The organism is Bradyrhizobium sp. dw_78 (assembly GCF_018449525.1).
Lineage (GTDB): Bacteria > Pseudomonadota > Alphaproteobacteria > Rhizobiales > Xanthobacteraceae > Bradyrhizobium.
Map to the genome: position 1 here is coordinate 1 of NZ_JAAVUS010000011.1, position 56,757 is coordinate 56,757.

Genomic DNA, 56,757 nt, shown 5'->3' on the forward strand with positions numbered 1-56,757 from the left:
GGTCAATATCGCTCGTTTATGGAAAGTTAATGAACGGGACCTGGCCGAGCCCTCCTCGAAGGGATGATGGCACCCGCTACAGCGCCCGCGATCAAAGCTGAGCTTGAAAGCTGACCGTAATTTAGGGGCCGATGTGATCGCGCCGGCATCCTCATCGAGGCATCGTTCGGGAGTTATTTATCCGCAAAAGGCGCGACGAGCCGAAACTGCTTCGCACATGCAGGGGTGGCTTTTGTCTCTCGGGCTGCGCGCGCCGTGGTGAGCATTGAAACAGCCGGGGGCTTTGACTATCCCGAAGAGATGTCCGAGCAGGATATCGCGTGCTTTCGAAAGCAGGCGGAGGAGTGTCACCAACAGGCTGAACGGGTCGTCAACCCGCTCGACAGAGGCATGGCCGATGATTGGGATCAGGCTGGCACAGGATTCCACAGGGCAAAGATAAAGAGATCGGCTCAATTGGTATCCTCTTTCAGTTTCGATGGTTATTCGAAAGGGCGGTTGCGAGCACCGCCCCTACCTAATTTGATTCTCGCGTCGAGTTGTCTTTGCCGCAGCCAACCGCGGGCTGCCCTGGATAGTAACCATTGAATTTAGATACGTTCTATTTCGGGCGGCGCGCGAAATGTTCATGGCGCTGCAACCTTTTGCGTATGCGCACGTTATCACTACCTGATTTAGGTTGGGGTGAAGTATGATTGTTGAGATAAAGAACGAAAGATCCTCACCACTGCCGAGCGCGAAGCTCGCGCCGCATTCAGGAGCGTTGAAGCCGAGAAGGCATTGACCGATCGTGAGCGCCTTCAAAAAGGCGTTCCACAAGAACCGGGAGCGACCAAAGGCTGAGCGATTGGCGCGCGAGACCCAATTGAAAGAGAAATGATTCTGCGTGTTTCGCTTTGGAATCAGGACGATGAGGGGCAGCCTGTATATGAACCCAACTGTCTTAATCCGGATTAGACAGTATCCTAATTGCCCCGTTGTGTTCACTTGTGGCCCGTGTTTCGATCTAAGGGGTATAGACTTTTCTCCATCACCGCTCAGTGCATGGCTTTCATCGGTTATGAGAACGCCGGTTGTGCTCCCGCCCACTCGAACAGGAGGCAGCGCCATGCAGCAGCAGCGACGCCGTTTCAAGAAAACCACCACATTAAATCAGCGCCTGGCGGAAGAGGCCCAACGCCTGCGAAAAGAAGCCCAAGGCATCCCGCCGGGAATTGAGCGTGAACGCCTAATTCGCAGAGTGCGGCACGCGGAAACCGCTGCCTATATGCACGAAGGGCTCACGTCTTCCGGCTTGCAACCACCGAAGTAAGCTCATTGCCCCATTCGCTCGACTACGCCGATCGCGGTGTCATGCACATCAATAAGGGGACTTTTCGTCGGCATTGGGGTTACCCGGCGCTGTTGTCCAAGCGGGTTCGACGAGCGTCGTGATTCTCCGGCCCACGCCGTCGATCTGGCATACTAGGAGATCCTGTTCCTCGGTGTAGGCCAATGTCCGTCAGGCGCGGCGAAACGAGTGCGTGCCGTAAGCGCGGGTGATCGCCGAATTGCTGGGACACGGTAAGTTATCCCTTGCGGCGCGAGCGATCAGGAGGAAGACGCTTTGCATGTCTTTCGGAAGGATGCCGGACCGAAGCCAGACTTCCCGCCAAGCGTCGTCGTCTTCTTCCATATCGCTGGAGAGTCCTGGCGTCGAAATCGTCCAGCTTTTGTTGCCAGATTCGGACCTCGTCCTGTGTCTTGTATTTGTAACTCCCTAATCCGATGCGGGTTTCCATTGGGCCGCAGCGGATGATACGCCGGCGAGCGTAAGCGTTCCGATCACGAGCGGGGCGATAAAAATTCTCATGGCGTTCATTTCGTTTTGTTTCTCATAAGCTGACGCCCGCGTAAACGGATCAGCCGATGGCAGCGACAGCGGGCTCTACGGCTTTGGTATGCACATCGACGCGCGAGGGATTGACGCTGCCGAGGATCGTCTTGGCTCGGGCAATTTCCGCCGCCGGGCCGTGTGCGAGCACCAGGAAGCTGTCGGTTTCCAGCGCGGTTTCATATTGGATCACGCTGTCCTTCGGCACGCCAATGCTGTAGAGCGCCGCGGCGAGGGCACTTATGCCGCCGACGATGACGGCATTCTCGATGGCAGCAATCACAATCGTGGCGATATAGCCGAGCACGACAACTTGCCCGACAACGGGAACGGTTATGAACAGCCCACCCAGGAACAAGCCCCAGAAGCCGCCCCAGAATGCACCGCGCGTGCCCCAGAATTTGATGCGATCGCCGGTATTGTAGAATCCGACAACCTTTTCGTCGGTGTGGTAACCCTTGCCGACCACACTGAGGTTTTTCATTTCAAAGCCTGCGGCGGTCAGCTTCTTGATCGCCGTTTCAGCCGCGGGATGGTCGGTGAAGACGGCGATGACTGTGTCGTTATTTTCCATCGGTATTCTCCTTTTGAGGGGTAAGCTGGGTCATCGCGCCGGCTGTCCGTATCGTTCTTGGGCGCATGCCAAAGGCGCAGCCTGAAGGCCGCGGATTCGGAGTTGATCTTTGCCCCAAGATTAGGTTGGAGGTCCCCTACCAAGATAGACTCGGAAACTACTCAGTCTTGGCTCACGCACCACGGCGACATCATGGAAATGGTAACGAGAGTTGGTGCTTCGGGAACCGCGCTGAACTCCATGAAGTCCGCGCTTCATCTCACCCGCTCGCGCCGGCCGCGCAACCCGGTCCAGCTTCGCCGAGGCGAGGGCTATCGGTCGGGCCCGTCACAAAAAGCGGGTTCATCTTTGAACGACGGTCGAGGAGCATCTTCAACGCCGGTTGACGCATAGGATTGGCTTTATGTCGGTGCCCTAAGATCGCTGGCCAGCAGCCAGCCCGCCTGGTCCGATTTCATCGGATCAGTCGCAACGGGTGCGATGTGGGTGTGATCGCACCTGTCGTATTCGAATGTACGGATATCGAAAGCGGATAGTCCTCGCGCAAGCGTCATCTGTGCGTCGCATTTCGGGCAATGGGGACGCACTAGGGCGTAGAGCGGAAGACGCGAGGAAGAAAAAGTCTCTGGCATCAGCCCATCCAATGTATACGCGTTCGGCCATTTTTGATCTTAAGAGCCTACGCAGCGACATGGCGACCTGGCTGCGCTACAGTCGTTTCCGGGGCAGTTGAGTTGATTGGGTGGGTCCAGTCAGCGGCGAGCGCCAGACGAGCCAACTCCGGTAGCGACTTCGAGCCGGTTCTTCGCATGATCGAGGCTCGATGATTTTCGACGGTACGTTGGCTGATCCCAAGATCCGCAGCGATGTTCTTGCTCGGATGACCGACAAGGACCAGCTTCATGATCTCATGCTCTCGAGGGGTCAAGCTCGCGAGACGGTTTTCGGCGGCGTGGTGTAATCCGAACATCATGGTGACCAGTTCCTCCCTTTCCCGGAGGACGGGGCATCCTGCACATGTCGCCGCATAACTGATCTGGTGCAAAACAACTGCGCCAGTTGCACCTTCAAACGTGATTTTGGAATGTGAAAGCGGGCCTGTCCAGCGTTCGTTCTGGACGTTGTCTTGCACTTTACAGGGGAACATCGGCGCTACTCCAGCCGCGCTGGAGCGGCTCTGCGATAAGCCTGTGCGGTGAGGCTGAGTTCCCTAACAAGTTTGTTCGCCGAGGTTGGTTGCACCGGGCACGCGCAATGCAGCGATGCGTCGAAAGCCATGTTTTTCTCATTGGTTAAGGTCAATTTTGACCACGGTGTCGGTCAAGGAATGGGATAGCGTACAGTGGTTTCTTGTGCGCTATCGATATTCGTCAGATTGCCGCTTGAGATGATCACGGGTCGGGACGATCATCCGAGGTCATCCCCCAACCGCCTTTTCAACTTTTCAGGGACTGAGCGAGCCGGTTAATTGGCTAAACCTCATTTGCGAAGCTCAGCGATGCCTCGATGGCTTCCTGCCAAATATCATTGGTGGCCACGCCCTCATCCTCCAGTCTCTGCATAAGCGCGCCCACCGCGGCAGCAGAGGCATCTGCAAGTCGATCATTTCCGGAAGCCCGGGTGCGCATTGCGTTGACGAATGGCCGAATCGCCTCGACGGCTTCGGCAGATGGCAGGCTGCGAGCCCCGTGAAGGATATGAAGCATATCGCAGACCAAATGCGGCGGTGGCGTCTTGGGGACCGGATTCGCGTCGGTACGCAAGCCTTCTTCAATTGCTTTATGAGCCATCGCCGTCATCTCCTTTGGTGGACGCTGATTTTGCAATCGTCGAGCGCGTCGGTTTTATCTCGCCGCCGAACCTGGGGCATTCATGCCGGTCGGCTGTTGCTGGCGGCCACATAAACGGGGCTTTCGCGCGTAAACATCCGAAGCGCTGTCCGGAGTGAACTGGTTGTCGCTTCAGATGTTCCAGTCCGCGCCGGTGCTGCGGCCCGCTACTCGACCTCCGGACTCCTCGACCGCAAACTCGCGATCCAATCACCCAGCCGGTCGAGATAGAGATAGATCACCGGCGTCGTGAACAATGTCAGCGCCTGACTGACAATCAGGCCTCCGACCATGGCGTAGCCGAGTGGCTGCCTGAGTTCCGAGCCGGTGCCCTGGCCGAGCATAAGAGGAACTCCGCCAAGCATTGCCGCCATCGTTGTCATCAGGATCGGCCGGAACCGCAGCAGCGCGGCGCGGCGGATGGCGTCCTTGGCCGACAAATGATCGTCCCGCTGCGCCACCATCGCGAAGTCGACCAGCAGGATGCCGTTCTTTTTGACGATGCCGATCAGCAGGATAATGCCAATCAGCGCGATCACGCTGAAATCGAAATGGAACAGCATCAGCGTCGCCAGCGCCCCGGCGCCTGCCGATGGCAGCGTCGACAAGATCGTTAGCGGGTGGATATAGCTCTCATAGAGGATGCCGAGGATCAGATAGACGATCGCCAACGCGCCCACGATCAACAGCGGTATCGTCGAGAGTGATTGCTGGAACGCCTGTGCGTTGCCCTGAAAGCTAGTCGTGATCGTGACCGGGAGCTTCAGCCCACGCCTTGTGCCATCCACCGCGTCGGTCGCTTCGCCGAGTGATACGTTCGGAGCGAGGTTGAAACTGAGTGTGACGGCCGGGAACTGGCTCTGGTGGCTGATGGAGAGCGGCTGGACCGGTACCGTCGTCCATCGCGCGAATATCGAAAGTGGCACCTCACTTCCCGTCGTGGGTGACTTCAGGTAGATTGTGCCGAGCGTGTCAACTTCGCCCTGCAGGGTCGGCAGCACCTCCATGATCACTTCATAGGTCGAAAGCTGGGTGAAGTACTGGGCGATTTGACGCTGGCCAAAGGCATCGTAGAGCGTGTCGTCGATCGTTTGAAGGGTCACGCCGTAGCGCGAAGCCTGGCTTCGATCGATCGTCGTCGTCAGTGTCGTGCCCTGTGTCTGTTGGTCGGATGCCACGTCCCGCAATTGTGACAAGCTCTGCAACGTCGCCAGCATCTTCGGCGCCCAAGCGTTCAGTTCGTCCAGATCGGGATCCTGCAGCGTGTACTGATACTGGGTGCGCGAAGCGCGTCCACCCACCGTCACATCCTGCGTGGCCTGCAAAAATAGCCGCGCACCCTGGACCGCGGCCAGGCCGGGTGCCAGCCGCGCGATGATCTGATCGGCGGTCGCCGTGCGCTGATCGCGCGGCTTCAACGTGATAAACAGACGGCCGGTGTTGAGCGCGTTGCCGGTGCTGCCGATGGACATAGCGACATGCGCCACTGCAGTATCGTTCTGAACGACGGCGCCCAGCGCTTCCATGCGCCGCATCATTTCAGCCGGGGCAACGTCCTGTCCTGCCTCGGCGACGCCGGTGATCAGTCCGGTATCCTGTTGCGGAAAGAAGCCTTTCGGAATGATGACGAAAAGATAGACCGTCAAGGCGAGGGTTGTGAGGAAGACGAGCAGCGTCACGAATCGGAATTTAAGTACGCCGTCGAGTCCCTGCTCATAGAGTTTCAACAGGGCCTCGAAGGCTCGCTCGCTCCCCGCGTAAATGCGTCCATGCTTGGCCGCCTTGGACGAGGTCAGGAAGCGGGATGCCATCATGGGCGTCAAGGTCAGCGATACGATGGCTGACACGACGATCGTCATCGACAGCGTCGCGGCGAATTCGCGGAACAGCCGGCCGATGATGCCCCCCATCAGGAACAGCGGGATCAGCACGGCGATCAGCGATATGCTGATCGAGACGATGGTGAAGGCGATCTCGCGCGACCCCTTCAGCGCGGCCGCGAATGGCTTCTCGCCCTTCTCGATATAGCGCGTGATGTTTTCCAACATCACGATGGCGTCGTCGACGACGAATCCGACCGAAATGGTGAGCGCCATGAGCGAGAGATTATCGAGACTATAGCCCGCGATCCACATCAGCGCGCATGCGCCAAGCAAGGCCAGCGGCACCGCGACGCTGGGGATGATCGTTGCCCAGAGGTTACGCAGGAATATGAAGATCACCATGATCACCAGCGCGATGGTGAGCAACAGCGTGAACTGGACGTCCTGGATGGACGCGCGGATTGTCTGCGTGCGGTCGCTCAGCACGAAGATGCTGATGGCGGGCGGCATGGTCGCCTTCAGCCGCGGCAGAGCCGCCATGATGCTGTCGACGGTGGTGATGACATTGGCGCCCGGCTGCTGGTAGATGACAAGGAAGACGCCGCGCTTGCCGTCGGCCCAGGCGGCCTGTGTCGAATCCTGCGCCGCGGTGACAGCGTCACCGATGTCGCGCACACGCACCGACCCATTATCGCGATAAGCGACAATAACATCGTTCCAGGGCTCGGCCGTGATGAGTTGATCGTTGGTGTAAATGGTGTACGAGCGTTTATTGCCTTTGATCGCGCCTTTCGGACTATCGGTGGTCGCCGCGGAAAGCTGCGTGCGCACATCTTCGAGCGACAGGCCTTTCGCCACCAGCTTTGACGGGTCGAGCTGGATGCGGATCGCCGGCTTCTGCTGGCCTCCGACGGTGACCTGGGCCACGCCGGAAATCTGGCTGATCTGTTGGGCAAGCTTGGTCTCGATGTCGTCATCGACCTCGGTCAGCGGCAGGGTTTCCGAGGTCGCCGCGAGCAACAATATGGGCGAATCTGCGGGATTCACCTTGCGGTAGGTCGGTGGCGCCGGCAGGTCCTTCGGCAATTGCCCACCGGCGGCGTTAATCGCTGCCTGCACGTCGTTCGCAGCTCCGTCGATGTCACGGTCGAGGTCAAACTGAATTGTGATCGCAGTCGAGCCAAGCGTGCTTGTCGAGGTCATCTGCGAGATACTTGGTATCTGGGTGAATTGGGTTTCCAGCGGTTGGGCCACAGCGGAGGCCATCGTGTCGGGGCTGGCGCCGGGCAGCGACGCCGACACTTGAATGGTCGGGAAGTCGACCTGCGGCAAGGGCGCCACCGGCAATCTGGGATAGGCGACGATACCGACGAACAGGATACCGATCATCAGCAACGAGGTGGCGATCGGATGTCGGATGAATGGCTCGGAAATGCCGCCCGCCACGATCAGGGCGCCTTGGCTTGAGGGGTCGCCGTGGCATCGCCGGGTGGGGCTGACTGGACAACGGAGCCCTGAACCAGGCGGTATTGGCCCGCGGTCACCACGGTCTCGCCGGGCTGCAACCCCTGCAGGACAACGGCCGTTCCGGCATCATCCTCACCGATCTTGATGGGGTGCATCTCGACTTTGGCGTCGGCGTTGACAACATAAGCGTAGAGCCCGTTAGGTCCGTGCTGAATTGCATCGTCGGAGACGACGGTCACCTGTTTCCGCGTCTCGACCAGCAGGCGCGTCGAAACTGACAGGCCGGGCCATAATGCATCGTCCTTGTTCTCGAACGTCGCCTTCATGCTGATGGTGCCGCTCGCTTGATCGACCAAATTATTGACAATGGCGAGATGGCCCTGGGACAGGATTTTTGAGCCATCCGAACTACGGACGATCACGGGCACGGCGCCGGCGGCGAAAGCGATATTGATCCGCGGGATGTCCTGTTCGGGAGCTGTGAAAACCACCGAGATCGGTTGCAGCTTTGCAATCGTCACGATCCCCGTGGCGCTGGCCGCATGAACGATGTTGCCGAGATCGACGAGACGGAAGCTGGTCTTCCCCGTGATAGGGGATCGGATCGTGGTGTAGCCGACTTGAGTCTGGGCGGTATCGATCAAAGCCTGATCGCCATCGATCTGGGCGGTCAACTGATCGACCGTAGATTGCTGCGTGTCGAGCTGTTGCCGTGTGGCGTATTCTTGCTTGGCCAGAGTGGCATATCGCTGCAGGTTGAGCTGGGCGTCTTTCAGACTGGCCAGATCTTGTACCTTTTTCGCGAGGGCTTGATCCAGGACCGCCTGGTAAGGTCGCGGATCGATCTCGACGAGAATGTCGCCCTGCTTGACCATCTGGCCTTGCTTGAATGCGACCTTGGTGATTTCACCATCGACGCGGCTGCTTACGGTGACGGTCTCGTAGGATTCGGCGGTGCCAAGCCCGTTGAGGTAGACAGCGAAATCGGCTGTCCGTGTTTTGGCGGTGCTGACGGGAACAGGTGCAGCCGCCTCACTTGCGCTTTGGTCTTTGGCTCCCGTTCCCGTGACGTTCCCATAGTAATGACGCCAGCCGAGGTAGCCTGCCAGCGCGATCGCCGCTACAGGAACCAGAAGCTTCCAGCTGCCTCGGAGACTTAATGTGTAAGGCGAGGACAAAAGCGCGTTCTCTAGAAACTCCGGGAATTAGGAGTTCAGGATAGCGGTCGATGATCGGGGCGAGTACCCTCGGAAACTACGCAGGCTGACTCGGCGAATGTTCATCAGCTTGCTGAATTCTGCCATGCGGCTGCAGGGCCCGACGAGCAAACTCCACTCGTGGCGGGATAGCAACCGTAGCGAATGAAATCAGTCTCGAGACAGGCCTGCAGGACGGAATACTGCCGACGTCGCGCCGTGTTCAGCATCGTCCTGACCGGCTGGATTTCTAGGGGCATAGGAACGTAGCTTCCTCAGCGGTTCTTCCATGCGGAAGCCCGCGAGAGTATCAGACTACGCGATGTCTTACGAGACTGACTTCTCGCTCCTCGCAAGAATTCCATCGTTACCGCCGCCGACGTGCTGCGTGCGATAGGTTCCCAGAAACCTTGCCGCTAGATGGCATCGATCGGATTAGATAAAGCTGTTATAAAATTGCTCCACCGAAAGTTGCTCTAGATCCAGCGGCCGAGGAGAATCAACCCGGTAGCATTGTTGTGATATCTCATGTTCAGCGAAGCTTGTGAGCAAAATTGACCAGACTCGCTGACTTGGCGGAGCAGTATGGCCTACACATTGTTGCCAGGCGTGCGCAATGGCCGGGTCAACCTGCTGGCGTTGCGCGTTGGATGCGAGAGCGGAGTTATTATGATGCGCCACTACCATATCCGCGACCACGAAGATTTCGCCGACGAGCGCATGAGACCTGTCTCGGGCTCAATAGCCGGAATTGAAGATGCGATTAGTGAAGCCATGCTTCACACCGGCTACCCGGCAAAATGCGGCGGGTGTCATGTGCTTCAAAAAAGGGACGATCTGCTTCTTAAACTGCTCGGGGTGCATGAAGATGCAGAGAAGCGTCTCTCAGGTCTTACCCATCGACAGTATCAGGTCATGAGGTTGGTTCTCGCCGGCGTTCTGAGCAAGAATATCGCAGTGGATCTTTGCATCAGCCGGCGCACCGTTGAAAATCATCGTGCCTCGATCATGAAAAGAACAGGTGCGAAGTCGCTTCCGGAATTAGCGCGCTTGGCGCTCGCCGCCGACTGGATAAATCCAATCAAAGTGACGGCTCAATGACGCTGCCATCCTTAAATTGCCCAGTGCTGGATAAGGGGTTTTGCTCCGAGTTATCCCTAGCATTCGTGCCGAGCGGCAGGAAACGTCGCCGTTTTGTAAGGCATTGTCGTACGCCGAACCAAATCCGTTGGTCACGGGGCTCGCGGTGCCCGCTCTGCTGACGTAGCAACCAATCGCGCGCCCCGGGTTGATTGCAAGACCGGCTGAACACCTTCGGGGGCTTCTGGAACCGAGGTACGCTGATCGCTCGAAATACATTGCTCGCTCGTATGCTTGAAATCTCGCCGCGCAATCTTCGGCATGGCTAGGTAGTTTCCGAGCCTACCGCGTGCGATCGTTAGACGGCTATCTTCTGAAGTCGAAAAACCATTGCGGCTAGATCACGGCGGTTGCGGCATGACGACGTTGGATGGGACCGAGGCATCTGTATGCAGCAACGCCCTTACGATAGGGGCCATCGTCGATGAGTTTAAATCCGACCGTAATCGTCTGTTGGATATTGTTGGGCGGGTGCAGCACCGCTTCGGTCATGTCAGTCAGGAAGCGATAAGTTCAATCTCAAGTAGACTTGGCATGCATCCCGTCGAAGTCATTGAGATGGTGTCCTTTTATGCATTCTTCGACCAGACGCCGCGAGGGCGCAACCGGATCCGTCTCTCGAAGACGCCAATCTCGATGATGAATGGCGCCAGGGAAGTCGCAGAGGCGTTTGGGCAATCGCTGGGCATTGCTATGGGGGAGACGTCGCTTGATGGCATGTTCACGCTGGAATGGACGAATGATATTGGCATGGCTGATCAGGAACCGGCGGCCTTGGTCAACGGGATGATATTGACTTCGCTTACGCCGCTGGATGTGCCTGGGATCATTGCTGCTCTCCGACATGAGGAGGACGGCCTTGGTCTGTCGTCCTATCCGCCCACAGCGGCGCAGGCATTGAAGTTGCCGAAATCCAACGTGCGCCCAAGCCTCATTCAAGCCGGGCCGCTGCTGACGAGGCCGGTGGTTCGGGCACGCGGACTAAAGGCTGCCCTGGCCATGACGCCTGAGAAAGTCATCGAAGAGATCACGAGTTCCAAACTCCGGGGGCGCGGCGGTGCCGGATTTCCAACCGGCATGAAGTGGCGCCTTACTCGAAAGTCGGCAGGCAAGGAGCATTACATTCTTTGCAATGCCGATGAGGGGGAGCCAGGCACCTTTAAGGATCGAATGTTGCTCGCCGAGTTTCCGGATCTGGTTTTTGACGGACTGACCATCGCCGGCTACGCTCTCGGTTCGCAGCATGGAATCCTATATCTCCGGGGCGAGTACGCCTATCTGTGGGAGACACTTCAGGAAACGTTGAGGACTCGCCGCAGCCTCGGGCTGCTCGGCGCGAATATCTGTGGGCGGCAAGGATTTGATTTCGATATTCGAATTCAACTCGGCGCTGGTGCTTACATATGTGGTGAAGAATCCTCGCTGATTGAATCGCTTGAGGGCAAGCGTGGCTCGCCACGCGATCGACCGCCGTTCCCGACGGAGCGCGGTTACTTACAACAGCCGACCGCCATCGACAATGTCGAGACCCTGATCTGCGCCGCCCGCATCTTGGAGAAAGGCGTGGCTTGGTTCACGAGTTATGGCACGAAGGAGTCGGCCGGTACGAAGCTGATCAGCGTCTCGGGCGATTGCGCTCGACCCGGCGTCTATGAAGTGCCGTTCGGCGTCACCGTCAGCGAGCTTCTAGACTTGGTCGGCGGAGCGGACGCTATTTACGTCCAGGTGAGCGGTCCTTCGGGCCATTCGGTCGCACCGAAGGATTTCGGCCGGAGCATCGCCTATGAGGATCTATCGACCGGAGGCTCGACGATGGTCTTCGGTCCGCAGCGCGACGTGCTCGATGTCGCGATGCAATTCGCCGAGTTTTTTGTTGAGGAATCCTGCGGATGGTGTACGCCCTGCCGCGTCGGCACCACACTGCTCAAGCAAGGCATGGAGAAAGTGCTCGCTGGTCGTGCGACGCTTTCGGATCTCTCGGAGATGGAAGCGCTCGGCCAAACCGTCGTGCGGATGAGCCGGTGCGGCCTCGGCCAGTCGGCCCCCAACCCCATCCTGACCACAATGCGAAATTTCCCCGAACTCTACGAGGCCCGACTTGCGGCCGTCCCGTTCACGCCGCTCGTGACTTTGCATGACGCCTTGCGCGAAGCCGTGGCGGTCCAGGGCCGCGAGCCACTCAGTGAGGAAACGTGAAATGGTTGCCGCCAGCTTTAAATTCAACATCGACGGGATCGAGGTCGAGGCGACTGAGGGCCAATCGGTGATCGAAGCCTGCGACGAGGCCGGTATCTATATTCCGCGCTTGTGCCATCATCCGGAACTGCCTCCCTCCGGAAACTGCCGCGTCTGTACCTGCAAGATCAATGGCCGCCACAGTGCCGCCTGCGTGACCCCGGCCGCGCATGGCATGGTGATCGAGAACGATACGCCGCAGCTCACCAGCGACCGGCGCGCCGTTATCGAAATGCTGTTCGTGGAGGGCAATCATCCTTGCCCCTATTGCGTGGCGAGTGGCGACTGCGAATTACAGGCGCTCGGGTACCGGCTGGGCATGGTTGCGCCCACTCAACCATATCAGTGGCCTGAGCGGAAGATCGATGCCACGCATCCTGACATCTATCTCGACCACGACCGCTGCATTCTCTGTTCGCGCTGCATTCGCGCGTCGCGGATGGAGGATGGCAAGACGGTTTTCGGCTTTGAAGGACGCGGGATCGCGATGCGGCTGAATGTCGATGCGCAGGGAGGCCTTGGGGAAACCCAGATGGCCGCGATTGACAAGGCGGCGAGTGTCTGTCCGGTCGCTTGTATCGTCATCAAACGTCACAACTACCAGGTTCCAAACGGTAGCCGTCGCTTCGACAAGACGCCAATCGGCAGCGATATCGAGGCGAAACGAACAAGGCGTCAGTCATGACAGCGACGCTCGACGCAGGTTCAACGACAGGCCCGGCAGCGTCACGCTCCAAGCCGAGTCTCGCGACCTGCGCCCTGACAGGCTGTTTTGGATGCCACATGTCGCTTCTCGATATCGACGAGCGAATCCTCGAATTGGTCGACCTCGTCGATCTGGACGTGTCACCGTTCGATGACAAGAAAGCGTTCGATCGACAGGTTGATGTCGGCTTCGTCGAAGGCGGCTGCTCGAATGAGTACAATGTCAAGGAGCTCAGGGAATTCCGCAAGCATTGCCGTATCCTGATCTCGGTCGGCGCATGCGCGATCAATGGCGGCGTACCTGCGATGCGCAACACGATCGGTCTTCGGGAGTGCCTGGAGGCGGTCTATCTCAACGGGCCGTCTCTCGAAGGCGCCGGCATGATTCCGAACGACGAGGATCTGCCGCTGCTCCTCGACCGTGTCTACCCATCGCATGAGATCGTGAAGATCGACTATTTCCTGCCAGGTTGCCCGCCTTCCGGCGACGCCATGTGGGAGGGGCTCAAGGCCTTGCTCACCGGCAAGGCACCGACTTTGCCCTACTTGCTGTGCAAGTACGAATGATGCGCGCCATACAGGGACGTACACCATGAGCGATGTTCAGGTCAGTCAGCCACAGGGTAACCCGCTGAAGGGCCGCCTGGGACCGCGTAAAATCGTCATCGATCCGGTGACCCGCGTTGAAGGCCACGGCAAGGTTACCATCAAGCTCAACGAGGCCGGCGAGGTCGAACAGGCACGGTTTCATATCGTGGAGTTCCGCGGGTTCGAGAGATTCATCTGTGGGCGCATGTATTGGGAGGTTCCCGTCATCGTTCAGCGCCTCTGCGGTATTTGTCCGGTGAGCCATCATCTTGGCGCCGGCAAAGCAATGGATGTCATCGCCGGAGTAGACCAGTTGACGCCGACGGCAGAGAAGATGCGGAGGCTGATGCATTACGGCCAGGTGCTGCAGTCGAACGCCCTGAATTTTTTTCATCTGGCCTCGCCTGATCTTCTGCTCGGCTTCGAAGCGCCGGTCGCGCAACGCAACATAATTGGCGTGATCGAAGCCTTTCCGCAAGTCGGCAAGTGGGCGATCTTTATCCGCAAATACGGTCAGCAAGTGATCGCCGCGACCGGCGGCAGGCGAATCCATCCAAGACTGTGCATCCCAGGCGGAGTCAACCAGAACCTGACCGTGGAGAACCGGGATGCGCTCAGGAAGGATATCGATCAAATCATCAATTGGTGTTGCGAGGCTCTGGAGCTTCACAAATCCTTTGTTCATTCGCATGAGACGCTGCACGAGACATTTGCAAGCTTTCCGTCGAGCTACATGAGCCTCGTCGGAGCAGATGGCGGAATGGATCTATACGATGGCACGCTCCGCGCCATCGATGCGGACGGCGAGTCGATCTTCGAGGGCGTCCGCCCGGTCGACTACCGCGACTACCTCACCGAGGAAGTCCGCTCCTGGAGCTATATGAAGTTTCCACACATTCGTTCGCTCGGGCGCGAGGACGGCTGGTATCGGGTCGGTCCCCTGGCACAACTGAACTGCTGTGCCTTCATCGGCACACCTATCGCCGAGATCGCACGCAAGGAGTTCATGGCGCTTGGGCATGGCGGGCTGGTCCATGCGACGCTTGCCTATCACTGGGCGCGGCTGATCTGCATGATCCACTGCGCCGAGACGATCAAGAAACTTCTATTCGACGATGATCTTCAAGGGACCGATTTGGTCGCGAGCGGCCAGCGCCGGTCGGAAGGCGTTGCGATCATCGAAGCGCCACGCGGCACGTTGCTTCATCACTACGCGGTGGACCATAACGACCAGGTGACCAGCGCCAACCTCATCGTTTCGACAACCAACAATAACGAGGCGATGAATCGGTCCGTGACCAAGGTCGCCATCGATTATCTTGCCGGCCACGAGATCACCGAAGGTCTGCTGAACCACATCGAGGTCGCGATTCGGGCCTATGACCCGTGTCTCTCATGCGCCACACACGCGCTTGGCCAGATGCCGCTCGTCGTCACGCTCGAGGATGCCGAAGGTTCGGTGATTGCGACCCGGATAAAAGAATGAGTTCGGTCGCAACAAAGATGGCGCCTGCAAATGGACAGGCCCGCATCCTGGTTCTGGGCTACGGCAATCCGGGGCGCCAGGACGACGGCCTGGGTCCGGCGATGGTCGCCGAAATCGAGAGGCTGGCATGGCGCAATGTCACCGCTCATGACAATTACCAGCTCAACATCGAAGATGCGATCGATGTCGCGGAGCATGACATCGTGTGGTTCGTGGACGCTGCGAGGGCCGGGCCAGCGCCATACTCCATGAGCGATCTTTCTCCTGCATCAGGCATCGAGTTCACCAGTCACCTGGTCCGGCCGGAGGTTATCCTGGCGATAGCCCGGCAATATTACGGCGGGTCACCGCGGGCATTTCTGGTCGGCATACGAGGCTATGAATTCGAGTTCCTGGAGGAACTCACGATGGAAGCGAAGCATAATCTGCGTGCCGCGCTAGCGATGCTTGGTGAACGCATACGCTCTTGTCAGACCGGAGAGGCGCCATGAATATCGGTTTTGGCAATTCAAGGAAGACCATACTCCTGATCGATGAAGACGCTCATGCGCGGGCAACGCTACGCATCGCCCTTGAAAATGCCGGCTTCACGGTTGGCGAAGCGGCGAATGGACGGGAGGGTGAGCGCACGGCGCGGCGGATCAAGCCGGATGTCATTCTGGCCGAGCTGATGATCGAACCCGCCGATGCTGGTGGAACGGTTTCGGAGCGGCTCAGGGCGACCGGCAGCACGACACCGTTCTACATCGTCAGCACGGCCGGCGAGGCGCTTGTTGGATCCGTCGGGCTGCACGAACTCGGCGTCTCCGGCGTATTCCTCAAGCCTATCGATCCCGCGGTCATGATCCAGGCGCTCAAGACGCGCCTTGATGTCACCGAACGTGCGGCTCGCGGGGAGCGAGGGGATGCATGAAGTGTCCCTTATCGAAGGCATTGTCGATCTGGTCGCAGCAGAGGCGCGAAAGCAGGCATTCTCGCAGGTACGGGTAATCCGTCTGAGGCTCGGCGCCCTTGGGCATGCCGAACCGGAGGCGCTGCGGTTCTGCTTCGACGCGGTTACGAACGGTACCATCGCCGATGGTGCGCGGCTGGAGATCGAGATGGTGCCTGGGCGGGGCTGGTGTTTCGGTTGCGAAAGTACCGCATTGCTTGATGAACGGTTCGCGGCATGTCCGCACTGCGGAAAAGCGCCGCTTCAAATCTTGGCTGGCGACGAGTTGCAGTTGGCGGAATTGGAGGTCGATTGATGTGCATAATATGCGGATGCGGGACAGAAGACATCTCGATTGGAAAGATTGGCGGCCACAACCAAACTGGATCGCACACGTTTGGTCATTCACATCATGATCATGTGCATGGCCACGCGCATGAACATGCAAATGGTACCCATGACCACGACCACGAATCGATTGATTTCGGTACGGGGCCGGCGGGTTTGGCGGTTGCGGGGCTGAGCCAGGAACGGACAATCCGTATTGAGCGCGATATCCTTTCGAAAAATGGTGCATTCGCCGACGCCAATCGTGTGCGGCTGCGCGGGGCAGGAATCTTCGCGCTCAACTTCGTTTCCAGTCCTGGTTCCGGCAAAACTTCATTGCTGGTACGAACGATCGCTGAATTGAAGGAGCGATTTTCGATCGCGGTGATCGAGGGAGACCAACAAACTTCGAACGATGCCGACAGAATCCGCGCCGCCGGTGCGCCGGCCGTCCAGATCAACACCGGCAAGGGCTGCCATCTCGATGCTCACATGGTGGGTCATGCGTTGCATCGTCTACCTGTGACGGCGGGCGGCCTGCTGTTCATCGAGAACGTCGGCAATCTCGTTTGCCCCGCCGCTTTCGATCTTGGCGAGGCGCACAAGGTCGTCGTGCTCTCGGTTACCGAGGGTGAGGACAAGCCGCTCAAATATCCGGATATGTTTGCTGCAGCCGACCTGATGCTTCTCAACAAGATCGATCTTTTGCCTCATGTTGATTTCGACGTGAACGCTTGTATCGAAGCGGCGCAGCGCGTGAATCCGAATATTCAGACCATGCTCGTCTCGGCGAGAACGGGGGAGGGGCTTCAGGCCTTCTATGACTGGATTGCGGCTCAAGCGTCAACGGTGGCCAAAATGGACGAGTGTGCGGAATGAGGTCCTGATGCATACACCGGCCATATCCGCGATCAACGTCAGCCGCGTGCGAATTCGCGTCAGCGGAGCCGTACAAGGCGTCGGATTCCGGCCTTTCATGCATCATCTGGCCGCACGCTACAGCCTCGCGGGCTTCGTTCTGAATGACGGAGAAAGCGTTGTGGCGGAGATCGAGGGTGTTCAGCTGGATAAGTTTATCGGCGAATTGGACATGCAGAAGCCGACTCTTGCACGGATCGACCGAATTGTGGTCACCTCCCTGCCATTCGAGGGGCAAAAGGGATTTACGATTCGCGAAAGTGTGGGAACTGAGCGCGGATCGGCCCGCATCGTTCCCGATGCAGCCACATGCCCATCATGCCTCGGCGAACTGTTCGACGTTGACAGCCGCTTCCATCTTTATGCCTTCGTGACATGTACGCAGTGCGGCCCACGGTCCACGATTGTCCATAGGTTGCCTTACGATCGACTGAATACCTCAATGGCTGGATTCGCCCCGTGCGGGGCGTGCGCGCGTGACTACCGCGATCCCGCCAACCGCCGGTTCCACGCGGAGACGATTGCATGTGCGGTGTGCGGTCCGCGGATGAGCCATTCCATCGGTGAGATAGCCGCGGCTCTGCGCCGCGGGATGATCGTGGCTTTGAAAGGGGTCGGCGCTTATCAGCTCATGTGTGATGCAACGAACGAAGCCGCGGTAACCCAATTACGCCGGCGTAAGCAACGGCCGGGTAAGCCTCTCGCAGTCATGGCCGCCAATGTTGCGTCGGTCGAATACTTTGCTGCGCCGACCGTCGAGGAGCGGAAATTGCTCGGCCACATCTGCCGCCCAATCGTTCTTGTGCGAAGTCGTATGGAATTGGCTCCATCCGTGGCACCTGGAATGAATCGCGTCGGCGTCATGCTTCCTTCCGCGCCCGTTCATCATCTGCTGTTCCACGCTTTAGCAGGTTATCCAGCGGGCTTGGTCTGGCTTGACGCACCCCATCTGACGTCGCTTGTCGCCACCAGCGCCAATATCGGTGGCCAACCCCCGATCATCGACGAGCTTGAGGCAAAAGAAGCGCTCGTTGATATCGCCGATCTGGTGGTGACGCATGATCGGCCGATCCTCGTCCGCATGGATGATTCTGTCATGGCCGTCGTCGATGACGCGCCCGTCATGATTCGCCGGTCGCGCGGTCTCGTGCCCGAACCGATCGATCTTGGGGAGGATGGACCAACCGTGCTCGCGACCGGAGCGCATCTGAAGGCGACGCTCTGTGTGACTCGGGGACGCGAGGCCTTCGTCTCCCAGCATTTGGGCGATCTCCGTGCGGCGGATACGATCCGCTTCTATCAGGATACTGCACGGCAAATGATGGCGACCCTGGGAGTCGCGCCCGAGATCGTTGCTTGTGATCTACATCCCGACTATCGCTCTACATTGTTTGCCCAATCGACCGGCTTGCCGCTGCTACAGGTTCAGCACCACGCCGCGCATATAGCTGCCGTCGCCGCCGAACATCAGATGCGGGGAAGAGTTCTCGGAGTGGCACTCGATGGCTATGGCTACGGTGACGATGGAGCCGCATGGGGCGGTGAACTGATTTTGTTAAGCGGCGCGACGTGGAAAAGATTGGGTCACCTTGCTCCTCTTGCGATGCCGGGGGGAGACCGCGCCGCGCTGGAGCCGTGGCGGATGGGCGTAGCCGCTTTAACCGCTTTGGGCCGAGGTGCGGAAGCCGCCAGACGTTTTCCCGGCATAGCGCTAGCGAGCCGCCTTGCGTCAGCGCCGGATGTGATCGGGGCTGCGGTGATGACAACCAGCATGGGACGACTGTTCGATGCCGCCGCTGCACTGCTCGGCGTGAACACACGACAGAACTATGAGGGCCAGGCGGCGATGGAACTAGAGGCGTTGGTGCGTAGCGCGAAATGCCTGCCCAGCGGTTATCGCATCGCCAACCATGTGCTGGATTTCCGCCCCCTTCTGGCCGGACTTCTGGAGCCGGGTTTGCAGGCGGACGAGGGCGCGGACGTGTTCCACGGCACGCTGATCGAAGGTCTCGCCGAATGGATTAGCCGGACGGCCAATGAACTCGGCGGGATCGAAATTGTGCTCGGTGGTGGCTGCCTGACAAATCGTGTTCTGGCGGAGGGGCTTGCTTTTCGGTTGCGTGGCTTAGGCCTCAATCCGCGGCTGCCACGCGCGGTACCCGCCAACGATGGCGGTCTTTCGCTCGGGCAGGCGGCGATGGCGCGGGCTTATCTCGTCGCCGGGACCGCCGCCTCAAGCCATGCAATAAGGAGATGATCGTATGTGTCTCGCCATCCCCATCCGTGTCGAACAGCTTCTTCCAGACGATATGGCGCGGGTCACGTTGGGTGGCGTCTCGAAGATCGTATCCACAGCTCTCGTCGAGGCAGTGCGAGTCGGCGATTATCTGATCATCCATGTCGGCTACGCGTTGGCGAGACTCGATCCGGACGAAGCCGAGCGCACGCTCGCATTGATGCGCGAGGCTGCGGTGCCCGAGATGGAAGAGTGCCGGCCATGAGATATATCGATGAATATCGTGACGGTGCATTGGCCCGCGCTATCGCCGTAACTATAGCCCGCGAAGCAGTGCCGGATCGTCGGTACCAGTTCATGGAGTTCTGTGGCGGCCACACCCATGCAATTTCGCGCTACGGGATCGAGGATTTACTTCCTGCAAACATCCAGATGGTGCATGGGCCAGGTTGTCCTGTTTGCGTCCTCCCGGTAGGGCGCATTGATGACGCCATCAGAATGGCGATGCGCCCTGAGGTGACGCTATGTACCTATGCAGATCTGCTACGTGTACCGGCCTCCGGCGATACCAGCTTGCTCAAGGCGCGCGCCGCCGGCGCTGACATCCGCATGGTATATTCGACGCTGGATGCGATCCGCCTCGCCGAGGCGGAACCGGATCGCGAGGTCGTTTTTTTTGCGATCGGATTTGAGACGACCACCCCGCCGACTGCGATTGCTATCCGGCAGGCGCGCAAAAAGCGGCTGACGAATTTCAGCGTGTTCTGCAACCACGTTCTCACGCCGCCGGCGATCCGCGCAATCCTCGACAGCCCGGAGGTGCCGGGTCTTGGGCGTGTTCGGGTCGACGGTTTCGTGGGACCAGCCCATGTCAGCACGGTGATCGGGACACTGCCGTACGATAGTGTCGCCGCGGAATTCGAAAAGCCTGTCGTCATCGCGGGGTTCGAACCGCTCGATGTGGTGCAGGCCATCCTCATGCTGGTCCGCCAGATGAACGAGGGCCGCCATGATGTAGAAAACCAATATATCCGAGCGGTCACGGCGCAAGGCAACCTGATCGCACAGCGGGAAATCGCCGAGATCTTTGAAGTGCGCGCGAGTTTCGAATGGCGTGGATTGGGAGAGCTTCCGGCGAGCGCGCTGCGTTTCCGCGAATCCTATGCCGATCTCGATGCAGAGCGACGCTTCGTAATTGAAACCATACCGGCTGCCGACAATCCCGCCTGTGAATGCGCTACCATTCTCCGGGGCCTCAAGAAGCCTGCGCAGTGTAAACTGTTCGGCACGCTTTGCTCCCCCGAGACGCCGATGGGCCCTTGCATGGTATCGCCGGAAGGAGCCTGCGCCGCGCACTGGACCTACGGTCGGTTTCGAGACAAAGCGAAAATCGACGCGGAAAAGGCCATCGCATGACCGCATCGAGACTCCGCACACGCAAACTGGATCTCCGGAGTGGTCGCGTCGACCTGTCCCATGGCGCGGGTGGCCGGGCGATGACGCAGCTGATCAAGGACGTGTTCCTGGAGGCTTTCACAAACCCGTTGCTTGACCAGGGCAACGACCAGGCCGCATTTAATGTGCCGGGCGGCCGCATGGTGATGTCGACCGACGCGTATGTCATTTCGCCCTTGTTCTTTCCGGGCGGGGACATCGGCTCCCTGGCTGTGCATGGCACGATCAATGACGTGGCCATGGCGGGTGCCCGCCCGTTGCACCTCGCGGTCAGCTTCATCCTCGAGGAAGGCTTTCCGCTGGCTGACCTGCAAAAGATCGCAAACAGTATGGGCAATGCCGCGCGCGATGCGAAGATCACGATCGTAACTGGCGACACCAAGGTCGTCGAGCGCGGGAAAGCTGACGGCGTTTTCATCTCGACGACCGGGATTGGCGTGGTCCCGCCCGGCCTCGATCTGTCAGGGGATCGCGCGCGGCCGGGCGATCAAGTCATCCTCTCCGGTTCGATCGGAGACCACGGGGTGGCGGTGATGTCGAAACGCAGCAATCTCGGATTCGAGACGGAAATACAGTCGGACAGCGCGGCTCTGCACGAACTCGTTTTTGCAATGGTGGATGCTGTCGGACCGTCGCTTCGCCTCATGCGCGACCCGACCCGCGGTGGGCTGGCCGCTACCCTCAACGAGATCTCGCAGCAATCGGGAGTGGGATTCTCCATCAACGAGAGCACGATCCCGGTTCGGCCGGAAGTGGCCGCCGCCTGCGAACTCCTGGGATTGGACCCGCTCAATGTTGCCAATGAAGGCAAGTTGATCGCCGTCGTGGCGCCGGAAGCTGTCGAGGCCCTGCTCGCTGCGATGCGTGGTCATCCGCTGGGTCGTGACGCCGCTCTCATCGGTGCGGCGACCCAAGACGATCAACATTTTGTGCAGATGACGACCTCATTTGGTGGTGGCCGCATCGTGGACTGGCTCTCCGGTGAACAGCTTCCGAGGATTTGCTGACAACAAGATTGCTGTGCAAACCCGAGCCGAGCGCGGCTCATCCGGTTAGACGCGACGTGTCCCCCTCAACGGCACGCCCGCCGTGACGCCCAGCGCGCAATGACATCAATGTGATGTTGCAAGATTAGCTGCACCAGAGCACCGCTCATCCGATTCGACCGGCCAACGGCGTGGTTTCGGGGGCGTTCTGTTTCTCGATTCTGAGTTGGCGGGCGTGAGTAGTTTCCGAGTCTACCCCCGCAGTTCTATTGATGGCTATGGTTCAGCAACTACCCGGCGACCTTTGGTCGCCTTACGACATCGAAAGAGAACCAGGACATGGCCTATCAAAGTCTCAATCCCGCCACCGGCAAGCTCATCAAGAAATTCGAAGAGCTCACCGACAAGCAGCTCGAGGAAAAGCTGGCCATCGCCGCGAAATGTTTCGAAACCTGGAAGCGAAAGTCGTACGCCGAGCGTGCGGTGATCGTAAACAAGGCAGCGAAGCTGCTGCACGAACAGGCCGAGGCATTTGCGCATACCATGACGCTGGAAATGGGCAAGCGGATCGGTGAGGCGCGGGGCGAGGTGGAGTTCAGCTCGAATATCCTTGCCTACTACGCCAAGAACGCCGAACGGTTCCTTGCCAACGTCGAACTCCATCCGACGCTCGGCGATGGTCATATGGAAAGCAGCCCCATTGGCGTGATCTTCGGTGTGGAACCCTGGAACTTTCCCTACTATCAGCTTGCCCGTGTCGCGGGTCCGCATCTGATGGCGGGCAACGTACTGGTGGTGAAGCATGCCGGCTGCGTTCCACAATGCGCGGTCGCCTTCGAAAAGCTCTGGATCGATGCCGGTGCGCCGGCCGGTCTATATACCAATCTGCTGATCTCGCATGAGCAGTCCGACCGCGTGGTCGATGATCCTAGGGTCAAGGGTGTAGCGCTGACCGGCAGCGTTGCCGCCGGCAAGAGCATTGCGGCTCGCGCCGGCAAGGCCCTCAAGCCATCCTCGATGGAGCTCGGCGGCAGCGACGCGTTCATCGTACTCGACGACGCCGACCTCGAACATACCGTGAAGTGGGCGGTATGGGGCCGGATGTACAATACTGGGCAGACCTGCTGCGCCGCGAAGCGGTTCATCGTTGTCGAAAAGCTCGCCGACAAATTTCTCGAGAAGTTCAAGACCGCACTCGAAGCGCTCAAGGCCGGTGATCCCTTGGACGAGAAGACAACAATGGGTCCGTTGTCCACGGAATCGGCGTTGGTCGATCTTCTCAAACAGGTCGACGTTGCTGTTGCTCACGGAGCCAAAGTGCTCATGGGCGGCAAGCGGGTCGATCGTCCGGGCGCCTTCATGCAGCCCACGATTTTGACGGACGTCAAACCGGATAACCCAGCTTTCCGTGACGAATTCTTCGGTCCGGTTGCGATGTTCTTCCGCGTCAAGGACGAAGACGCTGCCATCGCGCTTGCTAATGATTCCGACTTTGGCCTCGGCGGCTCCGTGTTCACCAAGGATCTCGCACGCGGCAAACGTGTGGCCAGCCAAGTCGATACCGGCATGATGTTCATCAACAGCATCAGCTGGTCGGATGCGGAGCTGCCGTTTGGCGGCATCAAGAACTCCGGCTACGGGCGCGAGCTTGGCGACATGGGTATCCAGGAGTTCGTGAACAAGAAGCTGGTTCGCTACGTGACGGCCGAAGCGCCACTCTGAAGCACTTCGATCGACGCCATTGATCTGGCGTCGATCGCGCGGCGCAGACTGCGTCATCGCGTAGGCCGTGGTCGGCGTCCAGCGCTTTCCGTCAGTCCGTTGGTTCGAATAGCGTCAAGAGCCGGAGTCACTCATGTATGTCAACGTCGCCGTTCTCAAGGAAACACAGCTGCATGAACGCAGGGTGGCGCTGGTGCCGTCAGTGACCGGCAAGCTGATCAAGCTGGGCGCTAAACTTCATATGCAGTTGGACGCTGGCGCCGCAGTCAAATTAAGCGACGCCGCATTCAAGGACGTTACGTTCATGACTGATCGCAAGGTGCTGGTTAGTGACGCCGACGTGGTGCTTGCCGTGCAGCCGCCTGATCTGGCTGTAATCGATACGATGAAAGAAGGCGCGATCCTGATTTCATTCGTCTATGCGGAAAATGAAAAGGCGCTGGTACAGCGCTTGCTGGACAGGAAGATCACCTGTTTTGCGATGGAACGCGTCCCGCGTATTACCCGGGCCCAAGCCATGGATGCCTTGTCGAGCCAGTCTGCTTTGGCCGGCTATTATGCCGTTGCAATCGGCATGACCCATATGGCCAGCGTGCTCCCCAAGATCACGTCGGCCGCGGGCGTGATTGGGCCGGCCAAGGTGTTGGTCATGGGCTTGGGCGTTGCGGGCTTGGAGGCGATCGCCACCGCCCAGCGGCTCGGCGCCGTGGTCGAGGGCTACGACATCCGCCCTGCAACCAAGGATCAAGCGCTTTCACTGGGCGCGACCTTCGTGGATACGGGCGTGGATGCCACAGGTGAGGGCGGGTACGCCCGTGCGCTCACGCCTGAGGAAAAGATCAAGGTCGAAGACGCGCTTACCAAGCATATCCAGGGTTCCGACCTGATCATTACCACCGCCGCAATTCCCGGCAGGCCGTCGCCGAAACTCATCAGCAGGGCGCAAGTAGCCGGCATGAAATCAGGCGCCGTAATTGTCGATCTCTCCGCCGAAGGCGGCGGAAATTGCGAGGACACGCGACCCGGCGAAACGGCTGCGATCGGTCCGGTGACGATCGTTGCCCCGCTGAATGTTCCGTCGCTACTCGGCAGGGATGCCAGTGAGCTCTATGCGAAGAATGTCGCAAGCCTGCTCATGCTGATGATGAAGGACAACATCATCGCCCTGAACTGGGACGATGAGGTGCTTGCCAAGACGGTCCTGACCCACGCGGGAAGGATGCACAGCGATAAGAGCGAGCAGGGCGCCTATCCCAGCAACGCCATCGAGAAAACTGCCGGCAAGGCGCCCATCAAGGCGGCCTGAGTGCGAGGAGGAGATAGCGCAATGGACTTTTCAATCGAGATCACCGGCTTTGTGGCTTTGTATATCTTCATGCTGGCTGCCTTTGCCGGTTGGGTCATCATCGGCCATGTCCCGGCAATCCTGCATACGCCTCTGATGTCCGGATCGAATTTTGTGCATGGCATCGTGGTCGTCGGCGGCATGTTCGCACTTCTCAACGCCAGCACGGTTCAGGAGCAGGCAATCGGCTTTTTCGCTGTGCTGCTTGGCGCCGGCAATGCCGCGGGCGGGTATGCCGTGACCCATCGTATGCTTGCCATGTTCCAGACAAGCGGCCACGCCGACAAACGATAAAGAGCAACTCATGCGAAGCCGAGTTCAAAATGGCGCGTTGAGGGAATGACAATGACAAGTATTGCCCAATTGATCATCGGTGTAACTGATCTTGCGGCTGCGTTTCTCTTTATGTACGGGCTCAAGCGGATGTCGTCGCCGGTGACCGCGCCGTCAGGCATCTTCGTGGCTGGCATCGGTATGTTGGTGGCCATCCTCGCGAGCTTTCTCTATGTCTTTGATGCAGGTGCGTCCGCAAAGCCGCACTTGGTGGCTAATGCAGGGCTTGGTGTCGTCGCGCTTATCGTCGGAGGCGGCGTCGCCTGGTGGGCCGGCAAGAAAGTCGCGATGACGGCCATGCCGCAGATGGTTGCCATCTATAACGGCATGGGAGGCGGCGCCGCCGGCGCGATCGCAGCGGTCGAACTGTTCAGCGCCAGGGTGCCGGGAGCGGTTCAGCTTGTGGTGACCTTGCTGGGCGCCCTGATCGGCGCAATTTCCTTCTCCGGCTCGCTGATTGCCTGGGCCAAGCTCCAGGGCGTCCTTAACAAGCCGCTGCGGGTGAAGGGCCAGCAAATCTTCAATGGCTTGGTGATGCTGACGACCCTCGCCGTGGGCGGTTACATTGTTTTCGTAGCTGACCGTGGTGTAACCCCGCTGATACCGATGCCCGATCTGATCTGGCTGTTCTTCGGCTGCGCATTGGTGTTTGGCATTTTGATGACGCTACCGATCGGCGGCGCCGATATGCCGGTGGTGATCTCGATCTACAATGCCTTTACCGGTCTCGCGGTGGGCCTCGAAGGGTTCGTGCTGCAGAACCCGGCGTTGATGATCGCCGGCATGGTGGTTGGCGCCGCCGGTCTGCTCCTGACGCTGCTGATGGCGAAGGCGATGAACCGCTCGATCAGCAACATCCTGTTCACAAACTTCGGAACCGTCGTCCAGCGAAAGCAGGGCGACATCAAAGGCAGTCTCAAGCCGGTTGAGGCGGGCGATGCCGGTATCTTCATGCGTTACGCCAGCACGGTCATCATTGTACCAGGCTATGGTCTCGCCGTCGCGCAGGGACAGCAGAAGCTCTATGAGTTCGTTAAACTACTGCAGGGGGCCGGCGTTTCGGTCAAATTCGCGGTCCATCCGGTGGCTGGGCGCATGCCCGGTCAGATGGACGTCCTGCTGGCGGAGGCGGGGGTCCCTTACGACCTGATTTTTCAACTCGACGACATCAACGAGGAATTCGCCAACACCGATGTTGCGCTGGTCATCGGCGCCAACGATGTGGTGAACCCCGCGGCGCGAACCGAAAAATCTTCGCCGATTTACGGCATGCCGATCCTTAACGCCGACAAGGCCAAGAAGGTCTACGTGGTCAAGCGTGGCGAAGGCAAAGGCTATGCCGGCATCGTGAACGCGCTGTTCTACGGCGACAATTGCGACATGGTCTATGGCGATGCCGCAGCCGTGCTGGGGAAGATGATCGAGGCGGTCCGCGCCTTGGGTACAAAAGCTGCCGCGTGAGCGGTCGTTGAAGGATGTCGACTGATTCAACTCGAAAGCAGGAGCTACCAAATGGCCGCAAAAATGCACGTAGCCGTCGTCGAGCAGTTCGGAAAACCCTTGGTGCAGCAGGAATGGGACATCCCATCCCCTGGGCCCGGTCAAATCCTGGTCAAGACCGAGGCCTGCGGCGTTTGCCATACTGATTTGCATGCCGCGACCGGCGACTGGCCGCTAAAGCCCAAGCTGCCGTTCATTCCGGGACACGAGGCCATCGGCCGCGTCACCGCGGTGGGAGCCGGCGTTACGATCGTTAAGGAGGGCGACCGCGTCGGCGTGCCCTGGCTCTATTCGGCATGCGGTCATTGCGAGCATTGCCTGAGCGCGTGGGAGACGGTGTGCGGCGAAGCGCAATTCGGCGGCTATACGAGGAATGGCGGCTTTGCCGAATACGTCATAGCCGATCCGAACTACGTCGCTCACATACCGGCCGACCTCGACCCAAAGCAGGCCGCTCCCCTGATCTGTGCCGGCATCACGAGTTACAAGGGCATCAAGGAGACCAAGACCAAGCCGGGTGACTGGATCGTCATCTCGGGCGCCGGCGGCCTCGGGCATCTCGCCATTCAATATGCCAAGGTCATGGGCCTGCAGGTCTGCGCCGTCGATATCGATGACGCCAAGCTCGCGCTGGCGAAAACCATGGGGGCCGATCTTGTGGTCAACGCCCTGCATGGCGACCCGGCAGAAGCCGTGAAGAAGGGCACTAACGGTGGCGCGCATGGCGTGCTGATCACCGCGCCATCGCTCGGTGCGTTCAAGCAGGGCATCGGCATGACGCGCAAGCGCGGCACCTGCGTCCTGGTCGGCCTACCGCCGGGTGATTTTCCCGTGCCGCTGTTTGATGTCGTGGCGAACTGCATCACCATCCGCGGTTCCTTTGTCGGCACCCGCGAGGATATGGTCGAAGCGCTGGCGTTTGCCGCCGAGGGCAAGGTCAAAGCTGATATCGAGCTACAGCCGCTTTCGGACATCAACGACGTCTTCGATCGCCTCAAGCACGGCAAGGTGGCCGGCCGCGTGGTGCTCGATTTCTTGGGAACGAAGGCTGACGATCGTCAATCGAAAGCCTCCGCGGCTAAACGCGATACCATCGCCGTATAGGTCGCCGCGCAGCACGATGGCCAGATCTTCCGCGTCAGGCACGAGCGTCAACTTCTCGATTGGCGTCCGGAAGACTTCCGCCGCCTCGGCCCTCACATCCTCGTTCTGCGGGCTCCCATAGAGTACCGCGATCCGCTGGCGATAAATCTCCGCCATGTTCGGATGCAGGAGGGGCGGTGGCTCCTCAGCGTTCGTCGCGAGCGTTGTTGCGCCTCGTTGAGACCATCGTGAATAATACAAGCGGTAGATACTGATCCATTTGCCGGCGTTGGCCCCTTAGGCGTTGGCGTAGTATGAAAGCAATTGCTGCGCGTCATCGGAAAGCCAGTCGGCCACCCCGGATATGTAGCCGGCGATGCGTCCAGATGGCGTGATCAGGTAGGTCACCGGCATGCCGTAGGCCGAGAGGGCGGCCGGACTCTCGTTCGACGCGCTTACGAGCTTCCCTTCCGGGTCGAGGTAGATGGGGAGCGAACGAACGGCGAGCCTGTCGAGAAAGGACTTGATGTCAGTTCGGTCTTTCTTCTCGGCCGATACGGCGGCGACCTGGACTTGACCGGCCGTCGCCTGATGAAATCGTTCCAGCAACGGAAGGTCAGTCCGGCATGCATCGCACCAGGTCGCCCAAAGATTGACAAGCAGGATCTTGTTGGCGACAGGAGCCAAACGTGCGGGCCGGCCCTTCAAATCGGTCAACGTCACGGCAGGCAATTGCGTCGCCGGCTCAATGATCGTGAACTGGAATCTCGATGTCCGGAAGGCAGGCGGGCGATCATAGGTCTGAGCCCGCGACCGCCCGCTCGGAAGGAGGGATACGGCGAAACCCAGAAGCGGGAAAAGAGCCACGCGACGGGAAATCGGGCGGGGAAGGAAGGGTGACGCAGAAGCCGATCTATCCATGGATATAGCTCCACCGCGCTTCCTGGAGTTCGATAACCCGGCGGATGCCGAACGGGACGAGCCGCGCGCCTGGAATCAAAGGGATGGCGGTGCCTTCCTTTTGCTCCGCGATCTGCCGTGACGAATTGCACATGCTGAAAACAATGCCGGGCACGGTTCGTAGCACTTCGGCGAGTGGCGACTGAAAAGGAGATTTGTCGGCGCGGAAGATCGTGATCCCCGAACCGTTTGCGACGACCTCGATACGGATCTGCTCGTTCGACTCACCGACACCATCTGGCATTTCCACGGCATGTTGAAACCGCCACCGCAGGCGCAGACCTTGATCGACGTACCGCCGGATCCGGCAAACCAGGATTCCGGCGGCGCACTGCTTTACGACGACCGTGTTACCACGGCCGGCCGGCTGATCGTTTCCACTCGATCCATTTTATCATCACGGCAGCAATTTCATGCCGGCGACGACGAAGTTTCTGGACGGGATTTTGCCGTGGGCGAGGGCGATGGCGCATTCGTCGGGTGCGTAGAGCGACGCTCAACCTGTCTTATGGATTGTCTGATCTATTCGCGATTTTCTCCGGGGGGCCGTGGCAGCCGAGCGGCACCATGGCGCCGATCGTTTCCTGGGCCGCGAGCGGGATCGGACGCTAGGCCCCGCGCCCAGGCGGTGTCGATCGGGCCAGGGCAGACACAATTGGCACGCACGCCATAAGGCGCCTGTTCCAGCGCGCCCCCTCGGCGGAGGCGAACTTTTGTGTCGATTTGAGTGGACGAGGTGGGTCTTTGCTTGCCGCACGCTCCGCACTGGATTTGATTTATATTTCGGATGGGGCCGGTTGGGACCGCAAATCCGGTTACGTCTCGGGTGGAGCGGAACGACCGTAATGGACAAATTGCGCTGGTTCCGCGCTTAAATAAACGACATTCGCACGAGGCGTTCGCTATAACGCCCCATTTTTTACCGGATTGCGCTTTGGTAAAAGCGATCGCGGCAGTATGAGGGGAGTGCGTGCGTTTCTCATCATCCGGATTGTGTGGAGAAATGCTTTTAAGATTGGTGACGTGTCATCGCGGCGGTGAATGCAGTTAAAGTCGACCATTACAGGTGGTGATCTATTCAAGCGCCGAAAGGCCACGCCCGGCAAACTCATCTGTGAAACGGTTGCCGGCACTAGCGACACACCGAAACCTGCCGCGACAAGCGATACGGCCGTTACGGAGTCGACTACCTCCTGAGAGATGGCGGGCTGAAATCCATCTTCAAGGCAAAGCGCAAATATCATATCCATCAAATTCGGTCTTGGCCCACTGGCAAAAATCACCATCGGTCGTTCGGAAATCTGCTTAAGCGAAACCGAAGATCGCTTGGACAAAGGGTCGGCCTCGTTGATGGCAACGACCAACGGCTCACTGCGCACCTTTTCGTTGGCGATTCCGGCCAGCTTCAGACCAAGAAGATTGAAGCCGACCGTGACGCGACGATCATACAATGCTTCGAGCTGTTTCTCCTTGTTCATCGCGTGGACAACGACCTCGATGTCGGGAAATTGCATCCGGAACGTTTGCAGTAATTGCGGTACAGCGAGGATATTCGAGCCGAATAGGCCGACGTCCAGCCGGCCCGATTGGCCCAGACCCGCCAGCTTCGTGCGCTCTTGCGCACGCGTTGCCAGCGCGAGAATGTTGCGCGCTTCCTCAAATAGGACTTGGCCGGCATTTGTCATTCGAACGCCCTTACGGGTTCGCTGAAACAGGGAAGTGCCCACCTCCGTTTCAAGTTGCTGTATCTGCCGGGTCAGGGGTGGCTGCGCCATATTCAGTCGGTTCGCCGCACGGCCAATGTTTGCTTCTTCAGCAACAGCTATGAAGTAGCGCAAACGTCGGAGATCCATCACGCCTCCAATTCAATCATACCAGGAAGGTATGATAGCGCCATGTAACATATATTGGACGGTATCAAAATAGACCGATACTGCTTTGAACACCAACCGTCGCCTGAACGAGCGACGGAATCAGAACAGGGGAGAAACATGCTCATCAAGCTTGGAGGGTTACTGTGCTCGGCTGTACTGCTTTGCTGCTCCATTTCGAAGGCTGGAGCCCTGGAATTTCCGACGAGAGTGGTGCGTATCATTGTGCCCTACGCGCCTGGTGGTTCTGCAGAAGCGCAAGCTCGAACGCTTGCCGAAGAGCTAAGCAAAATCTGGAAGCAGCAGGTCATCGTCGAGGATAAACCAGGCGCGGGTACGACGATTGGCGCAGCCTACGTGGCGAGTTCGCCACCTGACGGTTACACGCTATACTTGGCCGGGACATCGCATACCATCGCACCCAGTCTCTACAACAGCGTCAGGTACGACGCAGTCAAAAGTTTTTCGCCAATTTCCCGCGTCGCGACGTCTCCGTTCATCTTGATGGTCAATCCATCGTTGGGAGTTAATTCGGTTGCGGACTTTCTTGCTTTGGCCCGAGCCAAGCCGGGAAAGCTAAATTACGGTACCTCGGGTATCGGCGCGGGCCCTCATCTTGCCACAGAAATGCTGGTGGCCGCGACCAAGATCGACGTGCGTCATGTGCCTTTCAAGGGTTCTGCGCCTGCGATGACCGCATTGCTTGGAAATTTCGTTGAGTTCGGTATGGGCGATATGAGCGCATTGCCCAGCATCAAGGCTGGCTCGCTGCAGGCCCTCGCCGTCACAACAGCAAAACGGAGCTCGCAGTTGCCCGATGTTCCTACGTTTGATGAAGCCATTCAGAGGGGACTCGAGGTAACGAACTGGAGTTCGATTCTCGCGCCGGCAAACACCCCGCCCGAATTGATAAATTTCATCAACGGTTCAATCGCCGCCGCCTTGCAATCGCCGGATTTGAAAAAGTCGTATGAAGCGCAAGGGTTCGAGCCGGCGCCGAGCACGCCTGATGAACTTCGAGATTTCATGACTGCCGAGGTCAAGAAATATCGAGATTTGGTCGAGCAAGCGGGAATCCAGGCGGAATGAAGCCGAGGGCCTGACGGCCGTATCGAGGCGGTGATGCGAAGCGGTAGCGACCAAAGGGTCGAGCGGGAACATATATAAATCAAGTGCTGATACCTCAAAGGAAGCAGTAAAATGAAGTTGGTCAGTTTTCAACACGGCGGTTCTTGTCATTACGGAGCAGTGAAGGGCACCAAGGTCGTGGACCTTGGTTCGAGGTTGGGAAGTCTATACCCCACGATCGTCGATTTCATTGCGCGGGATGGCCTGCCCATCGCGAAGTCGGTTGTCGAAAACGAGGCTGGGGATTTTGAATATGACGATCTGGCATTATTGCCGGTCGTGCCCAACCCAAGTCGTATCATATGCGTCGGTCTTAATTACCATGACCACATCAGCGAAGCGAACCGTCAGCTCAACCGAACGGATAAGGGGTTTGACCGGCCGATGATTTTTGCACGCTGGCCGGAATCCTTGACTGCGCACCGGCAGCCAATCTTTCGGCCTAAGGTATCGACTCAACTCGACTACGAGGCCGAACTGCTTGCGGTTATTGGCAAGGACACCGGTCGCTACGTGCCGGCAGACAAGGCGCTCGATTACGTATTCGGATATTCGTGTCTGAACGAAGCTTGCCTGCGCGACTACCAAAAGCACAGCCGGCAGATTAACCCTGGCAAGAATTTCGAGAAGACAGGCGCCACGGGCCCATGGATCGTGACGGCTAACGAAATAAAGGATCCCGAAAATCTTGACATTGAAATGCGCCTCAACGGCAAGACCATGCAGAAGGCCAATACGAAGGACATGATCCACTCTGTGGCACAGGTCATCGAGTATGTAACGGAATGGATGCCGCTGCGTGCCGGCGATTTGATCGCCAGCGGAACCATGGGCGGCGTTGGATTTGCACGAGATCCGCAGGTTTTCATGAAGCCCGGCGACGTCGCCGAGATCATCATCGAAGGCATCGGTACGTTGCGCAACGTGATCGAGGACGAGCGGATTTAAGGCCGCGACGCTCCGATAATTCCAACTCAACCAAGTGGCCGTTGATCGTGTGTAGCGCATGGATCGAAGAGGAAGAAGCATGTCACCCGAGGAAAAGGCGATGCGAGCCGGCGATCAATCGATTTCGGTCGGCGTTGATGTCGGCGGCACGTTTACCGACCTGGTAATTTACGATGCGCGCACGAGCGAGGTTCGCACCGCCAAGGTGCTGACTACGCCGAGGGATATTCCAGCCGGAATATTCCAATCATTCGATCAGGTTTCGGCAAGACTCTCCGAAGCGCAATATGTGAAGCACGGTACAACGACTGCCATCAACACGGCGCTAGAGCGCAGCGGCGCGAAGACGGCCCTGATCACCACCAGAGGGTTTCGCGATATACTGGAACTCGGCCGCGGAAACCGGCCGGATTCATTCAACCTTTTCTATCGGCGGCTGCCGCCATTAGTGTCTCGCGATCTTCGCCATGAGATCAGCGCACGGATGGATGGCCAGGGCAATGAAATCGCGCCCGTTCTCTTCGATGAATTGGACGAGATATTGCGCGAAATGGCTGCGCAAGGCGTTGAAGCGATAGCGGTGTGCCTGCTGCACGCCTATCGCAATCCCCAGCATGAGCGTGCTGTCGGTGAATACCTTCGCTCGAAATCCAAAAGTTTTGTGTCGCTGTCGCATGAATTGTCCCGCGAATGGCGCGAACACGAACGAACGTCTACGGCCGTAGCCAACGCCTATGTGGGCCCACGTATGGAGCGTTATCTGGAATCGCTCCAAGGCAGGCTGACAGAGGAGGGTCTTGCCGGCGCGTTGCTGCTGATGGAGTCCAATGGCGGGGTGATGACGGGCAAACTTGCTGCGCAGCATCCGGTCTATCTGCTGGAGTCGGGGCCGGTGGCGGGAGCCGTGGCCGCGGCCGCGCTGACACGAAAACTTGGCTACGACAACGCCATTTCGTTTGACATGGGCGGCACAACAGCCAAATGCACGCTTATCAACAAGGGGCGCATTGAGATTGCCGACATCTATTATGTCGGCGGTTACGAGCAGGGTTATCCCGTACAGGTCCCTGTGGTGGATATCATTGAAGTCGGCGCGGGCGGCGGAAGCATCGCCTATCTCGATCCGGTGGGCTCCCTAAAGGTGGGCCCGCGCAGCGCAGGAGCAGAACCCGGTCCTGTCTGTTATGGTCGGGGCGGTACGGAGCCGACGATTACCGATGCCAACGCTGCGCTTGGCCGGCTTGCACCGAGCGGTCTGCTCGGCGGTGAAATGGCACTGGATACTGACGCCGCAAAGCGTGCGATCCACGACCGGATCGCCGCGCCGCTCGGCCTACCGGATGTTCAGGTTGCCAGCGGGATCATTCGACTGGCGGTGGTGACGATGTCCGCAGCGGTCCGGCGCATCAGCATCGAGCGCGGCCATGATCCGCGCGATTTCGTTCTCATCGTCAGCGGCGGCGCGGGGCCGCTTCACGCCAGCGCCATCGCCCGGGAATTATCGATCCCGGCGGTGCTGGTGCCACCTCTGCCAGGTCATTTTTCCGCGTGGGGCATGCTGCTTGCCGATCTTCGTTTCGACAATGCCCAGACCTACATCGCCGATCTGGAAGTGGCCGATAGTTCCGATATCGAAGCCCAGTTTCGAACGATGGAGGAGGCCGCCAGAGAGCGGCTGCGTGATGCGGCGCCGCGGCTTGAGGCCATCGAGATATCCCGGTACATCGACGTCCGTTATGCCGGTCAGGAGCACACGGTCAGAGTACCTGCGCCTCGAGAGTTTTCGTCCGACGGTGCAAAGTCCGTGTTACACAACACGTTCATGGAAATGTACGCCCAGCGCTATGGTCACGCTGATCCACGCGGCAAACTGCAGCTTGTTACACTGCGTGTCGTGCTTGACGGCTTGGTCGACAAGCCGAGGCTTGAAAGCTTCCGTCCGAAGGCCACCGTGCCGGCGAAGCCGGTTGTGTCGCGGCAGGCATTTTTCGATGAGTCGGGCTGGGTCGATTGTCCTGTCTATCAGCGTGAAGCGCTTGCGGCAGGCCAGAAATTTGTGGGGCCGGCTATCATCGTCGAAACCGGCTCGACCACCGTGGTCGCGCCGGGAGATCGCGGCGAGATCGACAACCTTGGAAATATAATCATTCATGTGGCGTCCAGGCACAGCGTCTCGGAGCGACAGCTGGAAAAAGTGGGAGCGGAAGCGCAATGAACAAGCAAACCATACTGCGCACGGATCCGATTACCTTCGAGGTCATCGACTTTCTACTTCGCGCCATCGCCAGCGAACTTGAGACTAATCTGACCCGGACGTCCTATAGCCTCATGATCTATGAGTATAAGGATTTTGCTGTTGGCATTGTTGCAGCCGATGGCCAGTTGATCTGCCAGGGAACCGGCGGCCTGCCGATTTTTCTGGCCGACATTGGGGCTCCGTTGAAATCCGTGCTCGAAGCGCATCCGATCGAGACCATTCGTCCGGGCGATGCCTTCGTTACCAACGATCCCGAGGCGAGTGGTCAACACTTGAACAACGTGACCATGTATACGCCTGTATTTGGAGAAAACGGCGAAGACCTCATCGCGTTTATTACGGTGCGCGCGCATTGGACCGATATCGGCGGGGCGGTCTTCGGCTCGATGATGACGAGTAGCAGTACGGAAATCTTTCAGGAAGGCATTCAGTTTCCCGCGCTTAAGTTCTGCAACGCAGGCACTGACGACGGTCAGATTTTGCGCCTTATCGCAAAGAACAGCCGTATTCCGGAAATCACCATCGGCGATCTCCAGGCTCAGCTTGCGGCGTGCAGATTGGGCGAGCAGCGTCTCAAGGAAATGATGGCGCGCTATGGATGGGATACGATTCGGGCTACCATCGACGAGCGCTGGGTGCGGTCCGAAATGCTGGCGCGCAAGCGTATCGAGGACGTGCCTGATGGTACGTACGAGGCGTCGTGCTGGCTCGACAATGATGGCATCGAACTTGATCGCAGATTGCCGTTCAATTTCAAGGTCCACATCCAGGGGGATGAGGTCGCCATCGACTTCACCGACATCGTCAACCAGGTCAAGGGTCCCTACAACGCCGGCATGATCGGAGGCGGAATTACCGCGGCGAAAGTCGCTTACAAGTACGCCTTGATACCTGATCTGCACTCGGATGAGGGATGTTTCCGTCCACTGAAGGTGATTTTGCCGCCCGGCAAGATCCTTAGCGCCGGCGAGAACGCGCCGATGGCCAGATTCAATGTGATCATGGCTACCGTCATCGATGGATTGATCAAGGCATTTGGTGAGGCTGTCCCGAGCAATGTCGCTGCTGCGCATCATGCAGCCCAGAATTCCATCCAGTTCACCGGGCGGCGCAGCAACGGCAAGTTATGGAATTACAACGATACCGCGCACGGAGGCTGGGGCGCGTCTCTCGGATCGGATGGCAGCGGACCGTTCAAGACGATGTCGCATGGCGACTGCAAAGACATTCCCGCCGAGATCGTTGAGGCGCTTTATCCTATCAGGATAGAGGAGGTGTCCCTCCGGCAGGATTCTGGTGGCGCGGGAAAGCATCGCGGTGGCTTAGGAACGGTCAGGCGGTGTACGGTGCTGGATGATGCCAACCTTACCACCGCCTGGGAACGTACGACATGCCCGCCGTGGGGGCTGTTTGGGGGCAAACCTGCCGAAGTCGGATCTATCACCGTCATCGCACCTGACCGATCGTCGACATCGATCACGAAGGTTACCCAGGCGGGGATCAAGCAGGGAACACAGGTAGTCTTTCTGACCGCCGGTGGCGGCGGCTGCGGCGATCCATTTGAACGTCCGGTCGCGGAGGTCGTTCGTGACATCGACCTCGGCTATGTGAGTGGCGAACGGGCGGCACGGGATTACGGCGTGGTTTTGACCAGCGCAGGAAGGCTCGACGAACAGGCCACTGTGGAACGTCGCAGATCTCGACCGGCACCATAGATTGGCATTGGGAGTTCTGATCGGATGTGAGTCAGTCCATCGACTGACATGCTAATCATACAAATGCAGGCGGTCTGCCAACTGATAAGCTTTGGGATGAAGTTTGCGAGTTAGTGTCGGCCCACTTGTCAGCGCCTGAGTTTCAATGGTTGGCGAGGGCCTCGCCTCGGCCTATCTCAATCTGAAGGTCATAGGTTCAAATCCTATCCCAGCAACCACTTTTGTTATAACTCACTCACTGTCCCGGTCTAAACCGCAGGGACGGCTTGGCTTTTTCAGAAGAACAAAGGGGCCGAGACCATGGAGTTGATCCAGTCGCGGGCGGCCTGACGATATCTATCGAGATCAACATCTATAGAGATCAACGGGCGGACATCCTGAGACGACAGTTATTGAGACCAGAGAGCAAATCGCCGCTCAATATTTGCACGACGAATTGGGAACGAGAATGGCTTCAAAGGGACGTGCGTAGCACTTCCAACCCGGGCAGGAGAAGGACGCTCTCCTGCTCGTTTGGATCCGTGCGCGAGATGATGGCGACGGCCTCCTCGGTCTTGCTTGGATTGTAGGGCAGGTGTGGCACGCCGGCGGGGATGTAGAAGAAGTCGCCGGGGCTTACCACGGTATGATGCTCGAGCCTCTCTCCATGCCAGCAGTGGGATACACCCTGCAGCGCGTAGATCGCGGTTTCATGTCCTTCGTGCTTGTGGGCCTTGGCGTGCGCGCCGGGCGGGATCCTCACAAGCTGCATGTGGATACCCTGAGCCCCCACGGACTCCGCCGAGATCCCGACATTGTAGAGCAGATCCTGCTTGCCCTTTATCGTGCTGCCCGGCCGCACAAGCTGGCATTCCGATGTCGTGGTATGCATTCGTCAGTCCTCTCCATCTCGTGCGGGGTGAGAATTCGCGGTCATCGATCCCGTGACGACGGTTGACCGGCGCTCAGCGTAGAACGGATAGAATCCCGTTGTGAGACAAGGCGCGCCCTTTGACTTGTCGATTTGCGCACCCGGCTGAGGAAGCGGCCCTAGCGCCCCTTCGCATAAAATGGGCGATGGCTCCCCCGGGGCTGAATCAAACTGCAAACTTCGACCACTCGAAGGGCATGCCGTCGCCGAGATCGCGGCGGGCGAGGGGACGCAGAAATAAGGGCAAATGGAGCTCACCGATATGGGGCCGAACGACAGCCAGCGGCGATGTCGGCCCCCAGCGGCGCAAGCGAGCAAACGTCAATCGAGGCTGATCTGAGGCCGGCAATTTCCATTTTTCACCGTCTTTCAATTGCAGCATTTGCGCTGGCTCATCTCGCGATCGTTGCCGGATGCCCGCTTGGGGGATGACCGAAGCGCTGACGGAACTTGCGTGAAAAGTGGGCGTAGTCCAAAAAGCCGCAAGCATAGGCAATCTGCCCGAGCAGTTCGTCGTTTCCAAGCAATGCACGACGCCGAAGGATGCGTGACGCATAGTCCAGACGAACCGAAGAGATAAAATAGCTGCAAGTCGTACCGCGTGCGCTAAAGAGCTTCTGCAGATAGCGTACTGAAATCCCTGCTTCGGCCGCGACTACGGATGCGGTCAACTCCGGATCTGCGAATCGAGCCCTGATCAGGCTGCAGATCCGGCTGAACAACTTATCGCTGTAAGCCGAAATCAATCTGTGCTCGTCCGGAGCGAATGCAGCAGCCAGAAGATCATAGATAACCAACCTCATATGGTTTTCCGGCACCGCCGGCGCGGGCTCTCGCTCTTCAAGAGCCTCTGTAATCAGTTGAATGAGCAGGCGATTGGCGGCGGTGCCTCGCCGATGGAGGCCGCACCTCGGTTCGTATCCCAGGTGAGCGACGAGTTGCTGGCGCGGAAGATGCAAGGCAACGTGCCGGGCGACGCCAGGCTCTCGAAGGACAGCTATGGGACGGGCTGGATCGACGAGCATTAAATCTCCCTGCTCGAGATTTAATAGAGTATCGCCGTGATCTATCGCCGATTTGCCGGCTATCTGGAAGACAACGCTATATTTATCTGTGCCGACTATCTGAAACACCACGCCATCATCAGAGCCATCGAGGCGCGTATGTCGCCGGGCGCGGTCAATTCGCGGGATATTGCAAGCGACATCGAGGGCTTCCAGCCCGTAAAGGCTGAAGGGGCACGACCAACCCACAAATGTCTCTGGGTCAAATCCCGATGGTTCATGTGCGCAGGCCAGCTGGACTGAAGATATCCATTCATCGCCAGGCGTTGTCACGAGAGCCGGGACGTCGTTCGTTCCCACGATTAATCCCGTTTCTCAGCGTGCATATTTTCAACGGACTTACTGAGTTGTTTGAAAATAATATCCGGCGCAACCCTGCTCATAAGCTTGAGGCGGTTGCTCAGGCCGGGCCGGATTTCGAGGCAGTCCTTCTCGATCTGCTCGATTGCGTATCTCGCCAAGGTATGGACGTCCATCGCTTTCACACCGAGAAAGTCAGCCGTTTGAAAACCATCCTTGAACAAAGGCGTCTCGGTGAAAGGCGGCGCCAATTCAAACACGCTGACGTTGGTGTTCTTCAACTGAATACGAAGCGACTGCGTGAAGGAGTGTAACGCGGCTTTCGTCGCGGAATAGACCGGCGATATCGCAAACGGCACGAAGGCTAATCCTGAAGAAACATTGACGATAGCGCCTTTGTTCTGCTTTTTCAGCAGCGGCAGGAACTGCATAACCATACGGATCGAACCGCTCAGGTTGATCTCGATCTCGCGTGTGATGTCCTGCAAATCAGATCCGGCCGTCTGCAGATTGATTTTCCGCATGACGCCGGCGTTGTTGATAAGCATCTTCATCCTGGGAAATTCCTCGGCGACGTGCTGGTAAAGGTCGGCAATCGACCCGGGATCGCTTACATCACTCTTGACGGCGTGGATGCCTGGAAGCGCGGCGCTTGCGGCATCAAGATTGGATTGGCTCCGCCCGGTGACAATCAATTTGTTCCCGCGCGCCAAAAGCTGAGCGGCGAGTTCGAAGCCAATGCCGGATGTTCCACCCGTTATCAGAATCGTATTGTCGCAAATTTCCATATCAATTTTCCCGAGCTGGCATAGCTCACCATCGCCATACCCTGAATGGGGCGGATGTTGATCATGCGCTTGAATTGTTGGACGTTCTTATGCCGCGGACCTGCTCCAAGCGCTGCCATGACTCGCATCCCAGCAAAAGCAGGGCGCGGCAAAGACTAATGACGACATCGGTTCGATGTGCGCCGGGTCTGCGGAACAGGATAGGAGTTCGGCCGCCAAAGCTCTTGGCGAAACTTGCGCTCCTTCAGGCGATTCTTGCGGAAATCCAAAACTGCCGCGGCGTCAAACCAACGATCCGCTTGAAATGAAAGGCGAACTGGCTTTGATCGGAAAAGCCAACGCGCTGCGCTATATCGGCCAGAACGATATTGTCGAGGCCTTGCAAAAGTTGCTGGGCGCGTTCCACGCGTCGCGCAATCAGGTATTGATGCGGTGTCAATCCGGTCGCCGCCTTGAACTGCCTTGCGAAGTGATAGGGACTGAGATTTGCGACAGATGCCATTTCCTCCAGCGTCGGACCGACATCGAGATGTTCCATCACATACTCGACAACCCTGTCGAGCCTCCGACGCTCTAATACGCCATCTCTCGGGTTAGCCGGCGATCGTGGTCCCACGATATAGCGGAGCAGGTGAATGGCCAGAATGTTGGCTAGGGAGCCGCTCATGAGCGGTCCTCCGTCGCTGCCAGAGGTCAACTCAGAACCTATGGCTAGCATCGCAGCGCGAAGATCGGGGATATTCGGAAGCCTGAGTGGAGGAATCACGATCTGAGTTGGATCAAGCCCCAGCGAATCTATTGCGACTCGCCTGATAAGGCCCGGCTCAAGGTAAACATGGAACGAATCCTTGCGTCCCATCCATCGCCAGTTCACGAGGCATTCGGCCGGCACGACCGTGATGGAACCTACCGGAGCCTGTAATTTTAGGTCGCTTCCCTCATGGCGCAGGTCCATCTTTTCGGGCGGTCGCGTAACCATGACAAGTGCATGCATCGGCAAGCACAGGTCGACCTCGCTTGAAGGTAGCTCACGAAAGCGAAGTGCGTGAAGTTCTTTCCACTTATGCGGGCGGCTTGATGTCACCGGCTCGTAAGAGGATGTTTCCCACAAGGCCTCTCTTGAGTTGACGAAAACGTACCCCTGTTGCGGCATGAATACTCCTCTGGCCCAAGGTCGTGCCCATATGGTCCGTGCTAATTGATGCGACTTGGACCCTGCTCTATGAGCGCCAGGCAATCCCTCGTCTTCGTCATTAATTGCCCGCGCACAACGAACAAATGCCGTGACTCGTAATGCGGCAAACCAAGTGCGCAAACAGATAAGCCAAAGGCAAGCTTTGGTCACGCTCTTTCACGTGATGAACCGCTAGCCGACAACCTGTCGCCGATGCCTGCTCACCAGATCGTTGGAATTAAGGGGCGCCAGCGAGGTGCCTGACGATGTCTGCGTTTTGAGCAGACAATTGCATTTTATGCGGACGTGAAAATAAGATCGATTTCGATCAGAACGCCCATCCTTTCGCGACGCGCAAGGCCCCTAACTCTCGCCGATAGCGAGGACAAGGATCCTTCGACCAAGCCGTTGCCGCTGCCTTGGTTAGGGTTGGAATCGACCCCTTCTCCCTATAATTTGGGCCGCATTTCAATCGAGAAAAGTCCCTTTCCCTCCTCGATGAACTCAATGAGGTTGCCATCGGGATCGCGGATAAAAACTGTTCCGGTCCCGAATGTCAGGGGATCGCCCGAATCCGTCAAAGCATGTTCCTTCATGCTGTTGTCCATTTGGAACGGCTGCTGTCCCGCGGCAAGGAGCGTTCTGAGCAGGTTCTGCAGATCAGCGACTTGCAGGGCGAAATGCTGAACGGTGCGATGCGGGGATGCGTCCTTTGGATCGGCCTTGGGGATAGCGACCAAATGTAACGTGCTGGCTGCGTTCAGAACCAGCCAGGATTTCACTTTATGGTGTGGCTTGAGACCAAGAACACCACTGTAGAATGCGTCGGCGGCTTCCTTGTTTTGCACAACGAGGCAGACATGGTTGATGGATAGGATGTCGACGTCCGGCATATTTTGCTCCTGAAGCCTGAGATCGCCCGCATTGAACATTGCACCTCATCGCCCTGCAGCCCGCCCCAGGGACTATGCGGTCTTTCTTCAGGGCGCCGCGACATGTGGGGAATCCGGCAGATGCTTGAGATAGGCGTATATTGCGCCCAGTTCTTCATCATCCATCTTGCCGATCGCACGCCAGGGCATCAGACTGCCGTCGAGCTTGTAGCCGTTGGGGTCAACGCCAGTGCGCAGGGTGGTGATGAACTCCTCCAGTTTCCAATCCTCCACAACGGCAAGGTTGGGGCCGAGCGGGCCAAACTGCCCCGGAACGCCGCCCGTCAGATTGGCGCCATGACATGTGCGGCAATCCTGATAGGAGAGGATGTATGCGCCGTATTCGGCGGTCGCCGCTTTAGACGGGGCTGTGACGGTGCCGGTGAAGACCGGTCGGCCCGCAGGGAATAGCCCCGCACCCACCATGACGAGGCCCAGCGGGTTGATCTGATCTGGCGGATTCGGCGTAGGTTCCCCAGCGGCGGGCACGCTTCTGATATAGGCGATGAGAGCACGAATATCGTCATCGCTCAGCTTACCGGCATTGGTGAGCGACATGATGATCAGCCGATGTCCGTCCGCGTCGACGCCGTTACGGATGGCGCGGAAAATTTCACCATCCGACCAGCGGCTCAACTGCCCGGCCGGCGTGAGATTGGCGGCGATCATCCGGCCGATCGGTACGGGCAAGTGCTCGCCCAGGTTTCTTCCTCCCGTGAGGATGCCCGCGCTTGAATGGCAGGCGCCACAAAAGGCGGAAGCGATCGTTTGCCCATGGTGAATTTGCTCGGATGTCATGGCGATCTTCAGGTCGGGCACCGGGGCGTGGCGAGCCTGCAACTTATAAAGCCCCGCGACTATCAAGACCGCGGGCAGGGCGAACGCTGCGGCCGCGAGTCCCGCCAGGCTTCCGCCGCCCCATTTAAGGAGGCGGTGTTTCGATCGCCAGGCTCGCATGGCCCAAAAGGCCAGGGTCGCAGAGAGGACGACAAGGATCGTTAAGCAGAACGCATTCAGCATGATGCCCCCGTGAGCTATCCGGTCGTCCAAAAGGCTTCGGTCATTGGGATCGATGATTGTGAACCGGGTCGCGCTGCGCGGTTGCCGCTTGCGCAGGCGCAGATATCGTTATCAGTGCGATAGCGAGAGGTAGGGTCCTCGAACAATCCGCCGAAACATGGCAATTGCGGCGTGCTTGGGCCTGCTGGATGCGATCAAGCCGGCCCTCGGGGATATAGCGGCAACTGGCTTGCAATCTCGTCCGGAGCGAGGATTCGGACGCCATGCTGGTGCAATCGTCGCGCGACCTCCTCCAGATCTGCGGTCGAGTAGGTGATAGCTTCGGCAGGAAACTCCAGACTTTGAGCAGGAACGCTCTTGCTGCGGAAGGCATCCTCAAGCCCGCCGGGAGTAAATAGCGTGAGCAGGCGAAGCCGGGCCGAAAGGATGATGAATGCGTGCGGCTTCAATTTCGGCAGAAAGACGCAGCCCCCCTCGCTGACCTCGAAGACCTCCTGGCCAACGAACACGTCAAAACTGCCTTCGAGCACATAAAAGAGTTCGTCCTCTCGCGAATGCACGTGCGGAGGAGGCTCGTTCCCCGGTTTTAAAACCGCCTCCATCAAGCAGTATGCGTCGTTGGTGTCTCCTGCTTCCGCAAGATTGGTTATCAAACTCCCCATGTAGCATTTGGAGGCCTCCAGCGACGGAGCGCGCTTGAACGCTGATGAAGTTGACGAATCTGACATGCATCCTCGGTCCGGCAAGATGAATTGCGCGGCACCATTGCTACGCGAGGTGCAGTATAGACGCCGACCGGACCCGGCCTTTAGTCAGGCAGCGCCATGTTGCTTGTCTGTTTGCGCACGGCGATGGACGTATGTGTGCTTGGAGGATGACCAAAGCGTTCGCGGAATTTGCGCGAAAAATGCGCATAGTCGAGAAAGCCGCACGCGAACGCAATCTCGCTGAGAGGCTCCTCGCTCCTGGAGAGTGTACGGCGCTGAAGCAGGCGCGACGCGTGATCGAGGCGGAGCGAATGAATGAAGTGGCTGCAGGTCGTGCCGCGCGCGCTGAAGAGTTTTTGAAGATAGCGAACCGAGATCCGGGCTTCGGCGGCGATGACGGACGGGGTCAGATCGGGGTCCGCCAAATGCGCTTCGATCATGTTGCAGATACCAGCGAACAGCTTGTCGGTATGGGCCGAGCCGCGCTCGTCGCCGGATGGCGCAAAAAGGGCGGCGAGCAAATCATAGACGACCAGCTGCATTTGGGCTGCCGGCAAATCGTCGGAGGGGCCGTTTCCCCGGGAGGCTTCGATCATGAGCTGCAGCAGCAAGCGGTTGGCGGCAGTCCCGCCCCGATGAAGTACGCCCTTTGGCTCAAAGCCCAAATGAGCGACAAGCTGCCGGCGCGGCAGATGAAGTGCCATATGGCGAACGACGCCCGGCTCGTTGAAGACGGTAATCGGGCGTGTGGGATCGACGAGTATCAAATCCCCGGTGTCCAGCTCGAGAAGTCTGTCGCTGTGATCTATCGCCGATCTGCCCGATAGCTGAAAGATCAGGCTGTAATCCTCAAGGCCATCACGACGGGCGTGCCGTGAAGTGCGGTTAACTCTGCCAATATTGCTGCCGGCGTTGATTGCCTTCAGCCCGTGTACCTGGAAGGGATTAAACCAGCCCACGAATGTGTTTGAATCGATCCCGACGATATCATTTGCACATGCCTGCTTCAGCGATGACGTCCACTCGTCGCTTGTTAGTTTCCTGAGAGCTTGATCCGCTCCGCCTTCGCCCGCCGTTCTTATCAGGCTGTTGTCGGAAAAATGGATTCTTCTATGCAAGTTTTTCGTCCTCATATGGAATTGATCGAGCAAATCATCATGAGCCCGACGATTTTCAGGGGGAGCTCAAAACAGGGCGAAGGACCGGCTGTGAATCGTGAAAGGTCAACGTAGTGCGTAAATGGACAAGCATCATGGCGCACCTATTCTAAAATCGGATTTCATCCAGGCCTATACGTCACGTCACGAACCATCGTGACGAACCGGGGATTTTATGTGGCTGTCCGCGCGGTTTGCGTTGCGGGTAACAAATATGTGTGAGGGGAATAAAATGCCGATGGGCGAACAGCACGAAAATCCAGGTCAGCTTTCATGCTTTCAAGGAGAAGCGTCCTTGCAAGGCGAAAGGTCTTATTTGCTTGGATATTCAGAAGCCGAGATCCGGCGCCTGCTGTGCCAGGCGGAGATGCTACGGCCGATCACGGAGCGGCTTCTGAAGAGAGCAGGGCTTTGTGAGGGCATGCGGGTTTTGGATATGGGATGCGGCATGGGGGACGTAACGCTGCTTGCGGCGGCGATCGTCGGGCCGACCGGCTTTGTCGTTGGGGTGGATCGGAGTGGGGAAACCATCGGTCTCGCACGCCAAAGAGCAAGCGAGAGGAAAGTCGGCAATGCTGGTTTCGAGGTTGCCGCGCTGCCGGATATGGAAGGTCTGAAGGATTTTGATGCCGTCATTGGCCGTTACGTGCTGGTTCATCAGCCTGACCCTGTGGCCTTCCTTCGCGATATCTTGAAGTGCGTCAAGCCCGGTGGCTTGATCGTTTGCCATGAGGCCTATCCTCGATTTCCGATCTGTTCGAGCCCGCCACTGCAGATCTGGCAGGACGTCGGAGAATTTCTTCGCAAGGCCGCGGCTCACCTTCCCGGCGTCGACGCGTGTGAAGACATACAACAAACCTTCGAACAATCCGGTCTTCGGAAACGTGAGATCTATTATGAAATTCCGGTTATCCAGCATCCTCAGTCGGAACTTATCGAGTGGGTCGCAAGCTCGGCGCGGACCTTCGCTCCCCTGGCTGAAGCCAACGGAGTTGAGGGCGCGGCAGTGCTTGATTTGCCTACGTTCGAGCAAAGGTCGCGGGACGCCATGCGGAAGGCGGGGAGCCATCTGACCGCGTGGCTACAGGTTTGTGCATGGGCCATCATATGAAACTGATTGTGGGATATTCCCCGCCGACCGGCGTGTGGATTCTTGTGGAGTGCGGATACCGGACGCCCTGTTCCGAAACGAGGTGAAATGCGAATCCTGATTGTGGGGGCCGGCATTGCCGGTCTCGCCCTGGCAAAGGCCTTGGAGCAGCGGGGGATGGAGGCGCAGCTGATCGAGTGCCGGCCGGAGTTGCCGGTGACGGGCGCGGGGCTGTTTCTGCCTGGAAATGCGGTGCGGGCGATCGAACAACTCGGGCTGCGCGAAGAGGTCGCCGAAAAAGCCGTTCCCATCAAACGCCAGCTCATTCTTGACGCCGGCGGCAAAGTCTTGAATGCGATCGACTCGGAAAACTTCTGGCGTGAATGTGCATCCTGCCTTTCGTTGCAGCGCAAGGGCTTTCAGGACATCCTCAAGGCCTCCCTTGGGCGCTCCACCATCGCCTTCGGCAGATCTATCGCAAGCCTGAAGCAGGATTCCGCCGGATGTTCGGTCACCTTCGATGATGGCGCGGCCGCCAAATATGATCTCGTCGTTGGCGCCGATGGGATGCATTCGACCGTTCGGGAGCTGGCCTCGTTGGGCGGATCAGCGCGTTATGTCGGCACGGTCTGCTGGCGGTTCATCACCCAAAACACTGCCGGGATCGACTGCTGGACCGCGATGCTCGGAACCGGCCGCACATTGCTGGCGATCCCGGTCAGCCGAACGGATGTTTATGTTTATGCGGATATCTCTGTCCCCGGTGACGGCGTCCCCGGCCTGCCGCCAGATTCACCCCTACGATCGCTGTTCAAGGATTTTGCCGGGCCGGTATTTCCGCTGATCGACCGCTTGTCCGCGGACACGCCCATCCATTATGGGCCGATCGAGGAGGTGCGGCTGAAGGATTGGATAAGCGGCCGTGTCGTTCTGCTGGGCGACGCCGCGCATGGCTGTTCGCCAAATATGGCAGAAGGCGCCGGCATGGCGATGGAGGACGCTGTTGTTTTGGCGGAGGAGTTGTCCCGCAGCACCGACATCACCAAGGCTCTTCGCGCGTATATGGAACGACGAAGACCCAGAGTCGATTGGGTGCAAAACCAATGTCGCGCGCGCGATAAAATGCGCTCGCTGCCGGCTTTGCCGCGAGCTGCCGTGCTGCGATTATTTGGGACTTCCCTGTACAAGCGCAGTTACTCGCCCTTGCTCAAGTCTTTTTGATCTCTCCTGGCATATGATGATCGCGGATAAGCGCCAGCTCCGCGGCTGGACAATCGCCGGGAGGGATCGTCGCCGGACGCGCGGTGTGCCGGATTCTGTTGACGAGATGGTCCTGCTGCGTGTCGTTTACCAGGCTGTGCTGCTGACAATTTCTGTCAGGGCATTAAGGTAACCTCGCCTCCAGCCGGGAGTCTGCATGGGCCGTTCCACCCGCCTTCTTGCTCTGTTGCAAGCACTGCGAGGCCGCCGTCGTCCGGTGACCGCCGCGACGCTCGCGCGCGGGCTGGAGGTGTCCGAGCGCACGATCTATCGCGACCTGTCGGAGCTGGCGGCTCAGGGCGCGCCGATCCAAGGAGAAGCTGGCGTCGGCTATATCCTGGGTCCCGGGCTGTTTCTGCCGCCGCTTATGCTGACCGAGGACGAGACCGAGGCCGTTCTGCTCGGATTGCGCTATGTCGATCAGCGCGGCGACGACGTGTTGACGAAAGCCGCCGAGGGTGTCCGTGCCAAGATCACGGCCGTATTGTCTCGGGAGATGCAGGCGGCCGCGGATATGCCGCTATCGATGCCAGGACCCGGCGGCAAAGGGTTTCCGGAGAACAGGGTGCCTCTTGCTCTCCTGCGGTCGGCGATCCGGATGCAGAAACGACTGGCCATCGAATATGTTGACGAGCAGGACCGTCGCACCAGGCGTATCGTATGGCCGATCCAGCTCGGCTTCATGGACAACGGCCGCGTGCTGACGGCCCGGTGCGAACTGCGCGAGGCATTCCGATTCTTCAGAACCGACCGGATCCTCTCGGCCGAGCTGCGCGACCGTTACCCGGCGCGGCGGGCAGACCTGTTGCGCAACTTTCAGGCCCAGCTTCGGGATGAAGCAGCATCGTCGAGACACTCCTGACAGAATCTGACAGGGGCACCGATTAGCCTCCGTTATCACGGCGGAGATGGAAATCATGCGGAACATATCGGCCGAAACATTGCCCCGGATCATCCTGGACCACGTTGCTGCCTATCGGAGCCACGACGTTGAGGCGTTCATGGCGACGCTGGCGCCGGATGCCCTCGTCAATGACGCCAAGCGCGAGTTCCTCGGTCATCCGGCCATTCGGGCATGGGCGGACAAGGAGATCTTCGGCGACAACGTCATCCTGGAGATCGAGAGCGCCTTCGAACAATCCAGCAGTTCGATCGTGCGCTGTCGCGCCGACGGCGACTTCGACAAGTCGAAGCTGCCGGACCCCGTGATCCTCACCTACTACTTCGCCGTAAGGGGAAATTTGATTACCCAGGTGATCATCCTGCTCAACAGCAAGAACGCTCTCTAAACCTGGATTGACCACACAAGGCAGACTGTTGGAGCAAGAACGATGACCTATCCCTTTTCCGTTCATGTTGATGAATTCAGGGACAAGCGTGTGCTGGTGACGGGCGGCACCAAAGGCATGGGCGCGGCCATGGTCGAGCGCTTCCGCATCAGCGGCGCGAGGATCGCCACTACGGCGCGCTCCGAGCCGATCGGCCTCCAAGAGGATGTGCTCTTCATTAAGGCCGATATTTCCACGCCGGCGGGCACGAACACCGTGGCCGAGCGCCTCAGCCGCGAATGGGGCGGCCTGGATGTCCTGGTCAACAATGTCGGCGGAACCGCTACCAAACGAGGCGGTTACGAAGTTGTGACTGACGAGGATTGGCAGACGATCTTCGACGTCAACCTGCTCGGAGCGGTGCGTCTGGATCGAGCCTTCCTTTCGGGCATGCTGGCGCGCGGCTCAGGCGCGATCATCCATATCGGCTCTGTGGCGCATTTGCTTCCCTTCGCCAATTCCACCCTGGCCTATGCGGCGTCGAAGGCGGCGCTGCGGACCTACAGCAAGGGCCTGTCCAAAGTTGCCGCGCCCCAGGGCGTGCGCGTCAACATGATCTCGCCAGGCTTCATCGAGACAACGGGCGCACAGGGCATGATCCAGGACATCGCCCGTAATCAGAGCATTCCGGAGAATGCTGCGCGCAAGGTCATCATGAACATGCTCGGTGGCATCCCGGTCGGCCGCACCGGCCTGCCGGAAGAGGTAGCGGAACTGACCGCCTTCCTTGCCTCGGAGCGAGCCGGGTTCATCTGCGGCGTCGATTATGTCCTCGACGGCGGCGCCATACAGACCGTTTGAGACTTGGATTTATAGTTGTCGAAGGGGAATACGAAATGAGCGCCTACCTGATCTTTACTCGTGAGCAGACACTCGATGCGGAGGAGTTGGCGCTGTACTGGAGCAAAGGTTCGGGTGACTTTTGTGGTGCATGACATGAAGGTATTGGCAGCCTACGGAGCGTACGAAGATCTGGAAGGACCGAGGACCGAAGGCACGGTGATCGCTGAATTCCCCAGCATGGAGGCGGCGAAAGCATGGTACGACAGTCCCTCCTATCGCGACGCGCGGCAGCATCGGCTCGGAGGCACCGTCTATCGAGGAACGCTGGTCGCGGGCGTCTGATTAATGTGAACCCCGCACCACTGCGTGCCATCGGGTTTCTCATAAGGCCACCTCGGAGAAGGTTGCTCGACCAATAGCAAGAATCGCGTGTTGCGTGTCCTCGCAGCCAATGATTCTTGCGAAAGCAAGGCACCCAAAGCCTGGCCTCCGAAAGGACGTCGGGTTTTTTCTTGTTCGCGGCGAACCGCAGGATGGCGGCTAGGTCGCCGCGCAGCACGATGGCCAGATCTTCCGCGTCCGGCACGAGCCGTCAACTTATCGATTAGCGTCCGGAAGACTTCCGCCGCCTCGGCCTTCACATCCTCGTTCTGCAGGCACTCATATTCGAGATCGATGTTCGATCGTCGGTAGCCGCGACCGAACTGAGTTGAGCATCGCGCGAAGAGCGACAGTCGGAGATTTTGGGGGGAATCAGCCGTGATCGCGTACGAACCGGCGCGTGTGATCGGTAACGCGCAGGCACGTCATGACCCATGGGCCGGAACCGATCGCTTTCAGTGGGTGAACGAGTTTGGCATCGTCGACATAGTTGAGGGCGCTGTTGAGCCGGCGCGGTGGCCAATCGGGGATACGACGCATAATCGTAGGAGTAGCTTCCTCGCTGATCGCGAACCATTCGGGGGACGTTTGGGTCATATTTACGGTCTAGCGGGCGTGCGCGATCATCTACAACTATTACGAATAGACGAGATTCACTCTATGGAGTAGGCATGGAATCTATCAGCATCCCCGTATCAATCTTATCGCTCGCTATTTCTCTCGGCACGTTCTGGCTGGCGTTCATCGACCGGGGCCGACTGAAGATGACGAAGCCGACAATTGTATTCTTCGGTTTCGATGCCGTGCCGAAGGTAACACCCAAAGTGTTTTTGCGGACCTTGCTTTACAGCACGGCGACCCGCGGACAGGTGGTTGAGGGCATGTATGTGAAATTGCGGCATGCAGACGACGAACGCATATTCAGCTTCTGGGGCTACGGCGAAACGGAAAAGCTATCTCCCGGCAGCGGGCTATATGTAAGTCGCGCCGGCATAGCCGCCAACCATCACTTTGTTCTGTCCGTCCACGAACCCACTTATCAATTCAAGCCGGGTCCCTATGAGATTGACGTGCTTGCTAACATTGTGGGGCGCCAAGAGCCGAGGAAGCTTACCACAATTGAGTTGATACTATCCGAAGAACTCGCTGCCGCGCTTGGACGTCAGGAAGGAGTATTATTCGAGCGCAAGATCAGCGGCGAATACGAAGGTCATGCAAGAGAACGATAGGCCGTACAGCCCGTTAGATCGATACTGCCGGCTGCGAGCGGTTCGGGCGCTCTGCCATCGACAGGTACGCGCATCACACAGACGGCAAAGAGCTGCGCCGTGATGCCCAGGCACGTTTTATGGATCTCGCACGATGCGCGCTACGGGCGGCCAAACGAGCCAGGCGGTTCCAACTCAAATATTTTCGCCATCGAATTTTCCGGTCGGGTGCTTGCGGAGGGAGCCATCCCGCTACGGGGCCGACGTGAACGTCGATCCCGTAAGCATATTGCTGCTGATTATAAGGCGCGCCGCGGTATAAGATGGCCTCGCAAGTCCCGGCGAGTTTGCGATATATGCCATTGTCGGTCGCACAGCTAAACAGTAGCGCCGCGCAAAACTGCTTCCCATCCGCCTTTGCGACTACCGTGACGTACAGCGCCTGCTCATCTGGTTCTCCAACCTCAACACTCCAGCCCGCGTCTCGGATGGGGCGAACCAGTTCCTTGATGCAGTCGTTGGACAACATCGCCTTGCGCAGAAGCGCGCCATTATCCGTCGGCATCTCGGGCACAAGGCGGCCGTGTTTCTGGTAGCGCTTCTGTTCGATCATTTTGAGGCTCATTCGTGCGTTACCCTGGAGCAAGGCTTGCTGCCAGAGCAGCTTACTGTCCTCGTTCATCTCCGGGAAAAAGAACGACACAAGGTGGGACTCGTCATGCCACGATTCAATGAGGGCCAAAGTCGCCAGAGCGACCACAAGACGGCTGAAATTCGCTGATTGCTGCCAGTCGGAATGCGTGCCGTGCGCAAACATATGGCGATTGAGCCATGTTACTCCGTCATATTCTCCGGTCTTGCGGAAGAAGGATTTCTGTAACCAGCGTCGATAAGTTTCAAAGGTGAAGACACGTTCATCCTGACCAAAAAGATAATCCCCGCTCAGATAATCCTGCGGCACCCACATCTTTTCATAGTGTGCCTGCGCGGCAGTTTCGACGGCACGATTGATCACACGGTCGACTTTTGCGGATACGGGAAGCTCGTCTCCTGCGCCGGAAACGATTCGAGTCAGGCTTCCTTCAATCGCCGGAATAAGAGCTGAGATGCTGGCCGCGCGGTACCCGCTATAAAAAGCGAGATATGCCTCACGCGCCAGGGCGCAAACATCCTTCAGGCTTCGCGTGGCGGGAAGGATTTGCGCGACGCAAACGGCCTGGAACGACAGGATATACAACGTGGATGTATGATAGTTGAACATTTCTATGGCCTGCTGCTTCGAGCGGCCTTGGGCGGAGATCAGGATTTTATCGGAGGCTCCCCTTGAAACCCACAACGGGGAAAACCATTCCATCTTCTCCCATAACGCCGCTTTCGCCTCGGCCTTTTGCCGCCGCAGCTCCCAGCCCGGATCGCCTTGCGCGGGAATTTTCGGGAAACAGGCTTTGACTTCCCCGACGGTCAGAACTATGGCCGGTGTCTTCGCAAAGGCTCCGACATCGCGCTCCTCCACAAGCGTCACGTCAAGGCCGCGTTCTCCAGCCCAGAGTTGAATATCTTCAGGCTTGAGCGCAGCAAGCGACGGCGCGTTCAGGGCGCGATACCAAATGGCTTTGAAGTGGTCCTCTAGATTCGACATTTTTTTCGCCGCAATAGTTTTTCTTCCGCCATCGTCTGCACCTCTACAGGGTACTTAGATCGTCCGGTACGTCGCCGAACTTCTTGATGATCGTTGCATCGCCAAAATCGCCGGTGGCGGGATCTCCAGTTCGGCTGAAGGCCATGGCTCCCACATGTCCCGGTTTGCGCGATAGTGCTTCCGCGCGCATCACGACCGCGACCGGGTTGAAGCATTCTGTCGGCTCGCCGGCCGCAATGCCGTCGTCGGCAGCGACAAAGGGCAGCGCCACGAAGTAGGTTACTTCCGTCATGGTTCGCTCCTAGCCGGAATAGGTATGAAATCTTCCCCGCACAAAGGCGTGGGAGACGGCTTTCATCAATTCGTCAACCTCGGTCTCCAGATATTCGTTCGCGACAATCAACGCGCGGATCGTCGAACGCATGTCGCCGTCGCATGCCTCGATGGCCTGATCCACGGCAGCCTCCAGTCCGTCCGCGTCCTGTGTGTTCGGTAGCGAGCCAGACGACATGACGCTGTTCCAGGTTGACCGGTCACGCCCTGTGTTCCTATTTTGTTCTCATGAAGTCAACCCGTCGTTTTAAGCCGCCCTGGACGCTGATCCGGGAAAATTCCGAGTGCTACACCGTTCAGGACGCCAACGGTGTGACGGTGGCCTGGCTGTATTGCCGCGACGATTCACAGCGTTACAGTTTCGGTGCCGGCGAGTTCACATCGGAGGAGGCGCGCCGGATCGGAAAGGCCATCAGCCGGATTCCCGAATTCATGACCCAGCGGCAGGGCTTTCACCAGCGTGGGGGAGGGCCGCGCTGGTGCGCCGATCGGCCCTATCATGTCGCGCTGGAGGACACCTACATTCGCGCCCACTGGGACGAAATTGACGCGCTCTGCAAGCTCAATAGCCTGCCGTTCAATTCGACCGGCGAGACCATCCAGAACGAAGGCGTATGGAAGGTCTATGAGTTCACCTGGCAAATGGATGCCATCCTGTTTTGGGATCGCTTCGAGGGTCGCTGGCTGCGCGGCAGCGAGTTTCACTATCCCGAGCGACCTGCAAATTTGCCGTCCTTGAAACCGCTCCAGAGTTGGCCGAAATTCAAGCCGCGAAATACGCGGTAGCAGATCGCAGGTCTACGATGTGCAATCTCTATTCGATTACGACCAATCAGGCGGCCATCGTCGCGCTGTTTCGCGTGCCGAACCGCTATGTCGGCAATCTGCCGCCGATGCCCGGCGTGCTTCCGGTTTACCCGACGCCGGTCGTGCGCAACGCGGCCGCTCGCTATTCTTAGCAATCGGTCCAGGTCCGTCGTGAGTCAATCGCGTCAGTTTGCCGGTGCGCCGGTCACGTCCGGTCTTACCTTATGAACGACGACGGCAGCATCGATCGGCATGTCTCAAAGGTGCCAGAGGTGGACCTCGCTTGAATCGCTGGACACGACGGAGGGCCTGCCCCAGTAGCAGGCTCGGCTATATTTCGATCATACCAAACAGCCGACGAGCCATAATGGCGAGGACTCTACCCTACGTAGCTGCTATAGTTTACAGAAAATCTATAGCTGGTTTCGGAGCCCACAATGCCAGAGCAGTCCTTTTTCGAAACGGAAGCTCTTTTGACTCTTTTGAACGCTGCGTCGTCGCGCCTGGGAATTTCGGCTTCTGATCTGCAAAACATTACAGATGAGATTTCGGACCAGGACGCCACCCGGCTGAACGGCGAATTGGTCGAAATACTTAAGTTACTCCCCTCGACCGCAATAGAAATGGAGGAGGAATTGCCTCCGCCAGGGATCGATCAGTCCAGGCTGTCGTTTCGAATTTGGCGACAGACCAACTCAGACCGTCAACCGAACAAGATGTTGTTTATCCGAGTGAAGGACGCCGCTCCAACTGTCGGCATAGGCCTTGTCGGCCTCGTCCTTGCGCTTGCTACGCTGTCACCCTCTGCTATCACATCGGGAATGTCGACCGTGAAGGGCGTTTACGACAACTTTGTAAAGTTGAAGAGCCCGGAAGACGACGACGCAATGAGCATCTATGACGCGCTATTAAAATGCGCGGCTACAATCACCGTTGAGACTGAACAGCCCTCTGTTTCAGGCGTAAAAGCCGCCGAACTTGCCGACTTTGGCGGTCCAAGTGGGGATCGAGCCGCAAAGGCACTTAAACGACTGAAGGATTTGAGCCTCGCGGAAGTAGCTGCCTGGGGCGATTCAGGTGGGGATCTCGCGCATCCCGATAATCTTTGGCGTCTCAGAGCTTGACCATGTCGAGGGCAAGAGCGTTTATCGGCCGAATTTTTGCGAAAATCATAAGGTCGGCAAAGGCGGTACCGGGTAAAGAGCCGTCCGCGGAGCCGTTGCGGCTAAATGAAATCAAGTGGCAAAGAAATTCTTTGGGATTGTCCCAGCGCTCCGGCACTGTGTACGGCTCATATTCGCACAGGTATCTGTCCGTCAGCGCCGTAAGCATGGGAGAAATCGAATCTGAACAACAGCTCGAAGAGCTGCTAGCAGAGAGCCAAGGCGCCTCGCTGCTAGATTTGGCGATGCGCCACACCGTGATCTTTCACGAATATCGTCACTTTCACGACTGTTTCGGAACCAGCGCCGGAATCTTTTCGTTTCTCAACTATGTGCAGTGTCTCGAGGCGTTCCTGGACGTTTGCAGGAGGTTACGTGAGGAAGGCGTCGAGTTCAGATTCCCGTTCGGCGAATGGATTCAGCAAAGAGACTGCCCGGCTTATGTCAAAGAGTTTTATCGGCAGCTCGCCTTCGGTACGTTCTACCGTTTAATCTTTGATGGTACGTGCGAATTACCACCACAGAGGGGCGAGGACGGTGAATCTTGGCGCGACTTTTTGATCCGATTCGGCCCAGAAAGCATTCACATTCCGGCCTTTCCGCTAACGTTTGGAGTGCAGGATCCTGGTGAGCCGGAGGGACTTAGTCCTGTCGTGCATTGGGTCCCTCTGGGTTTTAACGTCTTGATCGAGGGTAATGCACAAGCCTTGCAAAGACGCCTGCTGGTATCCAGCTTCTCCGAAGCTGCGGACCGTGAGCTGGAAATTGCCCAAACGTTGCACGTATCGCATCACCCCATCGACGAAAAACTGGATCACTTGGACATCACGTCCAATATCGTCGAACCGTACCGGATTACAGACCTGCTTCTCTCCAAGTATTTGAGAAAGTACCACGAAAAGCTCGAAAAGTTTCCGCGCCGCTGGATCACTCATCTGACAGACTTAGCTCTGATGGCCTCTCCCATGGAAAGCTTTGGGGAAAAGTCAAGGAGCATGCCTCCCGGTGGAAGGTTCGTGCAGATGATCGAACTCACAAAATGGCCAGACTCCGCCGAAGACTCTCCGCAATTCCCGTCGGGGTTTTCCCGCGACGATTTGATAGCTATTCGAGATAGTATACGCGACTGCGGCGGTCCGGAAGAGATAACCGGACAGTCAGTTTTCTCGCCCGTAGAATATATAGCGCGCTATGTACGCCAACATATCATAGCGCCTATCCTGGATCTCAGAATTCAATATGGGAACGAGATCTTTAGCGATTTTGATTTGTATCTTTCGAAGTTCTCGGAGTTTCCCACTGCGCCGATGGTGACCATCGGCGCTAAAACCCGTGCGTCTGGCGACACTCCGCCGGAGTTTTTTAATTGGTGGACACGCTTCGTCATGATCGGTGAGGTGGCCGAGCAAATCTGGTCTGGGCGTCGCATTATCTGTTGTCCGCGAGCGTACCCTACAGTCGAAGGTATAGCGGGGTTCGATTTCGCCGCCGAACCGGGATGTGAAACCAATCTTGCTGCCAAGATTTGTGGCACTTGGGACAAAAAGAGGACACAGGCACTGCCAGACTGCTACTTCGGATTTCTGATGAAAGGGCTCTTTGGTCGTAGCGACACTCCGCGAGAATAGTCGGCCTTCAATTCGAGAATGTGTTGCCCCTAAGGAATGTCTGTCGAGGGTCAAAGACGTCTTGATGGCCCCAAAAAAGCAGCGGCTACCGTGCTCAGCTTTGCGATTTTGGCTGACTATTTTCCGAAACAGCTCGCCGGGCGGGCTAACGGAGCGCTGAATCTGTTCCACATCGCCGCAGCGTTTGCGGTGCAGTACATAACCGGTGTCGTGCTTCAGCATTGGACGCCTGAAGCCGGGCATTATCCCGAAATCGCTTATCAGACAGCCTTTGCTCTCAACCTCGTCCTCCAGATCGTGGCATGGATCTGGTTTGCGCGGCCGTGGGCCTTTCTTCGACATCCGACGACATGCCGCGGATAACGGTCTCCTCTAGGCCTTGCCGGACTTGCTTTCCCAGGCGGAGGGGACGCTGGCGCCGGTGGCGTGGTCGATGATGAACAGCCAGTTCCCG

56 protein-coding genes and 2 pseudogenes (1 of these 58 only partly in view) are annotated in these 56,757 nt (G+C 58.3%); 35 read left to right on the forward strand and 23 right to left on the reverse strand.

All coding sequences use genetic code 11. The features are described 5' to 3' along the window. Positions 1–1,108: 1,108 nt before the first annotated feature. Positions 1,109–1,312: a hypothetical protein gene (locus tag HB630_RS24145; RefSeq protein WP_249781026.1), complete on the forward strand. Its 204-nt coding sequence runs from the start codon at positions 1,109–1,111 to the stop codon at positions 1,310–1,312. 48 nt (positions 1,313–1,360) lie between these two features. On the opposite strand, the pseudogene HB630_RS28495 reads toward HB630_RS24145, so the two are convergent. The 6 genes and pseudogenes from HB630_RS28495 to HB630_RS24170 all read right to left on the reverse strand — a co-directional run. Beyond that, positions 1,361–1,690, reverse strand: a pseudogene (locus HB630_RS28495) (ATP-binding protein); the annotation flags it as partial. 211 nt (positions 1,691–1,901) lie between these two features. Then, on the reverse strand, positions 1,902–2,447 hold the full coding sequence (locus HB630_RS24150) for a general stress protein (RefSeq protein WP_213775221.1): 546 nt from the start codon (positions 2,445–2,447) through the stop codon (positions 1,902–1,904). 679 nt (positions 2,448–3,126) lie between these two features. Beyond that, entirely contained in the window at positions 3,127–3,594 is a 468-nt protein-coding gene (locus HB630_RS24155) for a LuxR C-terminal-related transcriptional regulator (protein WP_213775222.1), read from the reverse strand. A 325-nt stretch (positions 3,595–3,919) separates the two neighbouring features. After that, complete coding sequence (locus HB630_RS24160) at positions 3,920–4,237, reverse strand: hypothetical protein (protein WP_213775223.1); 318 nt, start codon at positions 4,235–4,237, stop codon at positions 3,920–3,922. Between the two features lie 206 nt (positions 4,238–4,443). Further along, entirely contained in the window at positions 4,444–7,545 is a 3,102-nt protein-coding gene (locus tag HB630_RS24165) for an efflux RND transporter permease subunit (RefSeq protein WP_213775224.1), read from the reverse strand. Positions 7,546–7,547: 2 nt separating this feature from the next. After that, a complete protein-coding gene (locus HB630_RS24170) occupies positions 7,548–8,744 on the reverse strand; it encodes an efflux RND transporter periplasmic adaptor subunit (RefSeq protein WP_213775225.1) in 1,197 nt (398 codons plus the stop codon). Positions 8,745–9,347: 603 nt separating this feature from the next. On the opposite strand from HB630_RS24170, the gene HB630_RS24175 reads away from it, so the two are divergent. The 18 genes from HB630_RS24175 to adhP all read left to right on the forward strand — a co-directional run bounded on the left by HB630_RS24175 (position 9,348) and on the right by adhP (position 27,773). Continuing rightward, positions 9,348–9,863, forward strand: coding sequence for a LuxR C-terminal-related transcriptional regulator (locus HB630_RS24175; protein ID WP_213775226.1), 516 nt, complete (start codon positions 9,348–9,350; stop codon positions 9,861–9,863). Positions 9,864–10,259: 396 nt separating this feature from the next. Next, positions 10,260–12,098, forward strand: a complete 1,839-nt coding sequence (locus HB630_RS24180; protein ID WP_213775227.1) for an NAD(P)H-dependent oxidoreductase subunit E — start codon at positions 10,260–10,262, stop codon at positions 12,096–12,098. 1 nt (position 12,099) lies between these two features. Next, entirely contained in the window at positions 12,100–12,822 is a 723-nt protein-coding gene (locus tag HB630_RS24185) for a 2Fe-2S iron-sulfur cluster-binding protein (protein ID WP_213775228.1), read from the forward strand. Continuing rightward, on the forward strand, positions 12,819–13,409 hold the full coding sequence (locus HB630_RS24190) for an NADP oxidoreductase (protein WP_276571635.1): 591 nt from the start codon (positions 12,819–12,821) through the stop codon (positions 13,407–13,409). The genes HB630_RS24185 and HB630_RS24190 overlap by 4 nt, the downstream gene beginning before the upstream one ends. A gap of 25 nt (positions 13,410–13,434) precedes the next feature. Beyond that, entirely contained in the window at positions 13,435–14,916 is a 1,482-nt protein-coding gene (locus HB630_RS24195; protein WP_213775230.1) for a Ni/Fe hydrogenase subunit alpha, read from the forward strand. Then, positions 14,913–15,407, forward strand: coding sequence for a hydrogenase maturation protease (locus tag HB630_RS24200; protein WP_213775231.1), 495 nt, complete (start codon positions 14,913–14,915; stop codon positions 15,405–15,407). Before HB630_RS24195 ends, HB630_RS24200 begins: the two co-directional genes overlap by 4 nt. Next, a complete protein-coding gene (locus tag HB630_RS24205) occupies positions 15,404–15,829 on the forward strand; it encodes a response regulator (RefSeq protein ID WP_213775232.1) in 426 nt (141 codons plus the stop codon). Before HB630_RS24200 ends, HB630_RS24205 begins: the two co-directional genes overlap by 4 nt. Further along, positions 15,822–16,163, forward strand: coding sequence for a hydrogenase maturation nickel metallochaperone HypA (hypA, locus tag HB630_RS24210; protein ID WP_213775233.1), 342 nt, complete (start codon positions 15,822–15,824; stop codon positions 16,161–16,163). The genes HB630_RS24205 and hypA overlap by 8 nt, the downstream gene beginning before the upstream one ends. Further along, entirely contained in the window at positions 16,163–17,053 is an 891-nt protein-coding gene (gene hypB / locus HB630_RS24215; RefSeq protein ID WP_213775234.1) for a hydrogenase nickel incorporation protein HypB, read from the forward strand. The genes hypA and hypB overlap by 1 nt, the downstream gene beginning before the upstream one ends. 7 nt (positions 17,054–17,060) lie before the next feature. Next, positions 17,061–19,349: a carbamoyltransferase HypF gene (gene hypF / locus HB630_RS24220; protein WP_213775235.1), complete on the forward strand. Its 2,289-nt coding sequence runs from the start codon at positions 17,061–17,063 to the stop codon at positions 19,347–19,349. 4 nt (positions 19,350–19,353) lie between these two features. Next, positions 19,354–19,593, forward strand: a complete 240-nt coding sequence (locus tag HB630_RS24225) for a HypC/HybG/HupF family hydrogenase formation chaperone (protein ID WP_213775236.1) — start codon at positions 19,354–19,356, stop codon at positions 19,591–19,593. Continuing rightward, a complete protein-coding gene (gene hypD, locus HB630_RS24230) occupies positions 19,590–20,744 on the forward strand; it encodes a hydrogenase formation protein HypD (protein WP_213775237.1) in 1,155 nt (384 codons plus the stop codon). The genes HB630_RS24225 and hypD overlap by 4 nt, the downstream gene beginning before the upstream one ends. Beyond that, entirely contained in the window at positions 20,741–21,790 is a 1,050-nt protein-coding gene (gene hypE / locus HB630_RS24235) for a hydrogenase expression/formation protein HypE (protein ID WP_213775238.1), read from the forward strand. The genes hypD and hypE overlap by 4 nt, the downstream gene beginning before the upstream one ends. A gap of 318 nt (positions 21,791–22,108) precedes the next feature. Beyond that, positions 22,109–23,491, forward strand: a complete 1,383-nt coding sequence (locus HB630_RS24240; RefSeq protein WP_213775239.1) for an NAD-dependent succinate-semialdehyde dehydrogenase — start codon at positions 22,109–22,111, stop codon at positions 23,489–23,491. A gap of 133 nt (positions 23,492–23,624) precedes the next feature. Next, a complete protein-coding gene (locus HB630_RS24245) occupies positions 23,625–24,797 on the forward strand; it encodes an NAD(P) transhydrogenase subunit alpha (RefSeq protein WP_213775240.1) in 1,173 nt (390 codons plus the stop codon). 21 nt (positions 24,798–24,818) lie between these two features. Then, positions 24,819–25,130: an NAD(P) transhydrogenase subunit alpha gene (locus HB630_RS24250; protein ID WP_213775241.1), complete on the forward strand. Its 312-nt coding sequence runs from the start codon at positions 24,819–24,821 to the stop codon at positions 25,128–25,130. A gap of 51 nt (positions 25,131–25,181) precedes the next feature. Next, complete coding sequence (locus HB630_RS24255) at positions 25,182–26,630, forward strand: NAD(P)(+) transhydrogenase (Re/Si-specific) subunit beta (protein WP_213775242.1); 1,449 nt, start codon at positions 25,182–25,184, stop codon at positions 26,628–26,630. A gap of 51 nt (positions 26,631–26,681) precedes the next feature. Beyond that, positions 26,682–27,773, forward strand: coding sequence for an alcohol dehydrogenase AdhP (gene adhP / locus HB630_RS24260; RefSeq protein ID WP_213775243.1), 1,092 nt, complete (start codon positions 26,682–26,684; stop codon positions 27,771–27,773). A gap of 276 nt (positions 27,774–28,049) precedes the next feature. Here the strand turns inward: adhP and HB630_RS24265 are convergent, their stop codons facing one another. The 3 genes from HB630_RS24265 to HB630_RS24275 all read right to left on the reverse strand — a co-directional run bounded on the left by HB630_RS24265 (position 28,050) and on the right by HB630_RS24275 (position 30,565). Beyond that, positions 28,050–28,484: a TlpA disulfide reductase family protein gene (locus tag HB630_RS24265; protein ID WP_213775244.1), complete on the reverse strand. Its 435-nt coding sequence runs from the start codon at positions 28,482–28,484 to the stop codon at positions 28,050–28,052. A 181-nt stretch (positions 28,485–28,665) separates the two neighbouring features. Next, positions 28,666–28,962: a hypothetical protein gene (locus HB630_RS24270; protein ID WP_213775245.1), complete on the reverse strand. Its 297-nt coding sequence runs from the start codon at positions 28,960–28,962 to the stop codon at positions 28,666–28,668. Between the two features lie 652 nt (positions 28,963–29,614). Beyond that, a complete protein-coding gene (locus tag HB630_RS24275; RefSeq protein ID WP_213775246.1) occupies positions 29,615–30,565 on the reverse strand; it encodes a LysR family transcriptional regulator in 951 nt (316 codons plus the stop codon). Between the two features lie 138 nt (positions 30,566–30,703). Here HB630_RS24275 and HB630_RS24280 point away from each other — a divergent pair, with 138 nt between their 5' ends. From HB630_RS24280 to HB630_RS24295, 4 genes are all read left to right on the forward strand, one after another. Beyond that, positions 30,704–31,672 (forward strand): tripartite tricarboxylate transporter substrate binding protein, encoded by a 969-nt coding sequence (locus HB630_RS24280; RefSeq protein ID WP_213775247.1) that lies wholly within the window; start codon positions 30,704–30,706, stop codon positions 31,670–31,672. Between the two features lie 111 nt (positions 31,673–31,783). Continuing rightward, positions 31,784–32,659 carry a fumarylacetoacetate hydrolase family protein gene (locus tag HB630_RS24285; RefSeq protein ID WP_213775248.1) on the forward strand — a complete coding sequence of 292 codons (876 nt, stop codon included), beginning with the start codon at positions 31,784–31,786 and terminating at the stop codon, positions 32,657–32,659. 79 nt (positions 32,660–32,738) lie between these two features. Then, the gene (locus tag HB630_RS24290; protein WP_213775249.1) at positions 32,739–34,874 is read left to right on the forward strand and encodes a hydantoinase/oxoprolinase family protein; all 2,136 of its coding nucleotides are present in this window, start codon (positions 32,739–32,741) and stop codon (positions 34,872–34,874) included. Then, on the forward strand, positions 34,871–36,631 hold the full coding sequence (locus HB630_RS24295; protein WP_213775250.1) for a hydantoinase B/oxoprolinase family protein: 1,761 nt from the start codon (positions 34,871–34,873) through the stop codon (positions 36,629–36,631). Before HB630_RS24290 ends, HB630_RS24295 begins: the two co-directional genes overlap by 4 nt. 454 nt (positions 36,632–37,085) lie before the next feature. Here the strand turns inward: HB630_RS24295 and HB630_RS24300 are convergent, their stop codons facing one another. The 9 genes from HB630_RS24300 to HB630_RS24340 form a co-directional block, all read right to left on the reverse strand. Further along, entirely contained in the window at positions 37,086–37,502 is a 417-nt protein-coding gene (locus tag HB630_RS24300) for a cupin domain-containing protein (protein ID WP_213775251.1), read from the reverse strand. 205 nt (positions 37,503–37,707) lie between these two features. Further along, positions 37,708–37,923, reverse strand: a complete 216-nt coding sequence (locus HB630_RS24305; RefSeq protein ID WP_213775252.1) for a hypothetical protein — start codon at positions 37,921–37,923, stop codon at positions 37,708–37,710. Positions 37,924–37,933: 10 nt separating this feature from the next. Then, the gene (locus HB630_RS24310) at positions 37,934–38,905 is read right to left on the reverse strand and encodes a helix-turn-helix domain-containing protein (RefSeq protein ID WP_213775253.1); all 972 of its coding nucleotides are present in this window, start codon (positions 38,903–38,905) and stop codon (positions 37,934–37,936) included. A gap of 2 nt (positions 38,906–38,907) precedes the next feature. After that, entirely contained in the window at positions 38,908–39,693 is a 786-nt protein-coding gene (locus HB630_RS24315; protein ID WP_213775254.1) for an SDR family NAD(P)-dependent oxidoreductase, read from the reverse strand. A 244-nt stretch (positions 39,694–39,937) separates the two neighbouring features. Continuing rightward, entirely contained in the window at positions 39,938–40,846 is a 909-nt protein-coding gene (locus HB630_RS24320) for an AraC family transcriptional regulator (protein WP_213775255.1), read from the reverse strand. Positions 40,847–41,316: 470 nt separating this feature from the next. Continuing rightward, a complete protein-coding gene (locus tag HB630_RS24325; RefSeq protein WP_213775256.1) occupies positions 41,317–41,799 on the reverse strand; it encodes a VOC family protein in 483 nt (160 codons plus the stop codon). 48 nt (positions 41,800–41,847) lie between these two features. Next, on the reverse strand, positions 41,848–42,819 hold the full coding sequence (locus HB630_RS24330) for a cytochrome c (RefSeq protein WP_213775257.1): 972 nt from the start codon (positions 42,817–42,819) through the stop codon (positions 41,848–41,850). Positions 42,820–43,013: 194 nt separating this feature from the next. Next, entirely contained in the window at positions 43,014–43,547 is a 534-nt protein-coding gene (locus HB630_RS24335) for a cupin domain-containing protein (RefSeq protein WP_213775258.1), read from the reverse strand. A gap of 80 nt (positions 43,548–43,627) precedes the next feature. Beyond that, a complete protein-coding gene (locus tag HB630_RS24340) occupies positions 43,628–44,644 on the reverse strand; it encodes a helix-turn-helix domain-containing protein (RefSeq protein WP_213775259.1) in 1,017 nt (338 codons plus the stop codon). A gap of 271 nt (positions 44,645–44,915) precedes the next feature. Between HB630_RS24340 and HB630_RS24345 the strand changes: the two genes are divergently transcribed. From HB630_RS24345 to HB630_RS24375, 7 genes are all read left to right on the forward strand, one after another. After that, positions 44,916–45,794, forward strand: coding sequence for a class I SAM-dependent methyltransferase (locus HB630_RS24345; RefSeq protein ID WP_213775260.1), 879 nt, complete (start codon positions 44,916–44,918; stop codon positions 45,792–45,794). A gap of 87 nt (positions 45,795–45,881) precedes the next feature. Next, positions 45,882–46,994: an FAD-dependent monooxygenase gene (locus HB630_RS24350; protein ID WP_213775261.1), complete on the forward strand. Its 1,113-nt coding sequence runs from the start codon at positions 45,882–45,884 to the stop codon at positions 46,992–46,994. 196 nt (positions 46,995–47,190) lie between these two features. Next, positions 47,191–47,895 (forward strand): YafY family protein, encoded by a 705-nt coding sequence (locus tag HB630_RS24355; RefSeq protein WP_213775262.1) that lies wholly within the window; start codon positions 47,191–47,193, stop codon positions 47,893–47,895. 55 nt (positions 47,896–47,950) lie between these two features. Beyond that, positions 47,951–48,322: a nuclear transport factor 2 family protein gene (locus HB630_RS24360; protein ID WP_213775263.1), complete on the forward strand. Its 372-nt coding sequence runs from the start codon at positions 47,951–47,953 to the stop codon at positions 48,320–48,322. 42 nt (positions 48,323–48,364) lie between these two features. After that, a complete protein-coding gene (locus tag HB630_RS24365; RefSeq protein ID WP_213775264.1) occupies positions 48,365–49,162 on the forward strand; it encodes an SDR family oxidoreductase in 798 nt (265 codons plus the stop codon). Positions 49,163–49,297: 135 nt separating this feature from the next. Beyond that, complete coding sequence (locus HB630_RS24370; protein ID WP_249781027.1) at positions 49,298–49,486, forward strand: DUF1330 domain-containing protein; 189 nt, start codon at positions 49,298–49,300, stop codon at positions 49,484–49,486. A 710-nt stretch (positions 49,487–50,196) separates the two neighbouring features. After that, positions 50,197–50,754: a hypothetical protein gene (locus tag HB630_RS24375; protein WP_213775265.1), complete on the forward strand. Its 558-nt coding sequence runs from the start codon at positions 50,197–50,199 to the stop codon at positions 50,752–50,754. 73 nt (positions 50,755–50,827) lie between these two features. On the opposite strand, the gene HB630_RS24380 is transcribed toward HB630_RS24375, so the two are convergent. The 3 genes from HB630_RS24380 to HB630_RS24390 are packed head-to-tail and all read right to left on the reverse strand — an operon-like array spanning position 50,828 to position 52,883. Then, a complete protein-coding gene (locus HB630_RS24380) occupies positions 50,828–52,372 on the reverse strand; it encodes a hypothetical protein (RefSeq protein ID WP_213775266.1) in 1,545 nt (514 codons plus the stop codon). A 43-nt stretch (positions 52,373–52,415) separates the two neighbouring features. Next, positions 52,416–52,664, reverse strand: coding sequence for a hypothetical protein (locus tag HB630_RS24385; protein WP_213775267.1), 249 nt, complete (start codon positions 52,662–52,664; stop codon positions 52,416–52,418). A gap of 9 nt (positions 52,665–52,673) precedes the next feature. Next, the gene (locus HB630_RS24390) at positions 52,674–52,883 is read right to left on the reverse strand and encodes a hypothetical protein (protein WP_213775268.1); all 210 of its coding nucleotides are present in this window, start codon (positions 52,881–52,883) and stop codon (positions 52,674–52,676) included. A gap of 50 nt (positions 52,884–52,933) precedes the next feature. On the opposite strand from HB630_RS24390, the gene HB630_RS24395 reads away from it, so the two are divergent. From HB630_RS24395 to HB630_RS24405, 3 genes and pseudogenes are all read left to right on the forward strand, one after another. Further along, positions 52,934–53,491: a hypothetical protein gene (locus HB630_RS24395; protein ID WP_213775269.1), complete on the forward strand. Its 558-nt coding sequence runs from the start codon at positions 52,934–52,936 to the stop codon at positions 53,489–53,491. Positions 53,492–53,508: 17 nt separating this feature from the next. Continuing rightward, positions 53,509–53,649 (forward strand): annotated as a pseudogene (locus HB630_RS24400) (SOS response-associated peptidase); the annotation flags it as partial. 300 nt (positions 53,650–53,949) lie between these two features. Further along, positions 53,950–54,636 carry a hypothetical protein gene (locus HB630_RS24405; RefSeq protein ID WP_213775270.1) on the forward strand — a complete coding sequence of 229 codons (687 nt, stop codon included), beginning with the start codon at positions 53,950–53,952 and terminating at the stop codon, positions 54,634–54,636. On the opposite strand, the gene HB630_RS24410 is transcribed toward HB630_RS24405, so the two are convergent. Further along, positions 54,626–54,844 carry a hypothetical protein gene (locus tag HB630_RS24410; protein ID WP_213775271.1) on the reverse strand — a complete coding sequence of 73 codons (219 nt, stop codon included), beginning with the start codon at positions 54,842–54,844 and terminating at the stop codon, positions 54,626–54,628. The two genes, HB630_RS24405 and HB630_RS24410, sit on opposite strands and share 11 nt — an antisense overlap. On the opposite strand from HB630_RS24410, the gene HB630_RS24415 reads away from it, so the two are divergent. Then, the gene (locus HB630_RS24415) at positions 54,843–56,303 is read left to right on the forward strand and encodes a hypothetical protein (protein ID WP_213775272.1); all 1,461 of its coding nucleotides are present in this window, start codon (positions 54,843–54,845) and stop codon (positions 56,301–56,303) included. The genes HB630_RS24410 and HB630_RS24415 overlap by 2 nt on opposite strands. 36 nt (positions 56,304–56,339) lie before the next feature. Next, a complete protein-coding gene (locus tag HB630_RS24420; RefSeq protein WP_213775273.1) occupies positions 56,340–56,666 on the forward strand; it encodes a hypothetical protein in 327 nt (108 codons plus the stop codon). A gap of 9 nt (positions 56,667–56,675) precedes the next feature. On the opposite strand, the gene HB630_RS24425 is transcribed toward HB630_RS24420, so the two are convergent. Further along, positions 56,676–56,757, reverse strand: the 3' end of a protein-coding gene (locus HB630_RS24425; protein WP_213775274.1) for a nuclear transport factor 2 family protein. The gene runs 329 nt beyond the window's last position; 82 of the gene's 411 nt are visible here — the last part of the coding sequence; its start codon lies off the right edge, out of view — the gene reads right to left on this strand; the stop codon is at positions 56,676–56,678.

Bases quoted from the DNA above. Each gene is read 5' to 3' on its own strand.
- HB630_RS24145 (WP_249781026.1), top strand. From the start codon at position 1,109: ATGCAGCAGCAGCGACGCCGTTTCAAGAAAACCACCACATTAAATCAG.
- HB630_RS24150 (WP_213775221.1), bottom strand. From the start codon at position 2,447: ATGGAAAATAACGACACAGTCATCGCCGTCTTCACCGACCATCCCGCG.
- HB630_RS24155 (WP_213775222.1), bottom strand. From the start codon at position 3,594: ATGTTCCCCTGTAAAGTGCAAGACAACGTCCAGAACGAACGCTGGACA.
- HB630_RS24160 (WP_213775223.1), bottom strand. From the start codon at position 4,237: ATGGCTCATAAAGCAATTGAAGAAGGCTTGCGTACCGACGCGAATCCG.
- HB630_RS24175 (WP_213775226.1), top strand. From the start codon at position 9,348: ATGGCCTACACATTGTTGCCAGGCGTGCGCAATGGCCGGGTCAACCTG.
- HB630_RS24180 (WP_213775227.1), top strand. From the start codon at position 10,260: ATGACGACGTTGGATGGGACCGAGGCATCTGTATGCAGCAACGCCCTT.
- HB630_RS24185 (WP_213775228.1), top strand. From the start codon at position 12,100: ATGGTTGCCGCCAGCTTTAAATTCAACATCGACGGGATCGAGGTCGAG.
- HB630_RS24190 (WP_276571635.1), top strand. From the start codon at position 12,819: ATGACAGCGACGCTCGACGCAGGTTCAACGACAGGCCCGGCAGCGTCA.
- HB630_RS24195 (WP_213775230.1), top strand. From the start codon at position 13,435: ATGAGCGATGTTCAGGTCAGTCAGCCACAGGGTAACCCGCTGAAGGGC.
- HB630_RS24200 (WP_213775231.1), top strand. From the start codon at position 14,913: ATGAGTTCGGTCGCAACAAAGATGGCGCCTGCAAATGGACAGGCCCGC.
- HB630_RS24205 (WP_213775232.1), top strand. From the start codon at position 15,404: ATGAATATCGGTTTTGGCAATTCAAGGAAGACCATACTCCTGATCGAT.
- hypA (WP_213775233.1), top strand. From the start codon at position 15,822: ATGCATGAAGTGTCCCTTATCGAAGGCATTGTCGATCTGGTCGCAGCA.
- hypB (WP_213775234.1), top strand. From the start codon at position 16,163: ATGTGCATAATATGCGGATGCGGGACAGAAGACATCTCGATTGGAAAG.
- hypF (WP_213775235.1), top strand. From the start codon at position 17,061: ATGCATACACCGGCCATATCCGCGATCAACGTCAGCCGCGTGCGAATT.
- HB630_RS24225 (WP_213775236.1), top strand. From the start codon at position 19,354: ATGTGTCTCGCCATCCCCATCCGTGTCGAACAGCTTCTTCCAGACGAT.
- hypD (WP_213775237.1), top strand. From the start codon at position 19,590: ATGAGATATATCGATGAATATCGTGACGGTGCATTGGCCCGCGCTATC.
- hypE (WP_213775238.1), top strand. From the start codon at position 20,741: ATGACCGCATCGAGACTCCGCACACGCAAACTGGATCTCCGGAGTGGT.
- HB630_RS24240 (WP_213775239.1), top strand. From the start codon at position 22,109: ATGGCCTATCAAAGTCTCAATCCCGCCACCGGCAAGCTCATCAAGAAA.
- HB630_RS24245 (WP_213775240.1), top strand. From the start codon at position 23,625: ATGTATGTCAACGTCGCCGTTCTCAAGGAAACACAGCTGCATGAACGC.
- HB630_RS24250 (WP_213775241.1), top strand. From the start codon at position 24,819: ATGGACTTTTCAATCGAGATCACCGGCTTTGTGGCTTTGTATATCTTC.
- HB630_RS24255 (WP_213775242.1), top strand. From the start codon at position 25,182: ATGACAAGTATTGCCCAATTGATCATCGGTGTAACTGATCTTGCGGCT.
- adhP (WP_213775243.1), top strand. From the start codon at position 26,682: ATGGCCGCAAAAATGCACGTAGCCGTCGTCGAGCAGTTCGGAAAACCC.
- HB630_RS24275 (WP_213775246.1), bottom strand. From the start codon at position 30,565: ATGGATCTCCGACGTTTGCGCTACTTCATAGCTGTTGCTGAAGAAGCA.
- HB630_RS24280 (WP_213775247.1), top strand. From the start codon at position 30,704: ATGCTCATCAAGCTTGGAGGGTTACTGTGCTCGGCTGTACTGCTTTGC.
- HB630_RS24285 (WP_213775248.1), top strand. From the start codon at position 31,784: ATGAAGTTGGTCAGTTTTCAACACGGCGGTTCTTGTCATTACGGAGCA.
- HB630_RS24290 (WP_213775249.1), top strand. From the start codon at position 32,739: ATGTCACCCGAGGAAAAGGCGATGCGAGCCGGCGATCAATCGATTTCG.
- HB630_RS24295 (WP_213775250.1), top strand. From the start codon at position 34,871: ATGAACAAGCAAACCATACTGCGCACGGATCCGATTACCTTCGAGGTC.
- HB630_RS24300 (WP_213775251.1), bottom strand. From the start codon at position 37,502: ATGCATACCACGACATCGGAATGCCAGCTTGTGCGGCCGGGCAGCACG.
- HB630_RS24305 (WP_213775252.1), bottom strand. From the start codon at position 37,923: ATGCTGCAATTGAAAGACGGTGAAAAATGGAAATTGCCGGCCTCAGAT.
- HB630_RS24315 (WP_213775254.1), bottom strand. From the start codon at position 39,693: ATGGAAATTTGCGACAATACGATTCTGATAACGGGTGGAACATCCGGC.
- HB630_RS24320 (WP_213775255.1), bottom strand. From the start codon at position 40,846: ATGCCGCAACAGGGGTACGTTTTCGTCAACTCAAGAGAGGCCTTGTGG.
- HB630_RS24325 (WP_213775256.1), bottom strand. From the start codon at position 41,799: ATGTTCAATGCGGGCGATCTCAGGCTTCAGGAGCAAAATATGCCGGAC.
- HB630_RS24330 (WP_213775257.1), bottom strand. From the start codon at position 42,819: ATGCTGAATGCGTTCTGCTTAACGATCCTTGTCGTCCTCTCTGCGACC.
- HB630_RS24335 (WP_213775258.1), bottom strand. From the start codon at position 43,547: ATGTCAGATTCGTCAACTTCATCAGCGTTCAAGCGCGCTCCGTCGCTG.
- HB630_RS24345 (WP_213775260.1), top strand. From the start codon at position 44,916: ATGCCGATGGGCGAACAGCACGAAAATCCAGGTCAGCTTTCATGCTTT.
- HB630_RS24350 (WP_213775261.1), top strand. From the start codon at position 45,882: ATGCGAATCCTGATTGTGGGGGCCGGCATTGCCGGTCTCGCCCTGGCA.
- HB630_RS24355 (WP_213775262.1), top strand. From the start codon at position 47,191: ATGGGCCGTTCCACCCGCCTTCTTGCTCTGTTGCAAGCACTGCGAGGC.
- HB630_RS24360 (WP_213775263.1), top strand. From the start codon at position 47,951: ATGCGGAACATATCGGCCGAAACATTGCCCCGGATCATCCTGGACCAC.
- HB630_RS24365 (WP_213775264.1), top strand. From the start codon at position 48,365: ATGACCTATCCCTTTTCCGTTCATGTTGATGAATTCAGGGACAAGCGT.
- HB630_RS24370 (WP_249781027.1), top strand. From the start codon at position 49,298: ATGAAGGTATTGGCAGCCTACGGAGCGTACGAAGATCTGGAAGGACCG.
- HB630_RS24375 (WP_213775265.1), top strand. From the start codon at position 50,197: ATGGAATCTATCAGCATCCCCGTATCAATCTTATCGCTCGCTATTTCT.
- HB630_RS24380 (WP_213775266.1), bottom strand. From the start codon at position 52,372: ATGTCGAATCTAGAGGACCACTTCAAAGCCATTTGGTATCGCGCCCTG.
- HB630_RS24385 (WP_213775267.1), bottom strand. From the start codon at position 52,664: ATGACGGAAGTAACCTACTTCGTGGCGCTGCCCTTTGTCGCTGCCGAC.
- HB630_RS24390 (WP_213775268.1), bottom strand. From the start codon at position 52,883: ATGTCGTCTGGCTCGCTACCGAACACACAGGACGCGGACGGACTGGAG.
- HB630_RS24395 (WP_213775269.1), top strand. From the start codon at position 52,934: ATGAAGTCAACCCGTCGTTTTAAGCCGCCCTGGACGCTGATCCGGGAA.
- HB630_RS24405 (WP_213775270.1), top strand. From the start codon at position 53,950: ATGCCAGAGCAGTCCTTTTTCGAAACGGAAGCTCTTTTGACTCTTTTG.
- HB630_RS24415 (WP_213775272.1), top strand. From the start codon at position 54,843: ATGGGAGAAATCGAATCTGAACAACAGCTCGAAGAGCTGCTAGCAGAG.
- HB630_RS24410 (WP_213775271.1), bottom strand. From the start codon at position 54,844: ATGCTTACGGCGCTGACGGACAGATACCTGTGCGAATATGAGCCGTAC.
- HB630_RS24420 (WP_213775273.1), top strand. From the start codon at position 56,340: ATGTCTGTCGAGGGTCAAAGACGTCTTGATGGCCCCAAAAAAGCAGCG.